Source organism: Blastomonas ursincola (assembly GCF_013607875.1).
GTDB classification, from domain to species: domain Bacteria; phylum Pseudomonadota; class Alphaproteobacteria; order Sphingomonadales; family Sphingomonadaceae; genus Blastomonas; species Blastomonas ursincola.
The window spans coordinates 225,100-280,889 of record NZ_VDES01000001.1 but is presented as its reverse complement, the minus strand read 5'-3'; the positions used below and the strand labels follow the sequence as shown (position 1 = coordinate 280,889).

Here is a 55,790-nt window from a genome sequence, read left to right as displayed (position 1 = left end):
CGGCACCGCGCGGCACGTTCGATGCAGCTCCGGTCGGCGCGCTCGGATGGGATTCCGGTGACGAAAGCGCCAGCCAGTGGCGCGGCGGCTGGCGCGACCGGCGCTGGCGCGGCCGCAACCGCGGCGTCGATGCCGGCGATATCCTTGCTGGCGTGCTGATCCTGGGCGGCATCGCGGCGGTGGCCAGCGCGGCGACCAACAGCGCGCGGCGCAATGGCGATGACCGCAGTTTCAATGACGATGTCCGCTCGGCGAGCGATCGCTGCGGTGCGGCGGCGGTGGCCCAGTCTGGCTTCGGTTCGCGGATCGAGCGGATCGACAATGTCGTGCGTGACGGTCAGGGCTGGCGCGTCGAAGGCCTGGTCGGGTCGCGCCGCGATGGCGTCGACAGCTTTACCTGCGGCATCAGCTTCGGCCGCATCGATTATGTCCGCTTCAACCGTGCCAACGGCAACTGGGGTGCGAATGACGGCGCGTTCGACAATGGCGTCGCGGTCACTGATCCGGCGTACAGCGTCGATCCGACCGACGACTATGCCTGGCGCAATGATGGCGGCGAACCGTTTCCGCCCGAATAAGGGCGCGATTTACCGGACGGGATCGGTCATTTCTGGCCGTTCCCACCCGGTCTGACCCCCTGCGGCGCGCTTCGCCCCTTCGCGCGCCGCAGGGGTAACAGACAAATCCCGATCAGGATCGAGATGACGGCCAGAGCGGCAAAGCCGATCAGGATCGGGTGATTGGTGTCTTCGCGCGTCTGCAGATCCATGATGTGCAGGCCCCACATGAAGTCGAATGCGCGCCACAGCGCGCTGCGCGTGGCCAATACGGCGCCGGTTTCCGCGTCGATATAGATATGCGTGTCGTCGGCAAAGCGCGCCTGCCAGCTCGGGCGCGGGCGGCGCAGTTCGAGCGGGGCGTTCTCGGCGGCAAAGCGGGTCACCGCCGCAAGTTCCGCCTTCCCGGCAAAGGCTGCGCGCGCGAGCAGAGCGGCCTCGCGGGCGTTTACGGAAGGCAGCAGCGCGCCAGTACGCGCATCGGCGCGGCGCTTGCCGCCATCGGCATAATCGACCAGCCAGACCGGCGTTCCCGCTTGCTGACTCAGCGTCAGCGTCTGCACCGGTCGACCCTCCAGGATCGGCACCACGGGGCGAAAGCCGGGCAGGGCAGGGGCTTCAGCCTTCAGATGCTCGCCGCGGACCGTGTCGATCGGGAAGCTCGCCATGAACAGGCCCGAAGCGGTCCACAGCAACAGCGGCACGCCGACCAGCCAGCCCAGCCAGACATGCCAGCGCATCACCATCCGCCGCCTGAGCCTGAATGCCACGACTAATCCTCCGAGCGACTGCCGCCGCGATAGGCGGGCAGCGCGATATTGTAGCGGATGGCCAGGCCGCGCAGCACGAAGCCCGCGACCGCGCCGATGATCGCGGCGATCTCGACCTCCAGCCCCGCGAGCCTCAGCCCGACATAGAGGCCCGAGCCCAGCGCAGCGGCGGTAACATAGAGTTCGGGCCGCAGGATGATCGACGGTTCGCCCGCCAGCACGTCGCGGATGATGCCGCCGACGCACGCGGTGATCACGCCCATCATCACGGCAGGCAGCGGATCGACGCCGAACTGCATCGCCTTGGCCGCGCCGAACACACTGTACGCGCCGAGGCCGACGGCATCGAACCAGTCGAGCATCCGCCCCTCCCACCAGCGCTGCGGGGTGACCCAGAGCAGTGCGGAGACTGCCAGCACCACGACGAGCACGCCCGAATTGACGATCCAGAATACCGGCGCGCCGATCAGCAGATCGCGCACCGTGCCGCCGCCCACGCCGGTGACGAGCGCGAAAAAGGTGAAGGTGACGAACGTCTGCCGCTTCGCCGCCGCCGCCAGCGCGCCCGATGCCGCGAACACCGCGATGCCGAACATGTCGAGCGTGCCGAGGATCGTGCCGAGATCGATCGCGGCGGGCAGCGGGCCAGGAGAGAGGGGGCTGGTCATGCAACAGCTCTAAGGGAGTGAGGCCTTGAATACACGCTCTTGCGTCATCCTGAACTTGTTTCAGGATCTATCGTGCCCCAACAACCGAAGCTGCGCGAGGATAAATGGACCCTGAAACAAGTTCAGGGTGACAGGGTGATTGACCGGTGTCGTGCGACACCCTGAGTGCAATATGGAGAAATCACCCCTACCGAACCCTCCCCCATCGAGGGGGAGGGCTTTTTGGGGAGAGAGCGGCCTTCGCCTCAGATATGGATCGGCTTGCCCTGCACCGCCATCGCGGCTTCCTTGAGCGCTTCGCTGTGCGTCGGGTGGGCGTGGCAGGTGTACGCGATGTCCTCGCTGGTGCCGCCGAACTCCATTGCCTGTGCGGCTTGCGCGATCATCGTGCCGCCCAGCGAGGCGATGATCCACACGCCGAGCACGCGGTCGGTCTTGGCGTCCGAGATCACCTTGACCAGCCCGTCGCCCTCGTGATTGGTCTTGGCGCGCGAATTGGCCATCATCGGGAACTTGCCGACCTTGATCTCGCCGCGCTCCCTGGCCTGTTCCTCGGTCAGGCCCACGCCCGCGATCTCGGGCATGGTGTAGACGACGCTGGGGATGATGTCGTGGTTCACGATGCCCGTGAGCCCTGCGATATTCTCGGCAACGGCAATGCCTTCGTCCTCGGCCTTGTGCGCCAGCATCGGGCCGGGCACGCAATCGCCGATCGCCCAGATGCCGGGGACCGTGGTCTGGAAATCATGATCGATCTCGACCTGGCCGCGACCATTGACGGTCAGCCCCGCCTTGTCGAGCGCCAGGCCATCGGTGTTGGGCTTGCGGCCGATCGAGACCAGCACCACATCGGCTTCGATGGTTTCCGCGTCGCCCCCAGCGGAGGGCTCGACGGTCAGCACGGCCTTGCCGTCCTTGACCTCGGCGCCGGTGACCTTGGTCGACAGCTTGAACTGGATGCCCTGCTTCTTGAAGACCTTGTTCGCTTCCTTGCGGATCTCGCCGTCCATGCCGGGCAGGATCTGGTCGAGATATTCGACAACGGTGACCTTGGCGCCGAGGCGCTTCCACACGCTGCCGAGTTCCAGGCCGATCACGCCGCCGCCGATGACGACCATGTGACCGGGCACCTTGGCCAGTTCGAGCGCGCCGGTCGAATCGACGATGATCTGCGCGTCATTGTCCACGGTGATGCCGGGCAACGGGGTGACCGACGAACCGGTGGCGATGACGATGTTCTTGGCGCGGTAGCTCTTACCCGCGACATCGACGGTATCGGCAGAGGTGAACGCGGCATGGCCCTTGAGCCATTCGACCTTGTTCTTCTTGAACAGATATTCGATGCCGCCGGTCAGCCCCTTGACCGCATCGCGGCGCTGCGCATGCATGGTCTCGAGATCCAGTTCGACGGTGCCCTTGATGCCCAGCTTGGCGAGCTTGCCGCTGGCGGCTTCCTCGAACAGTTCGGACGCGTGCAGCATCGCCTTGGACGGGATGCAGCCGACATTGAGGCAGGTACCGCCTAGCGTCGCGCGGCTTTCGACGCACGCGGTCTTCAGGCCCAGCTGCGCCGCACGGATCGCCGCGACATAGCCGCCAGGGCCAGCACCGATCACCAGGACGTCGAAATCATAATCAGCCATTTTCAAACTCCATCGTGCGTTCGGGCCATATCAAACCCGTCTGGCACTGTCTTTCCCGTCATTCCCGCGAAAGCGGGAATCCCGCTTGGTCGCGGTCGGGGGCAGAAGCGGGACCCCCGCCTGCGCGGGGGTGACGAAGAGATACGCTGTCGGTTCCGCCCGGCCCTTCGACTTCCGTTACAGATCGATCAGCAGCCGCGTCGGATCCTCGATCGCTTCCTTGATCGTCTTGAGGAACGTCACGGCCTCGCGACCATCGATCAAACGGTGGTCATAGCTGAGCGCCAGATACATCATCGGACGCGCGGCGATCGAGCCGTCGGGCATCACGACCGGGCGCTGGTCGATGCGGTGCAGGCCCAGCACTGCGCTCTGCGGCGGGTTGATGATCGGGGTCGACATCAGCGATCCGAACACGCCGCCGTTCGAGATGGTGAAGGTGCCGCCCTGCATCTCTTCCATCTTCAGCGTGCCGTCCTTGGCGCGCTTGCCGAAATCGGCGATGGTCTTCTCGATGCCCGCGAACGACAGGCTCTCGGCATTGCGGATCACGGGCACGACCAGGCCGTTGGGCGCGCTGACCGCGACCGAGATATCGGCATAATTGTGATAGACGATCTCGTCGCCCTCGATCTGCGCGTTGACCGACGGCACGTCCTTGAGCGCCAGGCACGCGGCCTTGGCGAAAAAGCCCATGAAGCCGAGACGCACGCCGTGCTTCTTCTCGAACAGGTCCTTGTAGGTGTTGCGCGCTTCCATCACCGCCGTCATGTCGACGTCGTTGAAGGTGGTCAGCATCGCCGCCGTGTCCTGCGCGCTCTTCAGGCGCTTGGCGATGGTCTGGCGGATGCGGGTCATGCGCACGCGCTCGGTCTCGCGACCGGCACTGCCGCTGGCGACCGGAGCGGCGGCAGCGGGCGCAGCGGCGACCGGCGCAGGCGCGGCCTTGGCAGCTTCAGCCGCAGCGGCGAGCACATCTTCCTTGGTCAGGCGGCCGTCCTTGCCGGTGCCCTTGATGCTGGTCGGGTCAAGCCCATGCTCGAGCACCAGGCGGCGCACGGCGGGCGACAGGCTCACCGGCTCACCGGTCGGGGCTGGCGCGGGCGCGGCGACCGCTGCCGGAGCAGGGGCGGCTTCGCTCTTGGCGATCGCGGGCTGCGGTGCGGCCGCAGCGGTGGCGACGGCAGCGCCCGAACTTTCGATCGTGGTCAGGATCGATCCTACCTGCACGGTATCGCCTTCGGAAAAGATCAGCTGGCCCAGCACGCCGGCGGCAGGGGCGGGGACTTCGACCGCGACCTTGTCGGTTTCCAGGCTGGCGATGGGCTCGTCGGCAGCGACGGTGTCACCCGGCTTCTTCAGCCATTCGCCGATGGTCGCTTCGCTGATCGATTCACCCAGGACGGGGACTTTGACTTCGATGCTCATGGTTCTCAAACCCTATTTCTATCCGCGTCCAACATGCGGAATTGATTGTGTTTCTGCTGGCTCAGCTGCCACGCTGGCGGCGGATTTCCTCGCGGACATTATGGCCGAGCGCGTCGGCGATCAGCGCGCCCTGTTCGGCCTGGTGCCGCTTGGCGAGGCCGGTGGCTGGCGATGCCGCCGCGACGCGACCGGCATAACGGGCGCGCTTGGGGGCGACGCCAGCATCGGCCAGGCATTCTTCGATGAACGGCTCGACGAAGAACCAGCTGCCATTGTTGCGCGCTTCTTCCTGCGCCCAGACGACTTCCTCCAGATTGACCATGCGCTTCAGGCGGATGGTCAGCGGCTCGCCCGGGAAGGGGTAGAGCTGCTCGAGGCGGATGATCGCGGTGTTCTTGTCACCGGCGGCATCGCGCGCTTCCATCAGGTCGAACGCCACCTTGCCCGAGCACAGCACCAGGCGCTTGATGTCCTTGTCTTCCGGCTGGTTGGGGTCGGAAAGGATGCGCATGAAATGGCTGTTGCCCTGGAACTCGCTCGCCTTGGACACCGCCATCTTGTGCCGGAGCAGCGACTTGGGCGTCATGATGATCAGCGGCTTGCGGAAGTTCCGGTGCATCTGGCGGCGCAGCACGTGGAAATAGTTTGCCGGCGTCGTGATGTTGCACACCTGGATATTGTCGCCCGCACACAGCTGCAGGAAGCGTTCGAGACGCGCCGAGCTGTGTTCCGGACCCTGGCCTTCCATGCCGTGCGGCAGCAGCATCACCAGACCATTGGCGCGCAGCCACTTGGCCTCGCCGCTGGCGATGAACTGGTCGATCATGATCTGCGCGCCGTTGGCGAAATCGCCGAACTGCGCTTCCCACAGGACCAGCGTCTTGGGATCGGCCATGGCATAGCCATATTCGAAGCCGAGCACGCCATATTCGGACAGCGGGCTGTCCAGCACCTCGAACCGGCCATGCGGCACCTGTTCGAGCGGCAGATAGCGACCGCCGGTATTCTGGTCGATCCAGACCGCGTGGCGTTGGCTGAACGTGCCGCGACCCGAATCCTGGCCCGACAGGCGGACGGCATAGCCTTCGGACACGAGCGATCCGAACGCGAGCGCTTCGCCGGTCGCCCAGTCGAAGCCTTCGCCCTTGTCGAACATCTCGCGCTTGGCCTCGAGCACGCGGCGCAGCGTCTTGTGCACCTCATGGCCTTCGGGGATCGTCGTCAGCGTGCGGCCGAGGCTTTCCATCAGCTTCTTGTCGATGCCGGTCTCGATGTTGCGACGCGCCGTTTCCGGGTCCGCAGGCATGTGCAGGCCCGACCAGCGACCGGCGAACCAGTCCGCCTTGTTGGCCTTGTACGTCTTGCCGGCCTCGAACTCGACCTCCAGCTGATCCGAGAAGGTCTTGGCGGTGCCGTCGATCCAGTCCTGCGTCACCACGCCCTGCGCGATCAGGCGGTCGCCATAGATCTTGCTGACCTTGGGATGCTGGCGGATCTTCGCGTACATCTGCGGCTGGGTGAAGCTGGGCTCGTCGCCCTCGTTATGACCGAAGCGGCGATAGCACCACATGTCGATTACGACATCGCGGTGGAAGCGCTGGCGGAAGTCGATCGCCATCTTGCAGGCAAAGGTCACCGCTTCCGGATCGTCGCCATTGACGTGCAGGATCGGCGCCTGGACGCCCTTGGCCACGTCCGACGGATAGGGCGACGAGCGCGCGAACTGCGGGCTGGTGGTGAAGCCGATCTGGTTGTTGACGATGAAGTGGATGCAGCCACCGGTATTGTACCCGCGAATGCCCGAGAAGCCGAGGCACTCCCAAACGATGCCCTGGCCGGCGAACGCCGCGTCGCCGTGCAGCAGCACCGGAAGCACCTGGTTGTGATCGGCGAGATCGTCGCGGATCACCTGCTGCGCGCGGACCTTGCCGAGCACGACCGGATCGACCGCTTCGAGATGCGACGGGTTGGGGACCAGCGACATGTGCACGCTGATGCCGTCGAACTCGCGGTCGGTGCTGGTGCCGAGGTGATATTTCACGTCGCCCGAACCGCCGACATCGTCAGGATTGGCCGAGCCGCCCGAGAATTCGTGGAAGATCACGCGATAGGGCTTGGCCATCACGTTGGCGAGCACGTTGAGGCGGCCGCGATGCGGCATGCCATAGACGATTTCCTTGAGGCCGAGCTGTCCGCCGTACTTGATCACGGCTTCGAGCGCCGGGATCATCGATTCGCCGCCATCCAGGCCGAAGCGCTTGGTGCCGACATATTTCTTGGCGAGGAAGTTCTCGAAGGTCTCGGCCTCGATCACCTTGGAAAGGATCGCCTTCTTGCCGTTTTCGGAGAACTCGATGACCTTGTCGACGCCTTCCATCCGGTCCTGGAAGAAGCGGCGCTCCTCCACGTCCGAAATGTGCATGTATTCGAGGCCGACCTTGCCGCAATAGTTCGCACGCAGCGTGTCGATGAGCTGGCGCACGGTGGCGCTTTCGAAGCCCATCGTGCCGCCCAGGAACACGGGTTCGTCGAGCTCGGCGCCGACAAAGCCGTGATATTCGGGCGTGAGGTCAGCGGGCAGTTCCTGCTGCGACAGGCCGAGCGGATCGAGATCGGCCGCAAGGTGTCCGCGCACCCGGTAGGTGCGGATCAGCATCATCGCCCGGATCGAGCGGTCCGCCGCACGCGCGATCGCCGCTTCGTCCACCGGTTTGCCCGCCTTGGCCGAGGCATCGCGCACTGCGGCCTTGACCGCTGCCTGCATCTGCATCGGGTCGAGCGCTGCGGTCAGATCGTCGCTGTCGGCCAGCGGCCAGTTGCCACGCTGCCAGCTCGGGCCCTGTTGCGGGCCTTCTGCGGGGTCGAAATCAAATCCGTCGTAGGTCATGTTCTAGCGTCCCTTTTCCCTCTCCCCACCGCGGGAGAGGGTTGCGCAGACTTGGGCAAATATGTGCCCCAGTCGAAGCTGGGTGAGGGGGGAAGCGACGCTACCGGCGCGCTCCCGGCCCTCACCCTCGCATCGCGTCGCGATGCATTCCCTCTCCCGCGAGGGGAGAGGGATGGTTCAAATCACACCGTTTCCAGCAGCTCGGCCAGCGTCTGTCCGAGGAGCGACGGCGAGGGCGAGACGCGGATGCCCGCTTCTTCCATCGCCGCAATCTTGTCTTCGGCGCCGCCCTGGCCGCCCGAGACGATCGCGCCGGCATGGCCCATGCGGCGTCCCGGAGGTGCGGTGCGACCGGCGATGAAGCCGACCATCGGCTTCTTGCGGCCGCGCTTGGCTTCGTCCTTCAGGAACTGCGCGGCTTCTTCTTCCGCGCTGCCGCCGATTTCGCCGATCATGATGATCGACTTGGTTTCGTCATCGGCCAGGAACAGTTCGAGCACGTCGATGAAGTTGGTGCCATTGACCGGGTCGCCGCCGATGCCGACAGCCGTGGTCTGGCCGAGACCCACAGCGGTGGTCTGGTGCACGGCTTCATAGGTCAGCGTGCCCGAGCGCGAAACGACGCCGACCGAGCCCTTCTTGAAGATGCTGCCGGGCATGATGCCGATCTTGCACTCGTCGGGGGTCAGAACGCCGGGGCAGTTGGGGCCGATCAGGCGCGACTTGCTGCCCTGCAGCGCGCGCTTGACGCGGACCATGTCGAGCACCGGAATGCCCTCGGTGATCGCGACGATCAGTTCCATCTCGGCATCGATCGCCTCGAGGATCGAGTCCGCAGCGAACGGCGGCGGAACGTAGATGCAGGTCGCGGTGGCACCGGTCGCAGCCTTGGCTTCGGCGACGGTGTTGTAGTTGGGCAGGCCGATATGCGTGGTGCCGCCCTTGCCGGGCGTCACGCCGCCGACCATCTGCGTGCCATAGGCCAGCGCCTGTTCGGTATGGAAAGTGCCGGTTGCACCGGTCATCCCCTGGGTGATGACCTTGGTGTGCTTGTTGACGAGAATGCTCATTTCTTGCGAAACTCCACTGCTGTGGCCGTGAGAACAAGGCCGGTAAGGGGGATGCCGGTGGCGGCGAGCGCGCCGGGTGCGGCGTACGAAACTTCCATTTCCATATGGCCGGGCTTCAGGCCGGGGTTCCAGACATTCTTGGTGAAGCCGGGCAAGGGATCAGTCGAACTGCCGGGCTTGCGTGCTGCCCAGCCTTCGAGGTCTTCAGCCGATATGGGGGCAGGGGCCGCGAAATCATAGACGCGGCAGCCATGGCTCTGCATCTCGCCCAGATCGACGCCCGACAGCGCCAGGCTGAGCTCGCGGCCCGCGACGGTCATGCGATATTCGCCGCCATCGAGCAGCTTTGCCTCGCCGTCGCTCTCGGCGAGCTTGGCCTTGCCGTAATCGACCAGCTGGCGCAGCGCGCCCTTGTCATCGGCGGGGATCGCCTGCCATCCGGCGGCAATGACCGACGCCTTGGCGACGGCCAGGCTCTCGATCCCCGAACAGGCGGTCGCGAACGCGGCGAGGACTTCGCGCACGGGGTAGGGGTTTTCGGCTGGCGGGGCCTCGTCCTGGGCCGCCGCCAGCGCGAAAAGTCCGATCAGGAGACCGGACGCGAGCATCAGGCGAGGCTCGGGTCCAGCGTCTTGCAGACGTCGAGCAGTTCCTTGACCGCGTCGACAGAGACCTGAAGATTGCTCTTTTCCTCGTCGGTCAGATTGATCTCGACCACCTCTTCGGCACCATTGGCGCCAATGACGACGGGCACGCCGACGTAAAGGCCATCAAGGCCGTACTTGCCTTCGACGTTCACCGCGCAGGGCAGGATGCGCTTGGTGTCGCCCAGATAGGCTTCGGCCATCGCGATCGCGCTGGTGGCGGGGGCGTAATAGGCAGAGCCCGTGCCGAGCAGCGCGACGATCTCGCCGCCGCCCGAGCGGGTGCGCTTGACGATCTCGTCGAGACGCGCTTCCGACACGCCCTTGATCTTGGCCATGTCCTTCACCGGAATGCCGTTGATCGTCGAATAGCTGAGCACGGGAACCATGGTATCGCCATGGCCGCCGAGCACGAAGGCGTTCACGTCCTTGACGCTGACGCCGAATTCCCAGGCGAGGAAAGTCGCGAAGCGCGCGCTGTCGAGCACGCCGGCCATGCCGACGACCTTGTTGGCGGGGAGCCCTGAGAATTCGCGCAGCGCCCAGACCATGGCGTCGAGCGGGTTGGTGATGCAGATGACGAACGCGTCGGGCGCATTGTCGCGGATGCCTTCACCCACGGCCTTCATGACCTTGAGGTTGATGCCGAGCAGGTCGTCGCGGCTCATGCCCGGCTTGCGCGCGACACCGGCGGTGACGATGATGACGTCCGCGCCCGCGATATCGGCATAGTTGTTGGTGCCGGTGATCTTTGCGTCAAAACCTTCGACCGGGCCGCACTGCGAAAGATCGAGCGCCTTGCCCTGCGGCACGCCTTCGACGACGTCGAACAGCACGATATCGCCCAGTCCCTTGGTGGCTGCGAGATGCGCCAGCGTACCGCCGATATTGCCTGCGCCGATCAGCGCGATCTTGTTGCGTGCCATGGTCAATCCTTTCCGAAAATTGGGTGTTCCGGCCGAAACTGCCTGTCGGGAATGCGGGGATGCTATGTGGTGCGTGTGCGTTCCCTGAACAGATATCCGGCCCTCAGCAAAAACCTTGTGATGTGCTTGTCCGTTTCACGACCTCAGATGGGCGCGCACCGGGCTTGCACAGCCTGAGTCATCGCGCTCGCCGGCCTGCCTAGGCCGCTTGGACGGGGTTTTCAACCATCAAAAGCCGCCAGACTTCAATTATTTGTGCAATTGAAAACTGTTAGCAATAAGCGCTGTCTGGCCATTCGCGAGGCCCGTCTCAATCAGCGCAAGCCCGTCCTCTCGCCGCAGAATGCTCCATAGCGGCACACTCCCCTATTAACATGGGATGGACGTGATATAATATTTCCTTTAGCCGCGCATGGGCTGCGACGAGGGTAAGCGGGTCTTAACCCGCCCGGCATAAGGGTCCAACGATGGTCACCAAGGTTCAGTACACCGTCGATACCGAATTGTCGCTCAAGCTCTTCCAGGAAGGCGCGAGTGCGCAGGAGAATTTTGACAGTTCGATCGCTGGCAAGTGCCGTGACGGCGAATTCGGCATCTTCTACCAGATGGACCGCCTCGAGGCCTATGGTCTGAAGGGTGTTTTCTTCGTCGATCCGTTTCCGGCTCTGGTCTATGGCCCTGGCGTCGTCGCAAGGATCGTCGAGCCGATCCTGAAACGCGGTCATGAAGTGCAGCTTCACATCCACACCGAATGGCTGGAATTTGCGCGCGATCATGAGCTCGCGCATCTGCGCGGCCGCAATATCGCCGATTTCCCCCTCGACGATCAGGTCCGGCTGCTCGATCAGGCGCGGGCGCTGCTGATGATCGCAGGCGCGCCCAAGCCTACCGCGTTCCGTGCGGGCAATTTCGGGGCGAACGACGATACGCTGCGCGCGCTGAGTGCCCTGAGCGTTCCGTATGACAGCAGTTTCAACCCGGCTTTCCTAGCAGGCGAGTGCGATATCGATCTTCCGCCGGAAACCCCGCCCTTTTCCGAGCATATGGGCGTGGGCATCATTCCGGTGAGCGTGATCGAGGATCGGCCTGGCAGTATCCGCGCCGCGCAACTGTGTGCGCTTTCTGCCTGGGAAATGCGGGACGGCCTGCGCCATGCCGCAGAGCACGACTGGCCGTGCTTCACCATCGTCAGCCACAGTTTCGAATTGCTGAGCCGGGATCGCACCCGCGTCAATCCGATCGTGCAGCGCCGGTTCGAATCCATGTGCCTCAACATTGCCGAACAGACCCGGCTGGAAGGCGCGGGTTTCGAAGCTCTGCAGCCGCAGCGCAGGGCATCGCTGGCCAAGCTTCCCGCCAATCTGGTGCGCACGGCGCTGCGCTATGGCGAGCAGGCGGTGAGCCGCATCCGTTACGAGGTCGGGATCCTCTCGACGCTATTCCTCAACGAATTTGCCGCCATCGAGAGCGTCGTGGCCATCTGAGGCCTCAACCGCGCAACAGCTTGCGGATTTTCGCCTTGGCCCCGATGCGTTCGAGCCAGGCCCCGGTCCCTTCCACGGCGCCGTTGAACGCCCGGTGGCCCGTGAGCACAGCGCGGTTTGCGATGCTCGGCGCGAGCAGGAACAGGGTGGCGCACTGCACCTGGTGCGTGCCGAAAAGCGCCTTGTGCGCGCCATCGCCTTCGGTGAAGTCGAAATAGCGGAAGCGCTGCTCGGCAAAGAGCTGCTCGAGCGCATGCATCTGCAGCACGGTTCCGGGCGAGAGCTGCGCCTGTCCCTGATCGTAACCGAGATAGGCGTAGATGAGCACGTCCTCGACAACAGGCAGGTAGAGATAGGCGATCGGCTTGCCCTGCAGGAACAGGATCCAGGCGCGCAGACGGTCGGCCCGGGCGAGGGCTTCAGCCTCGGCGCGGAAAGCCGCGTGGCCGGGGAGCCCCGCATCGAGCAGCCGTGCCTGATAGGTCTGGTTCGATAGCGGCAGAGCGGCAGCGAAAAAGGCGTCGAGCTGATCGGGGGCGTGATAGCTGCGAATGTCGAGCGTGCCGCCGTTCGCATCGGCGAGCTTGCGCATCTTGCGCTTGAGCGTCGTGCGCGTCTTCGATGAGAATTGCGCCATATACCCATCATGGCCCAGCGCCATGTCGATATAATGCCGTGCATAGAGTTGCGGCGGGGACTTGAGAAAGCCCTGGAACTGCTGGTCGAGCCGCGAGAGCTGGTCCGCAGGCGCGGACTGCACGCGATATCCGTCCGCACCGGGCGGCAGCGGGACAGGGACAAGGGGGCGCTCGGCCAGGATTGCGTCGAGCCCGTAGGACAGGGGCACCAGCATCCGCCGCGCGCGCAGGATGCAGCGATCGCCCAGCAAAAAGCGGATATCGGTGGCAACGGGCGTCATGCGGTGGCAGTCCGGTGAGGGGGGACGAGAGTGACGCACCTGCTAATGCCACAGGGTTAAGATCGCTTGAACCCGGCTTGATCGGCAAGGCTTTACCCTATGTTCACGCGCGTCCTATAGACGGCGACGGAACGAGCTGCGACCTCGTCCAGACCTGCCTCCTGCGATGGGACACCGACATGGCGCAGCCCAGGCACAGTGCCGCCTGCAATCATTGTGGATCGACCGAGACCCGCCCTGTTGCGCGCATCGATGGCTACAGCCTCGAACGGTGCTCGCGGTGCGGTCTCGCGTTCATCACCAATCCGCCATCGGATGCGGAGCTCGCAGCCATGTATCAGGCGAGCAACGACTATCACACCCAGCTGCACGATCCGGCAAGCGATGCCTATGCCCGGATGGCAGCGATCGCCAGAGAGCATCTGCGCTTCGTCGAACGCTTTGCCAATGGCGGTCAGCTTCTCGATATCGGCTGTTCGACCGGATTGTTCCTGGACGAGGCGCGGCGGCGTGGCTTCGACGTCGCCGGTGTGGAATTCTCGGCTGCATCGGCGCAGTTTGCGCGCGATCGCTTCCATCTTTCGGTCGCTGATGGCGATATTCACGCCGTCGACGATGCCGAGGGCATGCTCGACATCGTCACCATGTTCGACGTGATCGAGCATGTCCGCGATCCCGCGCGCGACATCGTGGCCGCCCATCGGCTGCTCAGGCCCAGCGGATTGTTCATCCTGTCGACGCCGAACATCGACGGACTGTTTCCGCGTGCGTCAGAGCCCCTTGCGCGTCCGCTGGGCTATTGGCCGCATATCGAGCCACCCTGGCATCTCTACCAGTTTTCGGTGCGCACCCTGTCGGCGATGCTCGAGGCCCGGGGTTTCGAATGCATCGGCGCGCGACACACCGCCATCGATCTGGCCTATAGTTTCGGAACGCCCGCCACGCTGATGCGCAGTCCTAAGCGGCTGGCCTATGCGATGGCCTTTGCCCCGCTCGCCTGGGCCGGACCGAAGATCGGAATGGGGGACTGGTTCTACCTCGCCGCGCGCAAGCGTTGATCCCTAATCGGTCACGGCGTACTGGATGGGCTTGAACGAGCCATTGTTCGATTGCAGCGCCGAACAGGCGGTGAGCCCGATGATCAGGTCCATATGGGCGCGGAAGGTGATCGATTCTCCCGCCTTGCTGAGGGGCGGATCGACACGCAATTCGCCCGTGGTGGCATCGACGGGGACGTTCATGAAGCAGTTGAATGCGACGGGAATCATGTCTTCTGTCACGCCATAAGGCGCCAGCGCGGCGGCGAGATTGCCGAAACAGCCGCGATGCGGATCGGTATCGCCATAGATGATGCGGAACGTGTCCTTGGAGCACGGCGTCAGCAGGAAATCGTGGCGGCCGACATCATCGGCAATGATTTCCAGCATCACCTGGCTGCGGTTCGAATAGAGCAGGTCTCCGGTCGAAAGGTAAATCTTGCTGGCATAATCGAGCGTACGCCCCGACGAGATGACCTCGCCGATATCGTGCTGGTTGAAGGCCAGCAGGTCCGCCACCTGTTCGCCCAGCACGTCGGTGACGGTAAGCGTGTGCCCCTTGCCGAGTAAAAATGCGGTGCCTGACCGCGGCGGTATTTCATGCGGCATGTTCGGCGGCCTTTCTCGGGCGCAGCGGACAGCGCCATTCGCTGCCGACAGCCCGGCCGCTATACTGCCGGGCTTCGGACACGGTGCCATGGCGGGCCAGCATCGGGTTGGGCGCACCGGCCAGAGCCACATCCCGTTCGATGATCGTGCCGCGCATCTTCTCGTACACGCCCGAGGCGCGCAATTGCTCGAATTGGTCGTGCAGGTTGAACACGAGCGCCGGGCGGTCGAAGCGCCGCGCCGGACGGCTGGCACCCGGATGCAGACCGACCACGAAAAATGCTTCTCCGCCAAAGCTCAGCGAGAAATGCGGGTCATCGGGATCGCCGCTGACGCGCGGGTCGACCGGCTGGCCGAGCCAGTCGTCCTTGTCGCTCAGCGACTGCAGCCTTTGCCACAGATGCTGTTCGAAACCTTTCTCGTCTAGCCCGGCATCCTCCTCGAACAGCACGGCGAGCGACTGGAACGGCGCGGGGTCGAGCGCATAATCGCGCGCGATCTCCATCAGCGCGGGATGAATGCGCAGGTCGTCCCAGGCCGAACGCAGGTCGCGTCCGATGATGATGCGCATATTGCCCTTGGCCAGCGCGGACTTGGCGCCGACACAGGGAAAATTGCGATCCTGGATGAACGCGCGAAAGCGCTCCGCCAGCGGGTGGTCGTTGGAATTACACGTTTGAGCCATGCCGACCATACGCGGCTTGGCCTTGGGGGTTGCGCCATCAGGCAAGACTGTCGGCCATATGTTTCGCGGATGCCAGATCGGCGACGAACTGATCGCGTTCGACCTTGGCGCGGTCGCGGTCGGGCAGGCGCAGCAGGAACGAGGGGTGCACCGTCGCGATCAGCCGGGCACCGTCATCCAGCGCATGGACCTTGCCGCGCATCGAGGAGATGCTGGCGGATTTGCCGGTGAGTCCCCGCAGCGCGCTGCCGCCCAAGGAGACGATGATGTCGGGCCTGACCAGCGCCCGCTCCTGATCGAGCCACCAGCGGCAGATGTCGATCTCGCCGGTGCTGGGGTTCTGATGCAGCCGCCGCTTGCCGCGCGCGACGAACTTGAAATGCTTGACCACGTTGGTGACATACAGCGTCGCGCGGTCGAGCCCCGCTTCGCCGAGCGCCTCGTCGAGCAGTTGCCCTGCTGGCCCGACAAAGGGACGGCCTTGCAGATCCTCGCGATCGCCCGGCTGTTCGCCGACCAGCATGATGCGCGCCTGGCGCGGGCCTTCGCCGGTCACCGCCTGGGTAGCGTTACAGTGGAGCGGACAGCGGGTGCAGGTGCGCACTGCCTGGTTCAGCTCGTCGAGCGATGCAATGGTTTCGGGCAAGGCTGTATCCGCTTCCCCGCGCACGCGCCATTTGTCGCTGCGGGGGTTTGCGAGCGAGACGGCCGTCTCGCGCATCCGTTCCACCCGCGCTTCGGCCCCTGCGATCAGCGGCGCGATGTCCTGCGCCTCGGGCAGGTTGTGCCAGTATTTCTTGGGCATCTCGGCGCGCATCGCGGCGATCTTGACCCGGGCGGGGTTGAAGATCGCGCCATAATAGGTGCGCCACTGGTCCTCGACCACGTCGTGATCGGGCACCTCGTCGCGGGTTCCGCCGGGCCCGAGATGCAATTCCTCGCCATGCCAGATCGCGCGCGCATCGGGGGTGAGGATCGCCCAGTCCATGCCGTAGAAGCGCTTGCGGAAAAAGGGCGCGCCCAGCCGCAGGATGCGATGCTCGGGCTCGAACCAGGCGATGAAGCGCTCCCGGCCCGTCTCGTCCTCGCCCAGCCTGCGAAAGCGGACGAAGGCATGCATCTTGTGCAGATCCCGCCGGATCGCCTTGTCCGCCCGCATCAACCAGTCGGTATCGGGATCGGTGCGCCGCTCGAGCAGCTTGCGATCGTCGAGCGCGCGCCACAGCACCCGGTACAACCGCGAGGGCACCGCATCGTCGCGATGGCAGATCACCCTATCGGCAATGGTGACCAGTTCGCGGGGCAGGCTGACCGTACGCTGGAGCTGCAGTGGAGCGGGATCGGCGAAGAGCGAGGCGCTGTCGCCGACAGACCGCCAGACGATATCCTCGGGCGGCACGCGCGCGGCGAGCAGCGCGCGCGCATGGCTGCGCCACTCCTCGAAATCGCCGGGCAGATGGAGGATGATCTCGCGCATGGCCCTACAGCGCCAGGCTCATCTGTTCGGGCGGAGGCGCAAAGCGCGCGCGCAAGTTGGCGCTGTCGGTCAGGCCGCCGGGCCGCCAATCGGGCGTGGTGATGAAGGGCAGCACCTTCTTTACCGACGCGGTGAGGCGCGCGAGATCACCGATGCGGATCGCGCCGAGCCGCCGTGCCGCGATGATCCGGTCGACCGCCTTGGTGCCGAGGCCCGGCACGCGCAGCAGCATCTCGCGCGGGGCGCGGTTTATGTCGACCGGAAAGCTTTCGCGCCGTTGCAGCGCCCAGGCGAGCTTGGGATCGATCGACAGGTCGAGCATGCCATCGTTCGCCCCCGCCATGATCTCGGCGCGATCAAAGCCGTAAAACCGCAGCAGCCAGTCGGCCTGGTACAGCCGATGCTCGCGCATCAGCGGCGGGCGCACCGGGGGCAGGTCGCTGCTCGCATCGGGGATCGGGCTATAGGCCGAATAATAGACCCGGCGCAGGCGATAGCCCGAATAAAGGCTGGTGGCGGAGGCAAGGATATCGTCGTCGCGCGCGCCGTCTGCGCCGACGATCATCTGGGTCGACTGGCCCGCAGGCGCAAAGCGGGGTGGCTTGGCTTTCTTGAGCAGCCGGTCCTTGCGCGCCTCGACAGCGTCCTCGACGCCGAGCCGGACATTGGCCATGGTCTTGCGGATGGTCTGTGGCTTCTTCTCCGGCGCGAAGCTCTTCAAGCCATCCTCGGTCGGCAATTCGACATTGGTCGAGAGCCGATCGGCATAAAGGCCCGCCCTGGCGATCAGCTCGGGCGAGGCTCCGGCAATCGTCTTAAGATGGATATAGCCGCCGAAGCGATGCTCCTCGCGCAGCAGCCGGGCGACCTCGACCAGCTGCTCCATCGTGTAATCCTCGGATCGGATGATGCCCGAGGAGAGGAACAGCCCCTCGATATAGTTGCGCTTGTAGAAATCCAGCGTCAGCCGAACGACCTCGGCCGGGTTGAACCTGGCGCGCGGCACGTTGCTCGACGCGCGGTTGATGCAGAAGCGGCAGTCGTAGATGCAGAAATTGGTGAGCAGGATCTTGAGCAGCGAGATGCAGCGGCCATCGGGGGCATAGCTGTGACAGATGCCCATGCCCCCGGTCGAACCGATGCCCTTGGTGCCGGTGGAATCGCGCCGGACCGTGCCCGAAGATGCGCAAGAGGCATCATATTTCGCCGCATCGGCGAGCACGGCCAGCTTCTGCAGAATCGGTTTTTCGCTCATGCCCCGGATATAGGGGTTAGAACAAAAAAAGAACAGTTTAATTTCAAGCGAGAGGCTTTGCGGGCGGCCGGTTCCGGCTAAGGTGGCGCATCGCAAAAAGGACCAACGAATGACCCTCAAGGATACTCTCGTACCCAGTTTCGCGCAGATGCTCGGCGCGCTTTCGACCTGGCTGGCCAAGGCCGAGCAGCATTTCGAGCCCGCGCAGGCGGCTGAGATTCTGCAGGCGCGGCTGGCGCCCGACATGTTCCCGTTGTTCACGCAGGTTTGCTTTGCCTGCGTTCAGGCGCAGGAGGCGATGGCGCGGCTGAACGGGCAGGATTTTCCTGAAGCGATCGCTGCGCTGCGCGGCGAGGGCGTGGATGCCGGTGCAAAGCCATGGACGATCGCCGATGCCCAGGCACGGATTGCCGATACCATTGCCATTGTGGAGGCAGCTGCCGATGGCCTGGCCGATGTCGCGGACGATATGCCCATCGCGCATGCACTGCCGATGGGCATGATCTTCGACTTTACCGCGGCCCAATATGCCCGCGACTGGGCGATCCCGCAGTTCTATTTCCACGTGATGACCGCCTATGCCATCCTCCGCGCGCAGGGCGCACCGCTGGGCAAGATCGATTATGTCGGGCACCTGCTGCCGTATCTTCGTCCCGGGACGATGCCCGGGGGAAGGTGATCGGCAGGCTGCGCCGGGCGGAGCGAGCGGCCTGCGTCTGCTCCGCCCGGCGATCGGTGCGACCCGATGGCATGCGGCCGGACATCATTGCGGCGTCAGCTGGGGATAGGTGATGCCCAGCTGCTCCAGATACGAGCTGTATTTGCTGGGATCGTAATAATATTTCTTCAGCTCGGGCCGGATGCGCTCCATCAGCTCCTTGTTGAGGTGGATCGCCGGCTGGTCTTCGGGGGTGAGCACCGGATCGTATTTCTGGTCCTTGGTCTGGACCGTGGTGAAATAGGTCTTGGCATCGCTGACCAGCTTGGGCGTGGTCATCACGTCGAGTACGGTCAGCGCCACCGCCTTGGCCCCCGCGACGGCGCCCTTGTGCGCGATCGGCGTCGCCATCGCGATCGCCGAGGTGACGTTATGCCCGATCATGCTGGGAATGTTCGACGGGAAGCGGATGGTGATCGTCGGCACGGTCCACATGATGTCGCCAATATCGTCCGACCCGCCGCCCATCGAGGTGCCGCGCGTCTCGGGCGAGGAAAGCGGCTCGACCGTCGTCTTGAGCGGCGCGACCTTGAACTTCAGCGCCTCCTGCACCGCCTTGGTGAAGGCCTGGTCCTCGGGCGACCATTTTGGCATGCCGACCATCTCGATATTGGCCTGCGCCGCCTCGGCGAGCGGCTTGTTGCCGAAATTGGGCGCGGCATAGCCCAGTACCCGGCGACTGACGAACGTCCCGGTCGCCTTGGCCGCGGCTTCGGCAATGTCGCTGCCGGTATTGTAGAGATGGCGGATGGACTCGAAATTCTGCTCGCGGAAATAATACCAGACCGATGCTTCGCCTGGCACGATATTGGGCTGCCCGCCGCCATTGGTGATGACATAATGCGATCTCTGAGTCAGCGGCAGGTGCTCGCGCCGCATGTTCCAGGCGATGTTCATCAGTTCCACCGCATCGAGCGCGCTGCGCCCCGACCAGGGCGAGCCTGCGGCATGGCTGGTGATGCCCTTGAACGTGTATTCGACCGAGACCATGCCGTTATTGCCGGAATCGCCATAGCTGGTGCCGAAGCTGGACGCGACATGGGTGAAGATCGACACGTCCACGTCCTTGAACAAACCTGCGCGGACATAATAGGCCTTGGTGGCGAGCAGCTCTTCGGCCACGCCCGGCCAGAGCATCAGCTTGCCCTTGATCCCGTGCTTGATCATCACCTCCTTGGCGGCGATCGCTGCGGCGACGATCAGCGGCATGCCCGAATTATGACCCTCGCCATGGCCCGGCGCACCCGGCACGATCGGTTTCAGTTCCGGTACGCCCGGCATCTGCGACAGGCCCAGCAGCCCGTCGACATCCGATCCCAGCGCCACCACCGGCCCATCGCCATTGCTCCAGGTCGCGGTCCAGGCGGTGGGGATCCCTGCAACGCCCTTGGTGATGGTGAAGCCGTTCTTCTCCAGGATTCCGGTCAGATATTCGGCGGTCTGAAATTCCTGAAAGCCCGGTTCCTGAAAACTGAACACGGAATCCACCATTTCCTGGACCAGCTTGGCCTGTTCGTCGACTTCCGCCATCGCCTCCTTCTTCATCGCTGCGGGTGCCTTGGCCTGGGCAGCGAACGGAGTGGAGGCCATCAACAGGGCGGTCAGCAATTTCATCGATCGGGTCATCGTCATCGGTTTCCTGGTACAAGGCGTTGATTGGTCGGGCACTGGTCACGACAGGGCGCGGAGCAGGGATGCAGGCGCGCCCTGCCGTGTCCGGGCATCACAGCTTGAAGCGCACCCCCATGCGGAAGACGCGGCCGAGCACGTCATAGAGGTTGCGGTTGGTCTGCGGATAGGCGGGGGTGTTGTCGCCGGTGGGGCCGTTCCCGACCAGCACCGGGTCGGTATCGAACACGTTGCGGACATAGAGGAACACCTCCGCCTCGGATGAGGCGATCTTGAACCGCTTGGTCACCGAAAGGTCCAGATACCATTGGCCGTCGATCCGGTTGGTGTTGATCGTGCGGAAATCGGGGGTCGAAAGCGGACAGCCGGTCTGACACTCGATGAAATTGTTGTTGTACACGCCGTCCGAAAAGCCCCGGCCCACGGCATTGAACGACCAGCTTTCAGTGTCGTAATTGGCCGACAGGCGATAGTTCCACGATGGTGTCGCGTCGCCCCCGCCCGCATTCTGCCCGGCCAGATCGACCGGCGCGTTGATGCCATTGTCGGTGATGTTGTCGATATAGTGCGACACCACCGCGCGCAGCGTCAGGTTGCCGGGCCCGATCGACGCGCGATAGCTCGCCTCGAAATCGATGCCGCGCACCTTGACCGACGAGAAGTTGAACGGAACCAGCGTGATCGTGCTGATGTCGTTCGGTGCGGCAAAGGCGATCTGCGCGCATTGCGACGCGACATTCTGTTCGAAGCACAGATTGGCGGTGGTCTGCGCGGTGAGCGTGGCAATCGCGCCGCTCAGCGCAATGTCGAAATAGTCGACCGAAGCAGCAAAGCCGGGCAGGAAGCTCGGCATGAACACCCCGCCGACGCCCCAGGTGCGCGCGACCTCGGGGGCGAGATTGAGGTTGCCGGTGATCTGCTCGAGAAAGGTGTCGGCGCGGGTGCCGCCGCCCGCCACCGGAACGTTGACGGTGTTGGTGCGCGCGGTGCCCGGAGCGAACAGATCGTTGAGATTGGGCGCCCGGATATCGCGCGAGCGGGTCACGCGCAGCTTGAAGTCGTCGATCACCTGCCAGGTGCCGCCAAGCTTCCAGGTAACCACTGTGCCCGACGTGGAATAGTCGGTGACGCGCAGAGCGCCGTTCAGATCCGCCCCTTCGAAGACAGGAAACACGGTCTCGACGAAAGCTTCCTTCACGTCATAGTCGCCGGTGGTGACGCGATAGTTGCCGTAGAGAAAGCCCAGATTGTTGGGCGCGTCCGGATTGAGCGAGCCGTCGACCTCCTCGCGGCGATATTCCGCGCCGAAGGCAAGGCTGACCGGGCCTGCCCAGTTCTCGAACAGGCTGGCGGTCTGGAAGGTGACTGCGGCGACATCCTGCTGCAGCCGCTGCCGCCGCGAAGGCTGCAGCCCGTCGTTGAAGATGTAATTGAGCGCGGCGTCGCTCACCGGGGCAAGGCCGATGCGGTTGATCGGGACGCAGCCATTGGTCGGGTTGGTCAGCGTCGAGCGGCAGACGATGGTACCCGCCGAATTGCGCACCGCGTCGGTAGCGAGCGCCAGGCGCGACGTGACCCAGGTATTGGTCAGCTGTTCCTGGGTCTTGGCGATGCCGAGCTGATAATAGGCATCATAGCTCCAAGCGATGCTGCCGGTGTCGAACGCGCCCTTGAGGCCCGCGACATAGCGATAGACGTCACGCGTATTGTCGCTGCCCTGTGCCGGTATGCCGAAATTGCCGGTGCCGATCGTGACGCTGGTGAGGTTGTTGGCGACCATCAGCGCGCGAAACGCATCGGGCAGATACGCATTGTCGCGCTGGATCACGACCGAGGGCGAGGGGGTCTTCTGGTAGAAGCTCTGCCCCTCGTAACGCGAATAGGAGACCTGGCCATACAGCTCGAATGCGGGCGAGAATTCATAGCTCGCGCGGCCGAAGACGTTGATGCGCTTCTCGTCGGGCGCGAGCGAGTTCGAATTCAGATGCCCTTCTCGGCTGATGCGGAAGTCGCCGCCCTGCATCCACTGGCCGCGATTGGGGCCATAGGTGAACTGGTTGAGGCTCGCCTGACCGGTGGCGGGGTTGATCGACCCGAAATATGTACCTCGCAAGGGACCCGAATTGACGATGCCGCCCGGCGTGAACTGATAGGTGCCAATTCCCGCCGCCACGAGGCGCTCGGGCTGGCCGTTGCCCACGGCATAGGCGGGGTTGTCGATCTGGAAGAAGCCGCTCTGCTGCCATTTCCGGTCGATCGTATCGACGCCTTCCTGCGTGAAATAATCGCCCGCAAGCAGCAGCTTACCCCGGCCATCGGCGAAATTGGTGCCGCCGGTCAGACGGACGAGATGGTTCGGCACGTCGCCATAGGTGGTGATGCCATATTCGTACTCGGCCTTGAGCCCGGTGAAATCCTTGTCGAGGATGAAATTGACCACCCCTGCGACCGCATCCGATCCATAAGCCGACGAGGCGCCGCCGGTGACCACTTCCACTCCCTTGATCAGGCCCTGCGGGATGGTCTGGACATCGACAAAGCCGACTGTGGCCGATGCGACGGAGCGTTGCCCGTCGATCAGGATGAGCGTGCGGTTGGCGCCCAGATTGCGCAGGTTGACCGTGGCGATCCCGGCCTGGCCGTTGGAGAGCGAGCCCGAATTGGTCGAGGACGACTGACTGCCCCTGACCGCGGGCAAGGTGCTGACATAGTCGCCGATATTCGCCTGGGGTTCGGCGTCGAGTTCTGCCTCGGTGACGACGTTGACCGGGGTGGGGGCATCATAGCCATCGCGGGCGATGCGCGATCCGGTAACGGTGATGATCTTCTCGGCTTCGCCATCGGCTTCGCTGGTTTGCTCGGCGGCCTGGTCGCCGGCGGACTGCGCCAGCGCGGCCGGTGCGAACCCCAGTGCCGGCATGGCAGCGGCACAGGCCAGAAGCGCCTTTGTCCGAAGTAAACGTCGCGAATAAGGCGTAGAAAAGGACCCCATGGATTACCCCCCAATTATCTGGTTTGTAGGGCCTTTCGCCATCTTCTCCCGATTTGTTATTTTATAATCTTCAGTCCTTGCATTTAGGCAATCCTGATCGTCTTGGTCTGCACGAAATGTAAGATTGTTGTGCGTCTCTGAACGATTATGTGCCTTGATCCCTGATTGCCGGAGCCATTCTGCCCCTTCGCCCTTGCAGGCTAACAGAAAACGGGGCAGAATAAACATCGAAATTTGCCAAATTCGCCCGGAATTTGTGCGGATAACCAATCAAAAATGGGGAATTTGAATGAAATCCGCTGCGCTGGAGCTCGACAGAACCGATTTTCGAATCCTTGAGGCTTTGTCGTCAGAAGGCCGAATGTCCGACGTGGCATTGGGCGAGTTGATCAATCTTTCCAGTACCGCCGTGGCCCGTCGTCGCCGAATCATGGAGGAAGCGGGAATAATCATAGGATACAGCGCCAGTCTTTCCTTGCAGGAACTGGGATTTTCTGGCGTAGTTATTGTGATGGTCGAATTGCGGTCGCAGGCAGAACATGTGCTTGACGAATTCGAACGCGAAGTCATCAAATGCCCTTCGATATCCTATTGTGGATTCATTTCGGGCGATACCGATTTCATAATCATGATCCACGTAAGCTCGCTGGACGAGTATGATGAAATCTATCGTCGCGAACTATCCAACCTGCCAAATGTCGCAAAAATTCGCAGCAGCTTCGTATTGCGCGAGGTTGCCCGCCGCTCTGCGGTACCGATCATATTTGAGCGCGGCAAGAAGCAGGCGCGCCACGCTGGCTGAGACATGCGAGCACCGCGAATCGTTCGATTCGCCGCGCATGGACTGTTGCACCCAAGGAAAGAGGAGTGGTGCCCGGGGACGGGATCGAACCGCCGACACTGCGATTTTCAGTCGCATGCTCTACCAACTGAGCTACCCGGGCATCGGGCCGTGCCGCACCGCTTGCAGGGTGGGCTTTCAAGGCTCATCGCCAGACCGGCGATTTGGAGCGCCGCCTATAGGCAGGCTTGGGCAGGCTTGTCCATAGCAAAATCACCTGCCTGCCATTGCCGCTCAATCATATTCGGCATCGGGCCGGTCAGCGGGCGGGCCGGGCACGCGATAGCCTTCGCCCAGCCAGTTCAGCAGGTCGCGATCCTTGCAGGCCTTGCTGCAAAAAGGCGCGAAATCAGGGCGTGCTGGTTGCTTGCACAAGGGGCAGGGGCGGGGGGTGCTCATCGCTCGAGCATCTAGGTCCGGTGGGGCGCAACTGCAACCGGTCTGCCGATGCGCCGCTGCAGTTCTTCCAGCCAGTCGGGCTGGCGATCCAGCAACGCCGATTCGGCAGGAGCAAGCGCCAGCATGATCGGCCCGGTGCCGTCCGAGCGCTCGGCGCTGCGCAACTGGCCCAGCAGGCTCCAGCGCACAGGATCGGCGGCGTGCAGCTCGATGAGCGATGCACGCGGGCGCCGCGCGACGATCTGCATCAGGCCGAAGCCGTTGATCGCGGTTCGCTCGCACGGCACCTGCATCGCCGCATCGAACGCTTCGACCACGGCATTGCGATCCGCCTTGTCCGACAGGGCCGGGAAATCGACCACGATGCCCCCGCCGACGCCGTGCCGCCGGATCGCTTCCCCAAGCGCCGCGGCAGCGGCCAGCGCCAGCGCGCGTGGCACGACATCCCCGTCCACATCGACGACCATCATCGCGGGCGTTGGCGAGAAGGTCAGCAGCCCGCCGGCAAAGGCGACCTGGCCGGTCTCGGCTTCCTCGATCACTTCGTGCCAGCCCGCATCGGCAAGCCGGTCAAGGCCGCCCGCAAGGCAGCGGATGATCTCGATGCCTTCGGCGTTCAGCCGGTCGATCAGGCGCGGGGCCGCGCGCAGCGGCGTTTCGCTGGGCACGGGCTTGAGTCGCGGGGGCTTGGCGCGGCGGGTGCCGGGCTCGATCATTGCCTCGCGCATGACCTGCGCGCGGACGATCGCGCCTTCGCTGGCGCCCTTGGGCACCGGCTGGATCATTGCCTCGCTGCCATCCGACAACAGTGCCCGCGCACGATGACCTCCCGCGCTTCTGGCGAGCAGCTTGACGTCGAGCACGGCACCGACAGCATATGCGTCATCGTGTCGCTGGATGCAGGCTTCGACGATCCGGCCCCGCTCGATCAGCGCTGCGCGCTCTTCGCCGATGCCGTCTTCGTAGAGCCAGTGGGCCATGTCAGGGCTTGAGCAGGCCGGCGCTGAGCAGCATGCTGCGGGTCTCGTAGAGCGGCAAGCCCATGATGCCGCTATAGCTGCCCGATATCGACCGGATCAGCGCTTCGGCGCTGCCCTGGATGGCATAGCCACCGGCCTTGCCCTGCCATTCGCCGCCCGCAATATAAGTTTCCACCTCGTCGGCATGCAACCGCTTGAAGGTCACGATGCTCTCGGAAAGCCGGTGCAGGGCGCGTCCACCAGGCAGCATCAGCGTGACCGCAGACAGCACCAGATGCCTGCGCCCGGAGATCAGGTCCAGGCACATGCGCGCATCGGCCTCGCTCTCGGCCTTGGGCAGGATGCGGCGGCCTGCGGCGACGACGGTATCGCCGGACAGCACGGCACTATCGGGATGCTGCGCGGCGATGACCGCCGCCTTCTGGGCCGCCATGCGCCGCGCATAGACTCGCGGAAGCTCGCCCTTGTGCGCGGATTCGTCGATATCGGCGGGGATGATGGCGTCCGCAGTGATGCCGATCCGCGCCAGCAATTGCTGGCGGCGGGGGCTGGCCGATGCGAGGATCAGCTGCGCCATTATTTGAAGCGGTAGGTAATCCGGCCCTTGGTCAGATCATAAGGCGTCAGTTCGACCAGAACCTCATCGCCCACCAGCACGCGGATGCGGTTCTTGCGCATCTTGCCGGCGGTATGGCCCAGGATTTCGTGATCGTTTTCCAGCTTTACGCGGAACATGGCGTTGGGAAGCAGTTCGACCACCTGGCCGCGCATTTCGAGAAGTTCTTCTTTTGCCATTCGGCCCCTGCAATGTGGTTTGCGTTGCGGCGGCGCGACCTTTCGCGCCACCCGGCTGCATGGTCAGGGAGTCCCCTGGGCCCATGCAAAGTTCAGCGCGCCTTACAGACAAAGCGTGCAAAAGAAAAGACGGGAGTTTGCAAGGGGCTGGCCGAAGCGTCGAACCGAGGCGATGGCTAAAATTTGTTACAATTCAGCACTGGGCAATCCGGGCATGCGCATCATATTGCGCTGCAACAGATCAACGCCCCAGGCGCTCCCCCATTGGCGCCAATGATAAAGAGACGCTGTCCCCCATGACCCTTTCCCCGTCCTCGCGGTCAGACGCCCCGATTGCTGCTCGCCGTTCGTTCGGCCTTTCCCTTGCAACGGTCCTGTTGGTCGCAGCGAGCCCTGCCGCACTGGCTGCATCGCTCGAAGACGCAGCGGTCGATGCCAAGGCCGTCAGCGCCGAGGCTGCGCAGCCGCAGGATGCGGCGCAAACCCCCGCCGATCCGCCGCCGCCCGATACCGAGCCGGATGCCGATGGCGAGACCATCGTGGTGCGGGCCGAGCGGCTGCGCGGGTCGATCCAGACCGATATTCCGCCGGTGACCGAACTCAATGCGCAGGATGTCGCGAGCTATGGCGCCTCGTCGCTCGCCGAGCTGCTGCAGCAGATCGCGCCGCAGACCGGCAGCGCGCGCGGGCGCGGCGGCGACGGCCCGGTGGTGCTGCTCAACGGCCAGCGCGTCTCCGGTTTCCGCGCGATCCGCGACATTCCGCCCGAGGCCATCGCCAAGGTCGAAGTGTTCCCCGAAGAGCTCGCGCTCAAATACGGCTTTCGTCCCGATCAGCGCGTCATCAACTTCATCCTTGTCGACAATTACCAGAGCCTGGCGGCGGAGGTCGACAACGGCCTTTCGACCCAGGGCGGTTATGGCACGACCGAGTTCGAAGGCACCTTCACCAAGCTGGGCAAGAACACCCGGCTGATCGTCGACGTGGAATATGAGATGGCGACCGCCCTGCGCGAAAGCGAGCGCGGCATCATCCAGCCGGACAGCAGCGCGCCCTTTGCGCTCGGCGGAAATGTCGGCGCGTCGCCGTTCGGAACGGGCGCCGAGATCAGCCCGGCGTTGAGCGCGCTCGCCGGGCGGACGGTGACGCTGGCAGGCGTGCCGCAGGGACTGACCGGCGCCCCGGCGCTCTCCGCCTTCAATGGCGCGCCGAACACGACCGATCTGGGCGAGTTCCGCACGCTCATCCCCAATTCGGACCGCATCCAGGCGAATGCGACCTATGCCCGCAATCTGGGGCCGGACACCAATGTCCAGGTCAATGCGACCTATACCAACAATTTCGCGACATCGCTGCTCGGACTCAACACTGCCACGCTGACGGTTCCGGCGGCCAACCCGTTCAACCCCTTCGGCCGCGATGTCAGCCTGCTCACGGCGTTCGGCGATCCGCGCGCCATCACCCGGACGGTCGATACCGATACCTATTCGCTCGGCTTCAACGCCAATGGCGTGCTGCCTGCGAACTGGAAATGGGCGCTGACGGGTGACTATACCCGGGTCGATACGCTGACGATCATCGATCAGCCGGTGGACACCAGCGGCGTCCAGGCGGCGATCTCGCGCGCGACAGGAGCGATCAATCCGTTCACCGGGACGCTGGGTTCGCTGCTGCCCGGCCTGGTGAGCGATACGGCAGAGAGCCGCAACCAGCTGTTCAACACGCAGCTCACCGCCAATGGCAAGCTGGCCGATCTGCCCGCAGGCCCGGTCAACCTCACCCTGGTCGGCGGCTTTGCCCGCCGCCTGCAGGATTCGACCGACAGCCGCAGGGCAGGGCAGGGGAGTGTCTCGCTCACCCGCAGCGAGGCGAACGTCTCGGCGAATATCGATGTGCCGCTGGTCGACACCTATATGTCGGACTGGTTCGGCAAGCTCTCGGTCAACGGCAATCTCGGCTATCGCGAACTCAGCGATATCGGTGGGCTGCTGAGCTTCGGCTATGGCCTGAACTGGGCACCGACCGACACGCTGACCATCCAGGCCTCGCTGATCGGCGAGGAGGCCGCGCCCGGCATCGGCCAGTTGGGCGATCCGCAGATCGTGACGCCCAATGTCAGCACCTTCGACCTCGCGCGCAACGAGACGGTGCTGGCGACGATCATTTCGGGCGGCAATCCGCTGCTGACGGCCGAGGAGCGTCGCGACGTCAAGGTGTCGGTGAGCTATCGGCCGCCGTTCGTCGAGGGGCTGGATTTCCTCGCCGAGTTCATCCGCAACCGCAGCTATGGCACCACTGCTTCCTTCCCGATCCTGACGCCCGAGATCGAGGCGGCATTCCCCGACCGCATCATCCGCGATAGCGACGGTACGCTACTCGCGATCGACCAGCGCGCGATCAACTATGATCGCGTGACCAGCGATCGGCTGCGCTACGGCATCAACTTCTCGAAGCGGATTGGTGGCGATGAACGCGGCGGTGGCGCTGGCGGCCCTCCGGGTGCGGGGCGACCGGGTGCGGGTGGCGGCCCACGCAGTCCGGGTGCGGGCGGTCCTCCGCCGGGTGGTTCGGGTGGCGAGCGTGCAGCGGCGGGCGGACCTCCGCGTGGCCCCGGCGCCGGTGGTCCGCCGCGTGGTCCTTCGGGCGGCTTCGGTCCCGGTGCGGGCGGGCGTGGCGGTCGCTGGAACATCTCGATCTATCATACCGTCCGCTTTGCCGAGACGATCCGCATCCGTCCGGGCCTGGCCGATCTCGACCTGCTGGGCGGCTCGGCCATCGGATCGAGCGGCGGCGTGCCGCGGCATGGCGTAGAGCTGGAGGGCGGACTGTTCCTCAACGGCATCGGCCTGCGCTTTACCGGCAATTACCAGAGCGGATCGCGCGTCGACGGCGGCGGCCTGCCGGGTTCCACCGACCTGCGCTTCAACGATATCGCGACCTTCGGCATGCGCGCGTTCGTCAATTTCGACAACAAGCCCAAGCTGACCGAGGCACTGCCGTTCCTCAAGGGGTCGCGGCTTCGTCTGGGGGTGGACAATATCTTCAACGCGCAGCAGCGGGTGACCAACGAGGCGGGTGAAGTCCCGCTGCGCTACCAGCCCGGGTTCATCGATCCGCAGGGGCGCGTCGTTTCGCTGAGCTTCCGCAAGCGCTTCTAAACCCGGGAGGGCGTGGCAAATTTGCCATGGCTTTTGGCGAAGCCCGCGTTTAAAGACGCTGACCTTGAGCCGGGGCGAACGCCTTTCGGCCGCGAAAGCTATGCAAGGAGCCCGTTTTGGCGCTGACACCGAAAAAGGACGCAGACGCCGCGCGCGACGCCATGTTCCTGCGCGAAGTCGATGATGCGCTGCGTCAGGACCAGATGGCTGGGATCGTCCAGAATTACGGCAGGCACCTTCTGATCGGCATCGTCGTCATCCTGCTCGCGCTGGGCGGCTGGTTCTGGTACCGCCACAGCCAGGCCGAGGCTGCCGGTGTGCGCGGCGAGGAAATGACCAATGCGCTCGATGCGCTGCGCAACAACAATCTGGCAGGCGCAGCCAACGCCCTGAAGCCGCTCGAGACTGCGGACCAACCGGGCTATCGCGCCGCCGCGCAACTGCTCCAGGCGGGCATCAAGCAGGAACAGAACGATCCCAAGGCGGCAGCGGCGATCTTTGCCAAGGTGGCCGGCGATGACAGCCTGCCGCAGCCGCTGCGCGACCTTGCGCTGATCCGCCAGACGGCGGCAGAATATGACAGCCTGAAGCCGCAGGACGTGATCGCGCGGCTCAAGCCGCTGGCCGTGCCGGGCAATCCCTGGTTCGGCAGCGCAGGCGAAATGGTTGCCATTGCGCACATGCGTATGAACAAGCCGGATCTGGCGGGTCCGCTGTTCCAGAAGCTGGCCGAAGACAAGCAGATGCCGGAAACCATCCGTTCACGTGCGCGTCAGTTGGCGGGTGTCATGGGCATCGACGCGGTCGATGATCCGGGCAAGGCGCAGGGCGTTGCGACCCCCGCTGCTGCGCCGGGTCTGGCCGCACCGTTGGGTGCGCAGTAAGAAGAATTTTGCGGGTCGCTACCGTTGACGTTGATTTAGTGATGATTCGGGGAGCTTGACTGGCAATGCACAAGGCAAAATGGGCGACGATTCTCGCGCTGTCGGCCACGCTGGCAGGATGCGGCGTTCTGGGCGGCAAGGATAAGCCCGTCACGCCCACTGTGGGCAATCGCACCTCCATTCTGACCCGCGCCGAAAACGGTGCGGAGGTGGACAAGGACCTGGCGGGCGTATCGGTCATCCTGCCGCCGGCAGTGACCAACGCAAACTGGAACCAGCCGGGCGGCAGCGCCACCAAGGCCATTGGCCATCTGACCATTGGCGACAATATCACCCGCGCCTGGAGCGCCCGGATTGCAGGGTCGAGCCTGCGCGTCCGCCTCGCCGCCGCGCCGGTCGTGTTCAACGGTCGCCTCTATGCCATCGACACCAGCGGCACGGTCCATGCCTATGACGCCGCGTCGGGTGCCCCGGTCTGGTCGGTGACGATCGAGCCGGATAATGGCGGATCGGCCTCGGTTTTCGGCGGCGGCGTCAGCGTGGATGCGAACCGGGTCTATGCCACCAACGGCGTCGGCGAAGTCGCCGCGCTCAACCCCAGCGACGGTTCGCAGATCTGGCGCGTCAAGCCGGCTGGCCCGCTGCGCGGCGCACCGACCCTGGCCTTCGGCTCGGTCTATGTGATGACGCAGGACAACCAGCTCATCGCGCTCAACCAGACCGATGGCACCACCACCTGGAACCAGAGCGGATCGCTCGGCCAGGCGGGCGTGTTCGGCGTGGCGGCGCCGGCAGCGGGGCAGGGCACCGTGGTCGCCGGTTTCTCGAGCGGCGAGCTGATTGCCTATCGCTATGAAAATGGCCGCAACCTGTGGTCCGATGCTCTGGCGCGCACCAGCATCTCGACCTCGGTGTCTACGCTGACCGATATCGATGCCGATCCGATCATCGATCGCGGCCGCGTCTATGCAGTGGGCGAGGGCGGCCGCATGGCCGCCTATGAGCTGGTCACCGGTCAGCGCATCTGGGAGCTCAACATCGCAGGGATTTCGACCCCGGTGATCGCGGGCGAATGGCTGTTCGTGCTGACCGACGACGCGCGCATCCTGTGCATCGCACGCGCCACCGGCAAGGTGCGCTGGTCGACCCAGTTGCAGCGTTATCGCAAGGAAAAGAAGAAGGAAGGCGCGATCTACTGGAACGGGCCCGTGCTGGCGGGCGGACGCCTCTTCACGGTCAACACCGAGGGCGAAGTGGGCAGCGTCAATCCGGCGGACGGCACGTTTTCGCTGCTGTTCGAGCTGAAGGAGAAGGTGTCGTTGCCCCCGATCGTAGCAGACAACACGCTCTACATTCTCGACGACGGCGGCACGATTACTGCCTATCGGTGATGACAGCCTGATTGCGGGGGGAGACAAATGCTCCCTTCCGCTATACAGGCGCAGACATGTTACCCGAAATCGTCATTATCGGCCGGCCCAATGTCGGCAAATCCACCTTGTTCAACCGTCTGGTGGGCAAGAAACTGGCGCTGGTCGACGACCAGCCCGGCGTCACGCGCGACCGGCGCGTCGGCAAGGCGGAGCTGCTCGGCCTGCACTTCCAGATCGTCGATACCGCAGGCTATGAGGACGAGGACCCCGAGACGCTGCCGGGCCGGATGCGCCAGCAGACCGAAGCCGCCGTCGCCAGCGCGCGCGCGGCGATCTTCGTGTTCGATGCCCGTGCCGGGCTGACCCCGCTCGACGAGGAAATCGCCCGCTGGCTGCGCACCACCAAGACGCCGATCATCCTGATGGGCAACAAGGCGGAGGGCCGTTCTGCCGATGCGGGCCTCATGGAAGCCTATGCGCTGGGCATGGGCGAGCCGATCGCGTTCAGCGCCGAACATGGCGTCGGCATGGCCGAACTGTTCGACGCGCTGCGCCCGCTGATCGAGGACTGGGAAGAAGAGGGCGAGCCAGAGACCGAGTTCGCCAATGTGCATCTCGATGCCGAATCGGTCGACGAAAGCGCGCTGGAAGCTGCGCCGCTGCAGCTTGCGATCGTCGGGCGTCCCAATGCCGGCAAGTCGACGCTGATCAACAAGATCCTGGGCGAGGATCGGCTGATCACCGGCCCCGAGGCCGGAATCACCCGCGATTCGATTGCGATCGACTGGACCTGGAACCCCGCCGATGGCGCGCCACCGCGCAAGGTGCGGCTTATCGATACCGCCGGCATGCGCAAGAAGGCCAAGGTTACCGACAAGCTGGAGAAGCTCTCGGTCGCCGATGCGCGCCGCGCGATCGATTATGCCGAGGTCGTGGTGCTGCTGCTCGATGCGACGCGCGGGCTGGAGCTGCAGGAGCTCAAGATCGCCGACCATGTCATCAAGGAAGGCCGTGCACTGGTCATCGCCATCAACAAGTGGGACGTGGCTCAGGATGCCTCCAGCCTGTTCAACGGCATCAAGGCGGCGCTCGACGAAGGTCTCGCGCAGCTCAAGGGCGTGCCGGTGCTCACCATTTCGGGCGTTACCGGCAAGGGCATCGACACGCTGATCAAGGTGGCGTTCGAAACGCGCACCGCCTGGTCGCGCCGCGTTTCGACCGGCCAGCTCAACCGCTGGTTCGAAATGGCCGTGGAAACCAATCCGCCGCCAGCTCCCGGCGGCAAGCGGATCAAGCTGCGCTATATCACCCAGGCCAAGGTGCGCCCACCGGGCTTCGTCATCTTCGGCACGCGCGTCGACGAACTGCCGGAAAGCTATTCGCGCTATCTCGTCAACGGCCTGCGCCGCGAGCTCGGATTCGGCGCGGTACCTGTGCGGCTTACCTATCGCGCGCCCAAAAATCCCTTTTCAAACAACTGATTTGGGGGCAATTATTGAACGCTGCCCAGTCATCGACATTTTTGTCTTAAAACGATCAATGACTAGCTTTGCGCAAGACTTCATTTACCATTAGCGATGTAGTTTCCGGTGTCAGTGCTTGGACATGCCGGGAGAAAGCATCATGTCTTACGAGGAAGCGCCGTTGGTGAACTGGTCGACCTATGCCGATGCACGGGCGACTATGGGCAACGATTTCGTGCGCATTCTGGGCTATTTTCGCGAGGACGGCGTCAAGTCGGTCGACGCGATCGAAGCTGCGATGCGTGAACGCAACGCGGCCCGGCTGGTGCTGCCCGCGCACACGCTGAAGAGCGAAGCGCATCAGTTCGGCGCGGAGCGCCTGGGCCTGCTGTCCGAGAAGATCGAGATGGTCGCGCGGCACTGCGTCGAGACGCATGTCGAGCCTGACGAGCTGCTCGAAGACGTGGTCTCGTTGCGCGAGATGTTCCTGGGCTCGCTCACGCTGCTTGAAAAGGAAGCCAATCCGCTGGTCGAGCGGCGTGGCTTTGGCCGGCGCCCGCTGGCAGCGGCGGGAGGCCTTTCGGCGCCGCGCAGCTTCGGTCGCGCCTGACACGACCAGTGGCCACCGCTTGACCGGGCGGCCTTGCGGTCATATCTGGACGGCATGGCTATCCGTCCCATCCTAGAAGTACCCGATCCGCGGTTGAAAACCGTCTCCACGCCTGTCGAGACGTTCGACGACGAGCTGCGCACGCTGGTCGCCGACATGTTCGAGACCATGTACGATGCGCCCGGCATCGGCCTGGCCGCGATCCAGGTCGGCGTGCCCAAGCGGGTGCTGGTGATCGACCTGCAGGAGCAGGAAGACGAGGAAGGCAAGCCGATTAAGGCGCCGCGCGTCTTCATCAATCCCGAAATTCTCGACCCTTCGGCCGAACAGTCGCTGTACAACGAGGGCTGCCTGTCGGTCCCCGACCAATATGCCGAGGTCGAGCGCCCCGCGAGCATCCGCGCGCGCTGGCAGGACCTAGACGGCAAGGTGCACGAAGAGGCGATGGACGGGCTGATGGCGACATGCCTGCAGCACGAGATGGACCATCTCGAGGGCATCCTGTTCATCGACCACCTGTCGCGGCTCAAGCGCCAGATGGTGCTGAAAAAGCTCGAGAAGATGCGCAAGGCGGCGTGATCGCTGCACTGACCCTTTATTGCTGAAAGCCGTCAACCCCGCGAAGGCGGGGGTCCCGCTTCTCCTTCGCCTTTGCCAGATAAGCGGGATTCCCGCGTGCGCGGGAATGACGATGGCGGCAAGCACCTTACCCCAATCCGGCGGCAATGCCCCATTGCCAAGCGTGCCACCGCGCTCTAGGTTCGCCTTTCGTTCCACTCTTGAGTTCGGAAGCTTGTCATGGACCCGATGGTCGCCATTCTCATCGCTGTTTCGCTGATCGTCGGGCTCGGAATCGGCTGGTTCTTGGGCGGCAAGCCGGTCGCCGATGCCCGTGCCGAGCGCGACGAGGCGCAGGCGCAGCTCAAGGCGCTGCAGGAGCAGTTCAATGCGGCTATCCGCGATCTCGCTGGGACCAGCGAGCGTGCGAAGCTCGCGGACGAGCTCGCGCTGAAACTCGACGAGGCGCGCCAGCAGGGCGCGGCGCTGCAGGGCCAGCTTGCCGCTGCCAGCGAGCGTGCGCGCCAGGCTGATGATCTGGCTCAGCGGCTCGATTCGCTGCGCACGCAGTACGAGACCGTTTCGACCGAGCTTTCCGCGATGAAGGCCGATGCCGCCAATCACGATAAGCAGGTGAGGCTGCTTGTCGAGGCGCGCGAGCAGCTGGCGCAGCAGTTCGGCGAGGTCGGCAACAAGCTGCTCGGGGAGGCGCAGGAGGCATTCCTGCGCCGCGCCAGCGAGCGTTTTGCCCAGTCCGAGGAGAAGAACGAGGAAAAGATCCGCGCGCTGCTCGCGCCGGTGGGCGAGCGGCTGAAAAGCTATGAGGAGCAGGTCCAGAAGATCGAGGCGACGCGCAGCGAGGCCTATGGCAATCTCACCGGGCTGATCGAGCAGATGCGCGCCGGGCAGGAGCGGGTGCAGACCGAGGCGGCGCGGCTGGTCAACAGCTTGCGCAATGCGCCCAAGGCGCGTGGGCGCTGGGGCGAGCAGCAACTGCGTAACGTGCTCGAAAGCTGCGGCCTCGCCGAGCGCACCGATTTCGACATGGAACGCAGCGTCGAGACCGAGGACGGACGGCTGCGGCCCGATGCCGTGGTCAAGGTGCCCGGCGGGCGCTCGCTGGTGATCGACGCCAAGGTGTCCCTGAACGCCTATCAGGATGCGTTTGGGGCAGAGGATGACGACGCTCGCCGGATCGCGCTGACCGCGCATTGCGCCTCGATGAAGGCGCATATCGATGGCCTGTCGCGCAAGGCCTATTGGGACCAGTTCGCCGACGCGCCCGATTATGTCATCATGTTCGTGCCTGGCGAACATTTCCTCTCCGCCGCGCTCGAGCATGACGCCAAGCTTTGGGATTACGCGTTCGAGAAGAAGGTGCTGCTCGCGACGCCGACCAATCTGGTCGCGATCGCGCGCACCGTGGCCAGCGTCTGGCGGCAGGAGGGTCTCGCGCAGGAGGCCCGGCAGATCGGCCAGCTCGGCAAGGAGCTCTACGACCGACTCGCGGTCTCCGCCGAGCATTTGAAGCGCGTCGGCTCGGGCCTGTCGAGCGCAGTCGGCCATTACAACAAGTTCGTCGGCAGCTTCGAGCGCAATGTGCTGTCTACGGGCCGCAAGTTCGCCGCGCTCAACATCGAGACCGGCAAGCGCGAACTGGAGACGATCGACGAGATCGAGGCACTGCCTCGCTATGGCGACGCCGCGCTGATCGCGGCGGGCGAGCCGGAGGAAGCGGCAGAGTGACCGCCTGAAATTCCTGCCACAGCTTGCTGGGGGAGGGGGACCGCCCGCGCAGCGGGTGGTGGAGCGGTAGCTTCGTGGTGCCTCGACTGGACGCCGTGCTATCCTTTTTCCCCTCCACCCCCGACCTTCGGTCGGCGGTCCCCCTCCCCGAGACAAGCTCGGGGAGGATTTGGAACGAGGCATCCGCAATCTCCGCTCCCGCGCGCGGGAGGGGAGAGGGGGCAGGGCATGCCGTCGCCTCGCGTGGATCGAGGGGTAGCTTACTGCCCGGTGAACTTCTTCGCGAAGCCCATGATGTCGTTGACCGGGTTGCCGTCACCGTCGCGGTCGAGAAAGCCGCCGATCTTCTTGAGCGCATCCTCGCCGCCGACCTGGGCGAGCAGGTCCTGCAGCTTGTCGAGCGGCAGGCCGGTCGATTGCGCGGCGGATGCGGCGGTGTCGCCGGGCTGGGGCGCGGCCTTGCCGAGTGCGGCCATCGCGGCCTGGACCTGCGCTTCGCTGAGGCCCACCTGCTCGGCGAGGCTGGCGATCTTGTCGGTGCCGCCGAGCTGGCCGACGATATTGTTCAGGAAATCCATGGATGCCTTCTCCCCATTCGCGAAGCTGTTCTCTGGCGAAAGCCGGAGTCCAGGGCCGCCAAGGTGCAGCATCGCCCTGGATTCCGGCTTTCGCCGGAAAACGGTGCAAACTACCACAAGGGGCAGGTACCGGCCATGCCGATCAGCCGGGCAGGGGCGCCAGATCAGGTAAAATCACCGCACGCCGCGCCTCGACCGAGAACAGCCGTTCGCGTGAATAGAAATGCAGCGGCCAGTCGCGCGCGCCCTCGGGCTCTGTCAGCAGCGCGTTGACCCGCTCTACCAGCGCGAGCGCAGGATCGCAGCGCCGGTGGAACGCCGCGACCCCCATCGCATAGCAATGAGTGATCGTCGCATGAAAGCCACTGTTATCGGTATTGGGCGTGCCCACGCTGTCATTATGCCGCCGGATGATATCGGGCAGGTCGTGGCTCAGGCAGATATCGGGCCGCTCGGCCGCCAGCCAATAGCAGGCGGCGACATGCGCTTCGTGTGTCCATTCGCCGCGCGGCAGGCAGGAAGCGATCAGCCGCTCGCCAAGGTGGCGAACGGCTGCGCTGGACTCGAAAAATCTAATGCTTTGGTCGGTCATGATCGGGCTTTCGGCAAGGAAGGCCCGATCGTGAACCGGGCCGGGTCAGGCGGCGACGGCCTGACGTTGCGGGGCGGCGGCGCGGACCGCCTCATCGACATGCTCTTCGAACTGCGCGAAATTGTCGATGAACTGGCCGACCAGCTTTTGCGCGGTGGCGTCGTAATCCGTCTTGTCCGCCCAGGTGCCGCGCGGATCGAGGATCGCGGTGTCGACGCCCGGCACGCTGACCGGAACCTCGAAGCCGAAATTGGGGTCCTTGCGGAACTCGGTGCTGTTCAGGCTGCCGTCGAGCGCGGCGTTGAGCAGCGCGCGCGTTGCCTTGATCGGCATGCGGCTGCCAACGCCGTGCTTGCCGCCGGTCCAGCCGGTATTGACCAGCCAGCAGGTGACATTGCCCTTGGCGATGCGCTCTTTCAGCAGATTGCCATAGACCGAGGGGTGACGCGGCATGAACGGCGCACCGAAACAGGTCGAGAAGGTGGCCGAAGGCTCGGTCACGCCGATTTCGGTGCCCGCAACGCGCGCGGTGTAGCCCGACAGGAAGTGGTACATCGCCTGTTCCGGGGTCAGCCGCGCGATCGGGGGCAGCACGCCGTAGGCATCGGCGGTGAGGAAGATGATGTTCTTCGGCACTGGACCCAGATTGTCCTTCGACGTGTTGGGGATGAAGTCGATCGGGTACGAACCGCGGCTGTTTTCCGCCAGCGAGTTGTCGGCAAAGTCGAGCGTGCGGGTGGCCGGGTCCATCACCACATTTTCCAGCACCGTGCCGAAGCGACCGGTGGTGGCGTAGATCTCGGGCTCGGCCTCGGGCGAGAGGTTGATCATCTTGGCATAGCAGCCGCCCTCGAAGTTGAACACGGCGGTGTCCGACCACCCATGCTCGTCATCGCCGATCAGCGTGCGGCTTGCATCGGCCGACAGCGTGGTCTTTCCGGTGCCCGACAGGCCGAAGAACACGGCGGTATCGCCTTCGGGGCCGATATTGGCCGAACAGTGCATCGGCATCACGCCCTTGGTCGGCAGCAGATAGTTGAGGATGCCGAAGACCGACTTCTTCATCTCGCCGGCATAGGCGGTGCCGCCGATCAGGATCAGCTTTTCGGTGAGGTTCACCGCGATCACGGTCTCGCTGCGCGTGCCGTGCCTGGCCGGATCGGCGCGGAAGCTGGGCAGGTCGATGATCGTGTATTCGGGCGCGAAATCCACCAGCTCTTCGGCCTTGGGGCGGACCAGCAGCGTGCGGATGAACTGGCTGTGCCAGGCAAACTCGTTGATGACGCGGACGTTCACGCGATATTCGGGCTGCGATCCGCCGAACAGGTCCTGCACGTAGAGCTTGGGCTTTTCGGCGAGAAAGGCCAGGAAATCGGCCTTCAGCGTGGCGAAATTCTCGGGCGTCATCGCGACATTGGTCTTGCCCCACCAGACGGTGTTTTCGGTCTCGGCGTCGCGGACGATGAACTTGTCATTGGCGCTGCGGCCCGTGTGCTTGCCGGTTGCGACGACCAGTGCGCCGCCCTTGGCCAGCGATCCCTCGCCATTGCGCAGGGCTTCTTCGACCAGGGCTTCGGTGCCCAGATTCCAGTGCTGGTTGTCGGTTGCGGTAATGCCCTGATCGGCAAGCGAAACTTTGGATTTGATGGCCACTGCTGATATTCTCCCAAGTTGGTGCCGCCCCTGGCTGATCTCGCGCCCAACCGCCAGCCTTCGTCAATCCGGGACGACTCACGCAGTCCTTTTCTCGTGATAGGATTGTCCAAGACGTCTGCTGCCATGTCTGTCAATAGCTGCTACCGGTGTCATAACATGGGTGGTGCATTGTTGCCGGTATGCACCCAAAATGCTGCGTTGCGGCATATGCCAGATAGCGGTTTACCCTGCGGTCGTGATATGCGACCGGCAGGGCTTGGTGGTGCAGGAGGATAGGTCCACGCATGGCGGCAGTGATTGCGCTGGTCGATGACGACCGCAACATTCTGACATCGGTTTCGATCGCGTTGCAGGCGGAAGGGTTCGTCACGCGCCTCTATTCGGATGGCGAGGCAGCGTTGAAGGCGATCGTCGACACGCCGCCGGACCTGTGCCTGTTCGACATCAAGATGCCGCGCATGGACGGGCTGGAGCTGCTGCGCCGGGTGCGCGAGCACAGCGCTGTGCCGGTGATCTTCCTGACCTCAAAGGACGAGGAGCTGGACGAGGCGCTGGGCCTGGCCATGGGGGCGGACGACTATATCACCAAGCCGTTCTCGCAGCGGCTGCTGATCGCGCGGATCAAAGCGATCCTCCGCCGCGCCGAGCTGATGCGGGCGCCCGAGGTGCCCAGCGACGAGCCCGCCGCCGAACCGATCGTGCGCGGTCGGCTCGAAATGGACCCGGCGCGGCACATGGTGGCGTGGGATGGCAAGAAGGTGACGCTGACGGTCACCGAGTTCCTGATCCTGGAGGCGCTGGCTGCGCGGCCCGGTGTCGTCAAGAGCCGCAACCAGCTGATGGACGCGGCCTATCAGGACGATGTCTATGTCGACGACCGCACCATCGACAGCCATATCAAGCGGCTGCGGCGCAAGTTCCGCGAGGTCGATCCCGAATTTTCCGCTATCGATACCCTGTATGGCGCCGGCTACCGTTTCGCAGGAGATTAACCCGTCCGCGCTGCGGCTGGGCTGGACGCGCCGGGTCTCGCTGACCTGGCGCATCCTTGCGGTGAATATATTCGCGGTCGCGATGCTCGGCGGCGGGCTGCTGTATCTGGACAGCTATCGCGAGCAGATCATCCAGGAACGGCTCGAGCAGGAGCAGCAGAGCATCTGGCTGCTCGCGCATGCGATGGAGCGTCTCGACCAGCCGGGCCGCATCGCGATGATCAAGGCGGTTAGCCGACGGTACGACTCGCGCATCCGGCTCTATGAGGCGCGCGGACCTGTCACGCTGGACAGTTTCGCGCTGGCGTCGCCCACCTATCGCCTGCGCGATCCTTCCGAAGAACCCTGGCAGCGCCATGCTGCCCGCTTGCTCGATCAGGGCTTTGACTGGCTGGTCGACGCCAAGCGGGTCGAGCGTTTCGTCGAGCGCCGACCCGATCGGCTGCAGAACTGGCCAGAGGCGATCGAAGCCCAGCGCAGCCAGGCCGCGATCGCCCGGATGCGCTATGCGCCAGATCGCACCCCGATGATCAGCGCGGCGATTGCGCTGCCCCGGGGCGGCGGCGTGCTGCTGACCAGCTACAATGCCCGGGACGTTACCCGGATCGTGCGCGCGGAGCGGTTCAACCTGGCGATGATCGTGCTCGCGACGGCGCTGGTCTCGATCCTGTTTTCCTTGTTCCTGGCGCGGACGATCGTGCAGCCGCTGCGTCGCCTGGCGAGCGCTGCCGTCAGGGTGCGGCTGGGCCGCGCGCGCGAGGTGGTGGTGCCGCGCCTGCCGTCGCGCGGGGACGAGATCGGCCTGCTGGCGCGTTCGCTTTCGGACATGAGCATGGCGCTGCGGATGAAGATCGACGCGACCGAGGCCTTTGCCGCCGATGTCAGCCATGAACTCAAGAACCCGCTGGCTTCGCTGCGCTCTGCGCTCGAGGGGTTGGCGAGCGTGAAGGACGAACGGCTCCGCGAGCAGCTGTTCGAGATTGCGTGCAGCGATGTTCGGCGGCTCGACCGGTTGATCACCGATATCTCCGAGGCGTCGCGCGTCGATGCCCAGCTCACCCGAACCCGGTTCGAGCCGATCGATCTGGGCGAGATGATCGAGAATCTGCTCGAGCTGCGCCGCTCGCGCGGGCTCAACCAGGGGCGCGAGACCGCCTTTGCCCGCCCGCGGCGCGGTGTCGCGGTGGTGATGGGCGAGGGAACGCGGCTGGAGCGCGTCATTTCCAACCTGCTCGACAATGCCGTGTCCTTCTCGCCGCCGGGCGGGCTGGTGCGGATCGAGGCAACGCAGATGCGCGGGCGGGTGCTGGTGCGGGTGATCGACGAAGGGCCGGGCGTGCCGCCGAGCGAGCGCGAGGCGATCTTTCGCCGCTTCCACAGCGCGCGCCCCGAGGGCGAGGAATTCGGCCAGCATAGCGGCCTGGGCCTCGCGATCGCGCGCACCATCGTCGAGGGGCATCACGGGACGATCACCGTCGCCGATCGCGACGACGGGGCGCAGGGTGCGGTGTTCGAGATATGCCTGCCTGCGAAGGATCAGCAGGAACTGCCCATTTCCCCTGCCTGAAACCGGCGCTAACATGCTGCCAATCCGAAAGCGGATCAGGGGGAGGGGACCATGGCGCAGGGTGACAGGATCACCTATCCGGCGAGCTGCGTCAGCATTGGCGGCGCGGCGCTGCTGATCAGCGGCGAATCGGGCATCGGCAAGTCGGAACTCGCGCTGGCGCTGATCGACCGCGGCGCGCGGCTGATCAGCGACGACCACACGGCGCTGCACCGCGAGGGCAGCCGCATCATCGCTTCGCCCGCGCAGAATATCGGCGGTCTTATCGAGGTGCGCAATCTGGGACTGCTGCCGGTCGAGCCGGGTCCGAACTGCCCGGTAGCCCTGCTGATCGAGCTCAACCGCGCCGCACCGCGATGGATCGAACGCAGCCAGCACCGCATGTTGCTGGGCGTCGAAATACCGGAGATCCTGCTCTCGCCCGACAGCCGGGTCCTGCCGATCAAGGCCGAAATGGCATTGCAAGCCTATGGGATCAAAGGCTAGGTCAGGGTTGGCGCAGCCCGACAGGTGCGCGGCACGCCAGGGGTGGCCAATGACCGATTCCAGTATCGTGCAGGCAGGTTTTCCTGCTGTCGAACCGCACCGCGTCCTGCTGGTCACCGGGCTGTCGGGCGCCGGCAAGACCACTGCGCTCAAGACGCTCGAGGATCTGGGCTGGGAGGCGATCGACAATTTCCCGATCCGGCTTTTGCCGCTGCTGATGGATACGCCGCAGGCGGTTCGCCGCGATGGGCAGGAGCGGCCGCTCGCCATCGGCTTCGACACGCGCACGCGCGGGTTCGATCCGGGATCGATCGTGCGGCAGGTGCGTGATCTGGAAGAGCGGCCCGAATATGCGATCAGCACACTGTTCCTTGATTGCGCGGGGCGCGAGCTGCAGCGGCGCTATGCCGAGACGCGGCGCCGTCACCCGCTGGCGCAGGACCGTTCGGCCGAAGCCGGAATTGCCGAGGAACGCGAATGGCTGCAGCCGCTAAGGCGCTGGGCGGAAAATGTCATCGATACGACCAATCTGGCATTGTCGGACCTGCAGCAGAAAATCCGCAGCCGCTTTGCGCTCGAACAGTCGCCTACCAGCATCATCGTCACCAGCTTCGGCTTTGCGCGCGGCATGCCGCCCAGCGCCGATCTGGTGTTCGACATGCGCTTCCTGCGCAATCCCTATTGGGACCGCTCGCTGCGCGAGATGACAGGACTGGAAGCGCCTGTGGGAGCGTTCATCACCGAAGACCCGGCCTATCAGGGCGCCGTCGACCGGATCGTCGATCTGCTGACCTTCCTGCTGCCGCGCTATCAGGCGGCGGCCAAGGCCTATGTGCACATCGCGATCGGGTGTACCGGTGGGAGACACCGGTCGGTGTTCGTCGCGCAGGAGATCACCAAACGCTTGCAAGCAGCAGGCTTTTGTCCCACTGTCCAGCATCGCAATCTGACGTCACGACCCACGGATGCCATAGAAGAAAGCCCCGCGCCGCCGCCCGCATGAAGGCAGCGCGCCGGGCAGGGGAGAGATCGCTGAAACTGGCGCGGGTCAGGGACAGACGTCGGCAATAGAGACTTCAAGCTACAGAAACTGGTATAAACATCCCCCATGATCGGTCTTATTCTCGTCACCCATGGACGGCTCGCGCAGGAATTTCTGGTCGCGATGGAACATGTGGTGGGCAAGCAGCAGCATATCGAAACCATCGATATCGGCCCCAATGATGACATGGAACAGCGGCGTGCAGATATCGCCGCCGCGATCGCCAGGGTCGATACCGGCAAGGGCGTGATCGTGCTGACCGATCTGTTCGGCGGCACGCCGTCGAACCTTGCCATCTCGCTGCTCGAAGCGGGGCGGGTCGAGGTGATCGCAGGGGTCAACCTGCCGATGCTGATCCGTCTCGAGGGCGCACGCCGCTCGATGAACGTGCGCGATGCGGTCGCCGCTGCGCGCGATGCCGGGCAGAAATATATCAGCGTCGCCTCCGACCTGCTCGGCCAGGAAAGCGCGCAATGAGCGAGCAGACCGTGCAGATCACCAACCAGCGTGGCCTGCACGCCCGGGCGAGCGCCAAGTTCGTCGCGGCCGTCGCGCGCCTGCCCGAAACGGTGAAGGTGCATGTCAGCAAGGACGACAACGAGGTCACCGGCAGCTCGATCATGGGGCTGATGATGCTGGGTGCCGCGCGCGGCGACAGCATCACCATCCGCGTCGAGGGCGAGGGCGAAGAGGCTGCGCTTAAGAAGCTCGTCGGCCTGGTCATGGACGGTTTCGGCGAGGATTGATCCTCGGCCCCTGTGTGCGCCATGACACCCAACCGTCTGCTCATCACCGGTTTTTCCAATCCCGCGGTCAAGGCCGCGCGGTCTTTGCGCGAAAAGAAGCATCGCAAGCGCGAGGGACGTTTCCTCGCCGAGGGCCTGCGCTTGCTCACCGAAGCGCGCGAGGCGGGGATCGTTCCAGAAGCGCTGTGGCTGGGCCAGCAGCGCGATCCGCATCCGCTCATCGATGCGCTCGAAGTGGCCGTGGCTGCGCGCGGCGGCACGATCTACGAGACGACGACCGACATCCTCTCCAAGATCAGCGGTAAGGACAACCCGCAGACGGTTTTGGGTGTATTTGAAGACCTGCCGACCTCGCTCGATGCGCTGGACCGCGATCGCTCGGGCATCTGGCTGGTGGCGCAGTCGATGCGCGATCCGGGAAATCTGGGCACCATGCTGCGCACCTGCGATGCGGTGGGCGCGGGCGGGCTGATCCTGGTCGATCAGTGCGTCGATCCGTTCTCGGTCGAGGCGGTGCGCGCGAGCATGGGCGCGGTGTTCACCGTTCCGGTGGCGCAGGCCGAATGGGGCGATTTCCTGCGCTGGCTGCGCACCGGGCCGGGTCAGCTCGTCGGCACAAGCCTCAACACCAGTTCCGACTATCGCGGCGCGGATTACGCTGCCCCGTGCTTCCTGCTGATCGGCAACGAGGCGCAGGGGCTTCCGCCCGCCTATGAGGCGGAGTGCGACCTGTTGGTGAAGATCCCGATGCTAGGCAAGGCGGACAGCCTGAACGCCGCCGTCGCCGCCGCGGTCATGGCCTATGAGGTGCTCGCCCGGCAGAGCTGAGCTCCACCGGGCGCGCCTGATCAGTGGCGGAAGTGGCGCATGCCGGTGAACACCATAGCCAGGCCGGCCTCGTCGGCAGCGGCGATCACCTCATCGTCGCGCACAGATCCGCCCGGCTGGATCACCGCCGTCGCGCCCGCCTCGACTGCCGCCAGCAGGCCGTCGGCAAACGGGAAGAACGCGTCCGAGGCGACCGACGAGCCGACGGTGCGCGGCTCTGCCCAGCCATAGGTTTCCGCCGCCTCGCGCGCCTTGGCAGCGGCGATGCGCGCGGAATCGCGGCGGTTCATCTGGCCCGCGCCGATCCCGGCGGTCGCGCCGTCCTTGGCATAGACGATCGCGTTCGACTTGACGTGCTTGGCGACGGTCCAGGCGAACAGGCAGTCGGTCAGTTCCTGCTCGGTCGGCGCGCGCTTGGTTACAACCTTCAGGTCTTCGCGCGCGATGCGGCCATTGTCGCGCGACTGCAGCAGCGCGCCGCCCGCGATCGTGCGCAGCGCGATGCCGCCGCGCGCGGGGTCCCACAGATCGCCGGTCAGGATCAGGCGCAGGTTCTTCTTCTTGGCGAACACCGCCTTGGCCGCATCATCGGCATCGGGCGCGCAGACGACTTCGGTGAAGATGTCGCTGATCGCCTCGGCGGTCGGGCCGTCGAGCGGACGATTGACGGCGATGATGCCGCCAAAGGCCGACACGCTGTCGCATTGCAGCGCTGCCTTGTAGGCGCTGACCAGATCGTCGCCGCTCGCCACGCCGCACGGATTGGCGTGCTTGACGATGACCACGGTCGGCAGGCCGTCGCGGAATTCGGCGACGAGTTCGAGCGCCGCATCGGCATCGTTGAGATTGTTGAAGCTCAGCTCCTTGCCCTGGACCTGGCGATGATCGGCGAGCGACCCGCCCGGCGCGAAGGCGGGCAGATAGAGAGCCGCGCTCTGGTGCGGGTTCTCGCCATAGCGCAGCGCCTGGCCCTTGCGGAACGGGACCGAGAGCTTTTCCGGATACATCTCGCCCTGGTCGGCAAAGGCAAACCAGCTGGCGATCATCGCGTCATATTCGGCCGTCGCGGCATAGGCCTTGGCCGCCAGCTTGCGGCGGAAGGCAAGCGTCGTCGCGCCGCCGCTCGCCTGCATCTCCTGCGCCAGCGTCGCATAATCGGCGGGGTCGGTGACGATCGTGACGAAGGCGTGGTTCTTGGCGGCAGAGCGCACCATGCTGGGCCCGCCGATATCGATATTCTCGATGATCTCGTCTCGATCCGCCCCCTTGGCCACCGTGGCGGCGAAGGGATAGAGGTTCACGACGACCAGATCGATCGCGCCGATGCCGTGCGCTTCCATCGCCGCGACATGCTCTGCATTGTCGCGCACCGCGAGCAGCCCGCCATGCACCATCGGGTGCAGCGTCTTGACGCGACCGTCCATCATCTCGGGAAAGTCGGTGATCTCGGAAATGTCGCGCACCGCAAGGCCTGCATCGCGCAGCGCCTTGACGGTGCCGCCGGTGGAAATCAGCTCCACCCCATGCGCCGCCAGAGTGGCGCCGAGTTCGGCCAGGCCACTTTTGTCGGAGACGGAAAGCAGCGCGCGCTTGATCGCAATGTCGGTCACGTGATTATCCCATATGCTTGATGAGCCAGCCGTAATTGCCGCCGCCCGCTGACGCGGTGCCGGTGAGAACAATCTGCTGGCTGGGCCTGATCTGCCCGTTTTCGTCCACCCAGAGGCTTTCCTCGAGCGTTACCTTGCTGGCGGCAGAGCGGAACTGCCAGAGCGATCCATCGGCGACGCGCAAGAACACGCCCCAGCCATCGGTCGCCAGATGCGCCTCGACGTCCACGCCCAGGTGGAAGCGGATCGCAAAGGGCACATCGCCCTGTTTCTGACGGCCGAAGCCACGCCCGAAACCGCTCTTGGCGGCGGGCAGCAGCACGTCCTCGCCGCGCAATTCGCGGCCGTCGCTGCGCAGCACGAGCAGGCGGCGGTGGATCAGGCCATAGCGCTTGGCATAGCCGTCATGCGTCATGTCGAGCCGCGCGGCATCATCGCTGTCGCGCCGGTCGAGCTCGACCAGACCCACGCCCTTGCCGAGCTGACCTTTGGCCAGCACCGAGGTGCTGTTGGTATCGTCGAGGCACAGGGTCGAATGCGCGGCCGTGGCGCGCAGCCCCTTGGCAAGCTCGGGCGGCATGTCGGGGGCAATCGCGCTCGCGCCGCCGCAATTGACGATCAGCCGATACGGGCCGTGGCTCATCTCGAAGGCGAGCGTGGAAGCGCAGCCCATTACCGCGTGCCGCGCCATGGCGGGGGTCCCGGCGTCGACCAGCACCACCGTGCGCCCAGCGGGGACGCGCTGATAGCCCCAGTGCCGCGCATCGCGCAGAGGCCGCGCGCGGATGCCGCTTGCGCGGATCAGCGTGGACATGGTCTCGGCAGAAATGCCCGGCGCGCCCTGCCAGCTGCCCAGGCTTCCGTCGTGGTGGGTCAATCCCTGCAACGCCGGCACCGCGCGGCTCAGCGCCAGTTCGACAATCGGCGAAAGCAGCTCGCCGCGTGCAGCATAGACCGCGCGCAGCATGGACAGCACCGTGATCGCTTCGATCTGCGCCAGCGGCGAGCGTGACAGCGCACCGCCATCCTCGCCCATGAACCCTTCGATCGCGCGCTTGAGCCCGGCCTCACCGAAAATGCGGCGCGGCTCGCCATCGGGCAGCAGCAGTGCGGCACCGACCACGCCGGCCCAGGCCGTGACCCGTGCGAGGCCTTCCGGCGCCTTGTCGGCAACATGGTCGAGATGCCGCGCCGTGCTGGCGAAATTGCGCAGCACCCGCGAGCGATAGACAAGATCACTGCTCGACAGGATCAGCGGCGCATGTGCGGCGCAATTGAGCATGCGGCGAGCGGCCAGATCGGCACGCCAGGCGGGATCGGCGACCGTCTCGAGATTGGCATCAAGCCACTGGTCGACCAGCTTCTCGGCGATCGGCACGCAGGTTTCGCGCGGTGCCGCTGCGGCCAGATCGCGCAGCCAGGCAAAGCTGTGAATGTAATCGAGCGCCTCGGGCGGCGCCTGGAGCGTCGCGAAGTTGAGCTTGGCAAATTCGATCCGCTGGCCCGCAACCTGAAAGAAGCCGGCGCGAATGGCCTTGCCGCGCCGCGCATCGCCCGGGAACGGATCGTCGGGCGCGGCCAGCAGCCGCAGCGGCGAGCGACCCTTGAGCCGCAGCTTGTGCAGCGGCGTGCGCCAGGTCATCCGATAGAAATAGTGCACCAGGCTTTCAGTGAGCGAAAGGCCACGATCGTTTTCCACCCGCACGAGCTGCTTGCGCGCCGATTGCGGGCTTTCCTCGATCAGGTCCGGGCGGGATTCGAGGTCCGCGCCAATCAACGGCAGGCGGCGTTCGTCCTCGCTGGCCTGGGCTGCACGGGCGCCTGTCCGGCGGCTCTCGGACAGGACATCGCTCATTGGCCCTTCAGCTCCCGGATATTGGCGGCGTACCGGTCCGCTCCGCCCTTGAAGCTCGCCGTGCCCGCGACCAGCACATTGGCTCCGGCATTCACGGCCTGGGGCGCGGTGATGGTGTCGATGCCGCCATCGACCTCCAGATCGATCGCGCGGCCCGATTTTGCGATCATCTTCGCGATCGCCTCGATCTTGCGCAGCTGGCTGGAGATGAAGCTCTGCCCGCCAAAGCCGGGATTGACGCTCATCACCAGCACGAGGTCGACTTCGTCGATCAGATAGTCGAGCATCTTGGCCGGGGTCGCGGGGTTGAGCACCACGCCCGCCTTCTTGCCCAGCGACTTGATGAGCTGGACCGTGCGGTGGACATGCGGCCCCGCCTCGGGGTGCACGGTGATGATGTCCGCGCCGGCATCGGCGAACGCCTGCACATATTGGTCGACCGGCGAGATCATCAGATGCACGTCGAAGGGCTTGGCCGTGTGCGGACGCAGCGCCTTCACCACCGCCGGGCCGATGGTGATATTGGGCACGAAATGCCCGTCCATCACGTCGATATGAATCCAGTCCGCGCCCGCCGAGTCGATCGCGCGCACTTCCTCGCCCAGACGCGCGAAATCGGCGGACAGGATCGACGGAGCTATCAATGGGGGCTGCGGCATAGGCCTAGCCGCTTAAACCTCAACATCTTGTGGAGCAAGGCGCTTTGCGGCGCTTTTCCACATGATTTGGCCCAGAGCCGGACAGTCAGGCCTGGTGGCGCAATCGGGCCATGAAAAAGCCGTCGAGCCCGCCCGCGTCCGCCAGCATGCCGGGCAGGGTGCGCACCTGGCCCAGCGCATCGGGGGCGATGCCAGAGGGAAGCTCATCGGCGACAATGGGGTCGATCGTGTAACGGCTGTCATCTGCAAGGAACCGGGAAATTACATCCTCGCCCTCGGCCCTTTCGAGCGAGCAGACCGCATAGACGAGAACGCCGCCGGGCTTCACCCAGTTCGATGCCCGTTCCAGCAGCAGCGCCTGCTGCTCCGCGCGGTCCTCGATATGGCGCGCGCCGATGCGATAGAGCACGTCAGGATGGCGGCGGAAAATGCCGGTGGCGCTGCACGGCGCGTCGAGCAGCACGGCGTCAGCCTGCTCGTCGGGCCGCCATTCGAGCAGATTGTCGGTAATCGTCGCCGCATCCAGCCCCGTGCGCTTGAGATTCTGGCGCAGGCGCTTCAACCGCTTTTCCGAATTGTCGAGTGCGGTCACCTGCCAACCGGCGGCGGCGAGCTGCATCGTCTTGCCGCCCGGTGCCGCGCACAGATCGAGCACGCTGCGGCCCTGGCCTGCGCCAAGCAATCGCGCCGGCAGGCTGGCGGCGAGGTCCTGCACCCACCAGTCGCCCGATTCGAACCCGTCGATCTGCTCGATCGCGCCCGCGCGGGGCAGGCGGACATGGCCAGGCGCGAGCGAGACGCCGCCAAGCTGCGCGGCGGTGGTGGCAGTCGCGGAGGCGTCGGCGAGGCTGAGGTCGAGTGGCGGAGGGCTGCCCAGCGCAGCGCTTGCGGCTTCGGCCATCGTCTCGCCCCATAAGGCGGTCCAGCGGTTGGCGGTGGCGGGCGGCAGCTCGGGCGCGGGCAGGGCAACGCCTGCGCGCATCAGGCTGCCGAACACGCCATGTGCCAGCTTGCGCGGGCCGCCCTGCAGCAGCGGCAGCGCGGTCGCGATCGTCGCATGCGGCGGAGTTTCGAGCGCCAGCGTCTGCGCGAGCATGATCCGCAGCACCATCCGCGCCTTGGCATCGTCGGCGAGCGGCAGCCGCGTCATGCTGTCGATCAGCAGGTCCAGTCCCGGCAAATGGCGGAGCACCTCGCCCGCGATCGCCATGGCAAGTGCGCGGTCGGACCGATCCTCGATCCCCTGACAGGCCGCATGCTGCGCGACATCAAGCGACTCCCCGCGGCGCATCACCGCATCAAGCATCTTGAGCGCGGCACGGCGGGCAGGAAGGCCGGGAGTCTCGTCGGCGGCGGAGGGACGGTTGTTCATGCGCGGGCGTTAGGCTGACACGCTGAACAAATCAAATCCTCCCACAGCTTGCTGGGAGAGGGGGACCGCCCGCGCAGCGGGTGGTGGAGGGGCAGCGGGTTCTTACACTGCCTGAGCGATAGAGCTATCCCGCTTCCCCTCCGCCCCCGACCTGCGGTCGGCGGTCCCCCTCCCCGAGACAAGCTCGAGGAGGATTTTGAACGGACTATTGATCTCTCCTCCCGCGCGCGGGAGGGGAGAACAAAGCTCACCCCCGTCCGAGCGGATCGAGCGCGCTGCCGCGGCGCGGAGGGGGCGGGGCGCTGCCTTGTTCGCGGGCGATCGCCTCCAACGCGGCGATGCGGTCGCCGGTATCGGGATGCGTCGAGAACAGCGCGCGCACGCCCGAGGGCACGATGTACAGCTGCGCAGCGGCCGGGTTGCGCTCGACCACCGGATTGGGAATCCGCTGCGCCTGGTTCGAGATGCGGGCCAGCGCCGATGCCAGCGCGAGCGGCTTGCCGCTGATCTCCGCACCACCGCGGTCCGCGCCGAATTCGCGCGTTCGGCTGATCGCCATCTGCACGATCATCGCGGCAAAGGGCGCGACGAACACCGCCAGCATCGCCGCCCAGGGGTTGCGATTGTCGTCGCGGAAGAACAACCCGAAATTGGCGAGCATCGACACGGCACCCGCGATCGTCGCGACCATGGTCATGATCAGCGTGTCGCGGTTCTTCACATGCGCCAGTTCGTGCGCCATCACGCCTTCGATCTCGTCGCGGCTCAGCATCTGCAGCAGGCCCGTGGTCGCAGCCACGGCAGCATTCTCGGGATTGCGGCCCGTCGCGAAGGCGTTGGGCGCGGCCTGATCGATGACATAGACCCGCGGCATCGGCAGACCGCCGCGCTGCGCCAACCGCGCGACCAGATTGTAGAAATCCGGGTGGCTCTCAGCGCTCACCTCGACCGCATTGTGCATCTTGAGCACGATCTTGTCGGCGTTCCAGAAGGTGAACAGGTTCATGCCGGCAGCAAACAGCAGTGCGATGACCGCGCCGCCCGATCCACCCAGCGTATAGCCCAGAGCCATGAACAGCGCGGTGAGCGCTGCCAGCAGCATGGTGGTCTTCAATCCGTTCATCTCGGTTCAAAATCCTTGTCTGACATTGCATGCCCGGCGCTTCACATCGCGCTCGGCACGCCCCATATGCCCGAATGAAATGTAGGAATGCCGCGCCGGTTTTCAATTGATCGGCCGGCCCAGCCCAAGGGACGCAGCATGCCAGATACCCCCCGCGCGACGCGCCGCCCCGACCATGTCAAGCCGCCCGCGCATTGGGGCAAATCGCCGCCGGTGCCGGTGCCGCAGCCGATTGCCGAGAGTGATGCCGAGGAGGCGGCCAAGGGCCCGACCCGTTTCGGCGACTGGGAGCACAAGGGCATCGCGATCGACTTCTGATGATGTGTCACCGGCGATGACATGACTTTTCAACCTTTGCGCCGCATGCTATTGACACGATTGTCAGTGAGAGGGCGAGAAAGGTTGACCATGTCCGAGCCGATATTCCGTCATCCCGAGCGGCCCGTGCCCAAGTTCCGCCCGTTCCGGGCCATGCACCATTTTCGCAAACTGATTGCGGACAAGGAAGATACCGAGCAGGTCTTCCACATCTTCCAGTGCCTGCCGCGGCTGAAGCTGGTCGATGAGATCCGCGCCTTCGTGTACAGCGATTTCGGGCGGCAGCTACGGATGACAGAACCTTATCTGCCCGACATTCTTGACGATCACGCCCGGTTGCGTGCGATGCCCAAGGGCAGCGTCGCGCATGCCTATGTCGATTTCATGGAGCGCGAAGGGCTGTCCGCTGCCGGGCTGGTCGCGGAATATGACCGGTTCCAGGGCAACCGCCGCTATGGCGACATGGTCGAATGGTATGTCAACCGGCTGCGCGACACGCATGATCTATTGCACGTTCTCACCGGCTATGGCCGCGACGCGCTGGGCGAGGCCTCGGTGCTGGCGTTCACCTATGGCCAGAACCCGTCGCCGGGCAATATCTTCATCGCCTATATGGCTGCGCTCAACATCACGCGGACCGTCCGCAGCGATGCGCCGGTGCTGAAGGCTGTCGGGGAAGCCAAGAGGCTGGGCAAGGCGTGTCCGCGCATCGCGGAGCAGTCGATGCTCTCGCTGCTTGCCGAGCCGCTGGTTGCAGCGCGCAAGCGGCTGAACATAGATGAACCGCGATATTACGCCCTGGCGCACGAGCGGCTGCGCGCGCGTGGCATCGATCCCTATAATCTGCTCGGCAATCCTCAGCCCGCTTGACGGCCAGCCAGCCTGAAGGTCAGTCAGCAAGCGAACGCATCGCCGTCAGCACCCGCTCGGCCCATTCGGGACGGCAGATCAGCAGGTCGGGCATGTAGGTATCCGGCTGATTATAGACCAACGGCGCGCCATCAGCGCGGCTGACGTGCAGACCGTGCGCCGCAGCGACAGCAACCGGCGCGCAACTGTCCCATTCATATTGCCCGCCGGTGTGCAGATAAATCTCCGCATCGCCACGCACCACGGCCATCGCCTTGGCGCCGGCGCTGCCCATAGGCACCAGCTCTGCTCCAAGGATTTCCGCCACCGCCAGTGCTTCCCTGGCCGGGCGCGATCGGCTCACCAACATGCGCGGGATCGGCGCGCCGGGTGGCAGGGGCTGCGGCTGGTCGGACCGAAGCACCAGATCGAGCCCGGGCAAGGCCACTGCGCCGATCGTGGCGACGCCGTCGATCGCCAGTGCGACATGCACCGCCCAGTCGCAGCGCGCCTCGCCAAATTCGCGCGTGCCGTCGACCGGATCGACGATCCAAACGCGGCTCTTGCTCAGCCGTGCGGGATTGTCCTTTTCTTCCTCGCTCAGCAGCCCGTCGTCCGGACGTTCGCGGCGTAGCGCCTCGCACAGAAAGGCATTGGCGGCAGCATCACCCGCCTTGCCGAGCGATTGGCCTTCCAGCCCGCTCGACATCCGTACCGCCAGCAGCGTCTGCCCGGCAGCTTGCGCCAGTTGCGCGGCAAGCTCTGCGTCGTTCATGCTCATTTCAGCGGCATCAGCTGGCGGACGATATGCTCGGCCGCCTCTTCCGGCGTCATCTCGACCGTGTTGACTCGGATGTCCGGATCCTCGGGCGGCTCGTAGGGGCTGTCGATCCCGGTGAAGTTCTTCAGCACACCCGAACGGGCCTTCTTGTACAGCCCCTTCACATCGCGCGCCTCGGCCACCTCGAGCGGAGTGTCGACGAAGATTTCGACGAATTCGCCCTCGGGCAGCATCTTGCGGACCATCTCGCGCTCGGCGCGGAACGGGCTGATGAACGCGGTCAGCACGATCAGGCCCGCATCGGCCATCAGCTTGGCCACCTCGCCGACGCGGCGGATATTCTCGATCCGGTCAGCTTCGGTAAAGCCGAGATCGCGGTTCAAGCCATGGCGGACATTGTCGCCATCAAGCAGGAAGGTGTGGCGGTTCATCAGGTTGAGCCGCTTTTCCACCTCGTTGGCGATGGTCGACTTGCCCGAACCCGACAGCCCGGTGAACCACAGCACCTTGGGCTTCTGGTTCTTGAGGCTCGCATGCACTTCGCGCGTGATATCGGTCGCCTGCCAGTGCACGTTCTGCGCGCGACGCAGCGCGAAATGTAGCATGCCGGCACCGACGGTGCGGTTGGTGATCTTGTCGATCAGGATGAAGCCGCCCAGCGTCCGGCTGTCGGCATAGGGTTCGAACACCAGCGGCTTGTCGGTCGCGATCTCGGCCACGCCGATCGCATTCAGCTCTAGCGTCTTGCAGGCGAGATGCTCGAGCGTGTTGACGTTCACGGTATATTTGGGCTGCTGCACCGTGACCGACACGGTCTGCGTGCCGAGCTTGAGCCAATAGGAGCGGCCGACGAGCATGGCATCGTCGTCCATCCACACGATCGTCGCCTCGAACTGGTCGGCGGCCTGGGGCGGCTGGTCGGCGGTGGCGATCACGTCCCCGCGCGAGCAGTCGACCTCGTCGGCGAGGCAGATCGTCACCGATTGGCCCGCGACCGCGCTGTCCAGATCGCCGTCGAGCGTGACGATGCGGCTGACCGTGCTGGTCTTGCCCGAGGGCAGCACGCGCACGGCATCGCCCGGCTCCACCGTGCCGCCTGCGATCAGTCCGGAAAAGCCGCGGAAATCGAGGTTCGGACGGTTGACCCATTGCACCGGCATGCGGAAGGGCCTGGCCTGATCGGTCGCCGTGTCGACCTCGACCGTCTCCAGATGCTCGACCAGACTGGGCCCTGAATACCAGGGCGTGTTGGGCGAGGGCGCGGTGATGTTGTCGCCCTTGAAGCCGCTGATCGGCATCGCGACGAATTCGGCAATTCCGATGCTCGCAGCGAACTCGCGATATTCCGCTACGATCTCGTCGAAACGCGCCTGACTGTAGTCGACCAGATCCATCTTGTTCACCGCCAGCACGATATGGCGGATGCCGATCAGGTGCGCGAGATAGCTGTGTCGCCGCGTCTGGGTGAGCACGCCCTTGCGCGCGTCGATCAGGATGACGGCAAGGTCGGCGGTGGAGGCACCGGTGACCATGTTGCGCGTGTACTGCTCGTGCCCTGGCGTGTCCGCGACGATGAACTTGCGCTTTTCGGTCGAGAAGAAGCGATAGGCGACATCGATGGTGATGCCCTGTTCGCGTTCGGCCGCGAGGCCATCGACAAGCAGCGCGAAGTCAATCTCTGCCCCTTGCGTGCCGACGCGCTTGCTGTCTGCTTCCAGCGCGGCCAGCTGATCCTCGAAGATCATCTTGCTGTCATATAGCAGCCGCCCGATCAGCGTGGACTTGCCGTCGTCCACCGACCCGCAGGTGATGAAGCGCAGCATCGTCTTGTGCTGGTGCTTGTCGAGATAGGCGAGGATGTCCTCGGCGATCAGGGCTTCGGTCTGATAGACGGGGGTCTGGTCTACGGGTTCCATCAGAAATAGCCCTCCTGCTTCTTCTTCTCCATGCCCGCGCCGCCCGCGTCCTTGTCGATCACGCGGCCTTGGCGTTCGGACGTGGTGGTGAGCAGCGTTTCCTGGATCACTTCGGGCAGGGTGCTCGCAGTGCTTTCGACCGCGCCGGTCAGCGGGAAGCAGCCGAGGGTACGGAAGCGGATCGAGCGATTGGTGATTTCGGGGCGATAGCCCAGCACCTTTTCGAGCCGAGCTATGTCATCGGCCATGAACAGCTGCCCCTCCCATTCGAAGGTGGGTCGGACCTTGGCGAAATAGAGCGGCACGATCGGCACATTGTTGAGCTGGATATACTGCCAGATGTCGAGCTCGGTCCAGTTGCTGATCGGGAAGACGCGGATGCTCTCACCCTTGTTCTTGCGCGCGTTATAGAGGTTCCAGAGCTCCGGGCGCTGGTTCTTCGGGTCCCAACCGTGCGACGCGGTGCGGAACGAGAAGATGCGCTCCTTGGCACGGCTCTTCTCCTCGTCGCGCCGCGCGCCGCCGAACGCCGCATCGAAGCCGTAGAGGTCGAGCGCCTGCTTCAGCCCCTCGGTCTTCCACATGTCGGTGTGCAGTGGGCCGTGGTCGAACGGA

51 protein-coding genes and 1 tRNA gene (2 of these 52 only partly in view) are annotated in these 55,790 nt (G+C 64.8%); 21 read left to right on the top strand and 31 right to left on the bottom strand.

Going from position 1 to position 55,790, the window contains the following annotated elements:
* A protein-coding gene (locus tag FG486_RS01375) for a hypothetical protein (protein ID WP_181266897.1) crosses the window boundary here: on the top strand, nt 1–578 show its 3' portion. 76 nt of this gene lie to the left of the window's left edge; only the last 578 of its 654 coding nucleotides appear in the window; its start codon lies off the left edge, out of view; the stop codon is at nt 576–578.
* Between the two features lie 26 nt (nt 579–604).
* On the opposite strand, the gene FG486_RS01370 is transcribed toward FG486_RS01375, so the two are convergent.
* The 8 genes from FG486_RS01370 to mdh form a co-directional block, all read right to left on the bottom strand.
* Nucleotides 605–1,327, bottom strand: a complete 723-nt coding sequence (locus FG486_RS01370) for a PepSY domain-containing protein (protein WP_338401566.1) — start codon at nt 1,325–1,327, stop codon at nt 605–607.
* Between the two features lie 2 nt (nt 1,328–1,329).
* Nucleotides 1,330–1,995, bottom strand: a complete 666-nt coding sequence (locus FG486_RS01365; RefSeq protein ID WP_181266152.1) for a trimeric intracellular cation channel family protein — start codon at nt 1,993–1,995, stop codon at nt 1,330–1,332.
* A 245-nt stretch (nt 1,996–2,240) separates the two neighbouring features.
* On the bottom strand, nt 2,241–3,638 hold the full coding sequence (gene lpdA, locus FG486_RS01360) for a dihydrolipoyl dehydrogenase (protein ID WP_181266151.1): 1,398 nt from the start codon (nt 3,636–3,638) through the stop codon (nt 2,241–2,243).
* 177 nt (nt 3,639–3,815) lie between these two features.
* A complete protein-coding gene (gene odhB / locus FG486_RS01355) occupies nt 3,816–5,066 on the bottom strand; it encodes a 2-oxoglutarate dehydrogenase complex dihydrolipoyllysine-residue succinyltransferase (RefSeq protein WP_181266150.1) in 1,251 nt (416 codons plus the stop codon).
* Nucleotides 5,067–5,127: 61 nt separating this feature from the next.
* Nucleotides 5,128–7,953 carry a 2-oxoglutarate dehydrogenase E1 component gene (locus tag FG486_RS01350; protein WP_181266149.1) on the bottom strand — a complete coding sequence of 942 codons (2,826 nt, stop codon included), beginning with the start codon at nt 7,951–7,953 and terminating at the stop codon, nt 5,128–5,130.
* A 182-nt stretch (nt 7,954–8,135) separates the two neighbouring features.
* Nucleotides 8,136–9,023 carry a succinate--CoA ligase subunit alpha gene (gene sucD, locus FG486_RS01345; protein ID WP_023839527.1) on the bottom strand — a complete coding sequence of 296 codons (888 nt, stop codon included), beginning with the start codon at nt 9,021–9,023 and terminating at the stop codon, nt 8,136–8,138.
* Nucleotides 9,020–9,631 (bottom strand): hypothetical protein, encoded by a 612-nt coding sequence (locus FG486_RS01340; protein WP_181266148.1) that lies wholly within the window; start codon nt 9,629–9,631, stop codon nt 9,020–9,022. Before FG486_RS01340 ends, sucD begins: the two co-directional genes overlap by 4 nt.
* A complete protein-coding gene (mdh, locus tag FG486_RS01335; protein WP_137775540.1) occupies nt 9,631–10,593 on the bottom strand; it encodes a malate dehydrogenase in 963 nt (320 codons plus the stop codon). Before mdh ends, FG486_RS01340 begins: the two co-directional genes overlap by 1 nt.
* A 467-nt stretch (nt 10,594–11,060) precedes the next feature.
* On the opposite strand from mdh, the gene FG486_RS01330 reads away from it, so the two are divergent.
* Entirely contained in the window at nt 11,061–12,077 is a 1,017-nt protein-coding gene (locus FG486_RS01330) for a polysaccharide deacetylase family protein (protein ID WP_181266147.1), read from the top strand.
* 4 nt (nt 12,078–12,081) lie between these two features.
* On the opposite strand, the gene FG486_RS01325 is transcribed toward FG486_RS01330, so the two are convergent.
* Nucleotides 12,082–12,996: a GNAT family N-acetyltransferase gene (locus FG486_RS01325; protein ID WP_181266146.1), complete on the bottom strand. Its 915-nt coding sequence runs from the start codon at nt 12,994–12,996 to the stop codon at nt 12,082–12,084.
* A 179-nt stretch (nt 12,997–13,175) separates the two neighbouring features.
* Between FG486_RS01325 and FG486_RS01320 the strand changes: the two genes are divergently transcribed.
* Nucleotides 13,176–14,054 (top strand): class I SAM-dependent methyltransferase, encoded by an 879-nt coding sequence (locus tag FG486_RS01320; RefSeq protein ID WP_181266145.1) that lies wholly within the window; start codon nt 13,176–13,178, stop codon nt 14,052–14,054.
* A gap of 3 nt (nt 14,055–14,057) precedes the next feature.
* Here the strand turns inward: FG486_RS01320 and FG486_RS01315 are convergent, their stop codons facing one another.
* From FG486_RS01315 to FG486_RS01300, 4 genes are read right to left on the bottom strand one after another with little or no spacing between them, the layout of a single operon-like run.
* Nucleotides 14,058–14,642 (bottom strand): DUF1989 domain-containing protein, encoded by a 585-nt coding sequence (locus FG486_RS01315; RefSeq protein WP_066284856.1) that lies wholly within the window; start codon nt 14,640–14,642, stop codon nt 14,058–14,060.
* On the bottom strand, nt 14,632–15,327 hold the full coding sequence (gene gntA, locus FG486_RS01310) for a guanitoxin biosynthesis heme-dependent pre-guanitoxin N-hydroxylase GntA (protein ID WP_181266814.1): 696 nt from the start codon (nt 15,325–15,327) through the stop codon (nt 14,632–14,634). Before gntA ends, FG486_RS01315 begins: the two co-directional genes overlap by 11 nt.
* Nucleotides 15,328–15,364: 37 nt before the next feature.
* A complete protein-coding gene (locus FG486_RS01305; protein ID WP_181266144.1) occupies nt 15,365–16,804 on the bottom strand; it encodes a UdgX family uracil-DNA binding protein in 1,440 nt (479 codons plus the stop codon).
* Nucleotides 16,805–16,808: 4 nt separating this feature from the next.
* The gene (locus tag FG486_RS01300; protein WP_181266143.1) at nt 16,809–18,059 is read right to left on the bottom strand and encodes a putative DNA modification/repair radical SAM protein; all 1,251 of its coding nucleotides are present in this window, start codon (nt 18,057–18,059) and stop codon (nt 16,809–16,811) included.
* 109 nt (nt 18,060–18,168) lie between these two features.
* Between FG486_RS01300 and FG486_RS01295 the strand changes: the two genes are divergently transcribed.
* A complete protein-coding gene (locus FG486_RS01295; RefSeq protein ID WP_181266142.1) occupies nt 18,169–18,738 on the top strand; it encodes a DUF1993 domain-containing protein in 570 nt (189 codons plus the stop codon).
* A gap of 84 nt (nt 18,739–18,822) precedes the next feature.
* Here FG486_RS01295 and FG486_RS01290 read toward each other — a convergent pair whose 3' ends face one another.
* Both FG486_RS01290 and FG486_RS01285 read right to left on the bottom strand, forming a co-directional pair.
* A complete protein-coding gene (locus FG486_RS01290) occupies nt 18,823–20,409 on the bottom strand; it encodes an amidohydrolase (RefSeq protein ID WP_422125038.1) in 1,587 nt (528 codons plus the stop codon).
* Between the two features lie 91 nt (nt 20,410–20,500).
* The gene (locus tag FG486_RS01285; protein ID WP_181266141.1) at nt 20,501–23,326 is read right to left on the bottom strand and encodes a TonB-dependent receptor plug domain-containing protein; all 2,826 of its coding nucleotides are present in this window, start codon (nt 23,324–23,326) and stop codon (nt 20,501–20,503) included.
* A 361-nt stretch (nt 23,327–23,687) separates the two neighbouring features.
* Between FG486_RS01285 and FG486_RS01280 the strand changes: the two genes are divergently transcribed.
* Nucleotides 23,688–24,200, top strand: coding sequence for an Lrp/AsnC family transcriptional regulator (locus tag FG486_RS01280; protein ID WP_181266140.1), 513 nt, complete (start codon nt 23,688–23,690; stop codon nt 24,198–24,200).
* Nucleotides 24,201–24,266: 66 nt separating this feature from the next.
* On the opposite strand, the gene FG486_RS01275 is transcribed toward FG486_RS01280, so the two are convergent.
* The 5 genes from FG486_RS01275 to infA form a co-directional block, all read right to left on the bottom strand.
* Nucleotides 24,267–24,342: transfer RNA gene (locus FG486_RS01275), tRNA-Phe, on the bottom strand.
* A 131-nt stretch (nt 24,343–24,473) separates the two neighbouring features.
* The gene (locus FG486_RS01270; RefSeq protein ID WP_066284860.1) at nt 24,474–24,638 is read right to left on the bottom strand and encodes a DNA gyrase inhibitor YacG; all 165 of its coding nucleotides are present in this window, start codon (nt 24,636–24,638) and stop codon (nt 24,474–24,476) included.
* A gap of 11 nt (nt 24,639–24,649) precedes the next feature.
* A complete protein-coding gene (locus FG486_RS01265) occupies nt 24,650–25,618 on the bottom strand; it encodes a ribonuclease E/G (protein ID WP_181266139.1) in 969 nt (322 codons plus the stop codon).
* 1 nt (nt 25,619) lies between these two features.
* A complete protein-coding gene (locus tag FG486_RS01260; RefSeq protein ID WP_181266138.1) occupies nt 25,620–26,195 on the bottom strand; it encodes a Maf family protein in 576 nt (191 codons plus the stop codon).
* Nucleotides 26,195–26,413: a translation initiation factor IF-1 gene (infA, locus tag FG486_RS01255; RefSeq protein WP_010162480.1), complete on the bottom strand. Its 219-nt coding sequence runs from the start codon at nt 26,411–26,413 to the stop codon at nt 26,195–26,197. Before infA ends, FG486_RS01260 begins: the two co-directional genes overlap by 1 nt.
* 296 nt (nt 26,414–26,709) lie before the next feature.
* On the opposite strand from infA, the gene FG486_RS01250 reads away from it, so the two are divergent.
* From FG486_RS01250 to FG486_RS01220, 7 genes are all read left to right on the top strand, one after another.
* Complete coding sequence (locus FG486_RS01250; RefSeq protein ID WP_181266137.1) at nt 26,710–29,571, top strand: porin family protein; 2,862 nt, start codon at nt 26,710–26,712, stop codon at nt 29,569–29,571.
* A 116-nt stretch (nt 29,572–29,687) separates the two neighbouring features.
* Nucleotides 29,688–30,455, top strand: coding sequence for a tetratricopeptide repeat protein (locus tag FG486_RS01245; RefSeq protein ID WP_181266136.1), 768 nt, complete (start codon nt 29,688–29,690; stop codon nt 30,453–30,455).
* A gap of 65 nt (nt 30,456–30,520) precedes the next feature.
* Entirely contained in the window at nt 30,521–31,846 is a 1,326-nt protein-coding gene (locus tag FG486_RS01240) for a PQQ-like beta-propeller repeat protein (RefSeq protein ID WP_181266135.1), read from the top strand.
* A 56-nt stretch (nt 31,847–31,902) separates the two neighbouring features.
* On the top strand, nt 31,903–33,309 hold the full coding sequence (gene der / locus FG486_RS01235; protein ID WP_181266134.1) for a ribosome biogenesis GTPase Der: 1,407 nt from the start codon (nt 31,903–31,905) through the stop codon (nt 33,307–33,309).
* Nucleotides 33,310–33,451: 142 nt separating this feature from the next.
* On the top strand, nt 33,452–33,901 hold the full coding sequence (locus FG486_RS01230) for an Hpt domain-containing protein (RefSeq protein WP_066284871.1): 450 nt from the start codon (nt 33,452–33,454) through the stop codon (nt 33,899–33,901).
* 54 nt (nt 33,902–33,955) lie between these two features.
* Nucleotides 33,956–34,480 (top strand): peptide deformylase, encoded by a 525-nt coding sequence (gene def / locus FG486_RS01225; protein ID WP_023837385.1) that lies wholly within the window; start codon nt 33,956–33,958, stop codon nt 34,478–34,480.
* Between the two features lie 219 nt (nt 34,481–34,699).
* The gene (locus FG486_RS01220; RefSeq protein WP_181266133.1) at nt 34,700–36,205 is read left to right on the top strand and encodes a DNA recombination protein RmuC; all 1,506 of its coding nucleotides are present in this window, start codon (nt 34,700–34,702) and stop codon (nt 36,203–36,205) included.
* A gap of 260 nt (nt 36,206–36,465) precedes the next feature.
* Here the strand turns inward: FG486_RS01220 and FG486_RS01215 are convergent, their stop codons facing one another.
* The 3 genes from FG486_RS01215 to FG486_RS01205 all read right to left on the bottom strand — a co-directional run bounded on the left by FG486_RS01215 (nt 36,466) and on the right by FG486_RS01205 (nt 39,028).
* Entirely contained in the window at nt 36,466–36,783 is a 318-nt protein-coding gene (locus FG486_RS01215) for a hypothetical protein (RefSeq protein ID WP_181266132.1), read from the bottom strand.
* Between the two features lie 142 nt (nt 36,784–36,925).
* Complete coding sequence (locus tag FG486_RS01210; RefSeq protein WP_181266131.1) at nt 36,926–37,375, bottom strand: hypothetical protein; 450 nt, start codon at nt 37,373–37,375, stop codon at nt 36,926–36,928.
* Between the two features lie 45 nt (nt 37,376–37,420).
* Nucleotides 37,421–39,028, bottom strand: a complete 1,608-nt coding sequence (locus tag FG486_RS01205) for a phosphoenolpyruvate carboxykinase (RefSeq protein ID WP_181266130.1) — start codon at nt 39,026–39,028, stop codon at nt 37,421–37,423.
* A gap of 287 nt (nt 39,029–39,315) precedes the next feature.
* Between FG486_RS01205 and FG486_RS01200 the strand changes: the two genes are divergently transcribed.
* The 7 genes from FG486_RS01200 to FG486_RS01170 all read left to right on the top strand — a co-directional run bounded on the left by FG486_RS01200 (nt 39,316) and on the right by FG486_RS01170 (nt 44,692).
* The gene (locus tag FG486_RS01200) at nt 39,316–40,023 is read left to right on the top strand and encodes a response regulator transcription factor (RefSeq protein WP_181266129.1); all 708 of its coding nucleotides are present in this window, start codon (nt 39,316–39,318) and stop codon (nt 40,021–40,023) included.
* Nucleotides 39,992–41,590 carry a sensor histidine kinase gene (locus FG486_RS01195; RefSeq protein ID WP_066282873.1) on the top strand — a complete coding sequence of 533 codons (1,599 nt, stop codon included), beginning with the start codon at nt 39,992–39,994 and terminating at the stop codon, nt 41,588–41,590. The genes FG486_RS01200 and FG486_RS01195 overlap by 32 nt, the downstream gene beginning before the upstream one ends.
* Nucleotides 41,591–41,641: 51 nt before the next feature.
* A complete protein-coding gene (locus FG486_RS01190) occupies nt 41,642–42,076 on the top strand; it encodes an HPr kinase/phosphorylase (RefSeq protein WP_181266128.1) in 435 nt (144 codons plus the stop codon).
* Nucleotides 42,077–42,125: 49 nt separating this feature from the next.
* A complete protein-coding gene (rapZ, locus tag FG486_RS01185; RefSeq protein ID WP_181266127.1) occupies nt 42,126–43,079 on the top strand; it encodes an RNase adapter RapZ in 954 nt (317 codons plus the stop codon).
* 105 nt (nt 43,080–43,184) lie between these two features.
* Nucleotides 43,185–43,595, top strand: a complete 411-nt coding sequence (locus FG486_RS01180) for a PTS sugar transporter subunit IIA (protein WP_060980342.1) — start codon at nt 43,185–43,187, stop codon at nt 43,593–43,595.
* Complete coding sequence (locus FG486_RS01175) at nt 43,592–43,864, top strand: HPr family phosphocarrier protein (RefSeq protein ID WP_023837395.1); 273 nt, start codon at nt 43,592–43,594, stop codon at nt 43,862–43,864. The genes FG486_RS01180 and FG486_RS01175 overlap by 4 nt, the downstream gene beginning before the upstream one ends.
* A 21-nt stretch (nt 43,865–43,885) precedes the next feature.
* Nucleotides 43,886–44,692: a TrmH family RNA methyltransferase gene (locus FG486_RS01170; protein ID WP_181266126.1), complete on the top strand. Its 807-nt coding sequence runs from the start codon at nt 43,886–43,888 to the stop codon at nt 44,690–44,692.
* Nucleotides 44,693–44,712: 20 nt separating this feature from the next.
* On the opposite strand, the gene purH is transcribed toward FG486_RS01170, so the two are convergent.
* The 5 genes from purH to FG486_RS01145 form a co-directional block, all read right to left on the bottom strand.
* Nucleotides 44,713–46,302 carry a bifunctional phosphoribosylaminoimidazolecarboxamide formyltransferase/IMP cyclohydrolase gene (purH, locus tag FG486_RS01165; protein WP_181266125.1) on the bottom strand — a complete coding sequence of 530 codons (1,590 nt, stop codon included), beginning with the start codon at nt 46,300–46,302 and terminating at the stop codon, nt 44,713–44,715.
* Between the two features lie 4 nt (nt 46,303–46,306).
* A complete protein-coding gene (locus FG486_RS01160) occupies nt 46,307–48,157 on the bottom strand; it encodes a heparinase II/III family protein (protein WP_181266124.1) in 1,851 nt (616 codons plus the stop codon).
* Nucleotides 48,154–48,816, bottom strand: coding sequence for a ribulose-phosphate 3-epimerase (gene rpe, locus FG486_RS01155; RefSeq protein ID WP_181266123.1), 663 nt, complete (start codon nt 48,814–48,816; stop codon nt 48,154–48,156). Before rpe ends, FG486_RS01160 begins: the two co-directional genes overlap by 4 nt.
* 85 nt (nt 48,817–48,901) lie before the next feature.
* Nucleotides 48,902–50,188: an RsmB/NOP family class I SAM-dependent RNA methyltransferase gene (locus tag FG486_RS01150; RefSeq protein ID WP_181266122.1), complete on the bottom strand. Its 1,287-nt coding sequence runs from the start codon at nt 50,186–50,188 to the stop codon at nt 48,902–48,904.
* Nucleotides 50,189–50,435: 247 nt separating this feature from the next.
* Nucleotides 50,436–51,311 (bottom strand): M48 family metalloprotease, encoded by an 876-nt coding sequence (locus FG486_RS01145; protein ID WP_171007747.1) that lies wholly within the window; start codon nt 51,309–51,311, stop codon nt 50,436–50,438.
* Nucleotides 51,312–51,449: 138 nt separating this feature from the next.
* Here FG486_RS01145 and FG486_RS01140 point away from each other — a divergent pair, with 138 nt between their 5' ends.
* Complete coding sequence (locus FG486_RS01140) at nt 51,450–51,629, top strand: DUF1674 domain-containing protein (protein ID WP_181266121.1); 180 nt, start codon at nt 51,450–51,452, stop codon at nt 51,627–51,629.
* 90 nt (nt 51,630–51,719) lie between these two features.
* Nucleotides 51,720–52,499, top strand: coding sequence for a Coq4 family protein (locus FG486_RS01135; RefSeq protein ID WP_066284730.1), 780 nt, complete (start codon nt 51,720–51,722; stop codon nt 52,497–52,499).
* A gap of 19 nt (nt 52,500–52,518) precedes the next feature.
* Here FG486_RS01135 and FG486_RS01130 read toward each other — a convergent pair whose 3' ends face one another.
* The 3 genes in view from FG486_RS01130 to cysD are tightly spaced (each overlapping or abutting the next) and all read right to left on the bottom strand, a layout consistent with a single transcriptional unit that may run on beyond the window.
* Entirely contained in the window at nt 52,519–53,259 is a 741-nt protein-coding gene (locus tag FG486_RS01130) for a 3'(2'),5'-bisphosphate nucleotidase CysQ (protein ID WP_241695548.1), read from the bottom strand.
* A complete protein-coding gene (gene cysN / locus FG486_RS01125; RefSeq protein WP_181266120.1) occupies nt 53,256–55,175 on the bottom strand; it encodes a sulfate adenylyltransferase subunit CysN in 1,920 nt (639 codons plus the stop codon). The genes FG486_RS01130 and cysN overlap by 4 nt, the downstream gene beginning before the upstream one ends.
* On the bottom strand, nt 55,175–55,790 hold the 3' portion of the coding sequence (gene cysD, locus FG486_RS01120; protein ID WP_181266119.1) for a sulfate adenylyltransferase subunit CysD. The gene runs 332 nt beyond the window's last position; the window shows 616 of its 948 coding nt (coding positions 333–948); its start codon lies beyond the right edge, outside the window; its stop codon occupies nt 55,175–55,177. The genes cysN and cysD overlap by 1 nt, the downstream gene beginning before the upstream one ends.

What these genes read in the sequence shown, in the direction of transcription:
- FG486_RS01295 (WP_181266142.1), top strand. Translation starts at nt 18,169, where the DNA reads ATGACCCTCAAGGATACTCTCGTACCCAGTTTCGCGCAGATGCTCGGC.
- FG486_RS01200 (WP_181266129.1), top strand. Translation starts at nt 39,316, where the DNA reads ATGGCGGCAGTGATTGCGCTGGTCGATGACGACCGCAACATTCTGACA.
- def (WP_023837385.1), top strand. Translation starts at nt 33,956, where the DNA reads ATGGCTATCCGTCCCATCCTAGAAGTACCCGATCCGCGGTTGAAAACC.
- mdh (WP_137775540.1), bottom strand. Translation starts at nt 10,593, where the DNA reads ATGGCACGCAACAAGATCGCGCTGATCGGCGCAGGCAATATCGGCGGT.
- der (WP_181266134.1), top strand. Translation starts at nt 31,903, where the DNA reads ATGTTACCCGAAATCGTCATTATCGGCCGGCCCAATGTCGGCAAATCC.
- FG486_RS01230 (WP_066284871.1), top strand. Translation starts at nt 33,452, where the DNA reads ATGTCTTACGAGGAAGCGCCGTTGGTGAACTGGTCGACCTATGCCGAT.
- FG486_RS01270 (WP_066284860.1), bottom strand. Translation starts at nt 24,638, where the DNA reads ATGAGCACCCCCCGCCCCTGCCCCTTGTGCAAGCAACCAGCACGCCCT.
- FG486_RS01315 (WP_066284856.1), bottom strand. Translation starts at nt 14,642, where the DNA reads ATGCCGCATGAAATACCGCCGCGGTCAGGCACCGCATTTTTACTCGGC.
- cysN (WP_181266120.1), bottom strand. Translation starts at nt 55,175, where the DNA reads ATGGAACCCGTAGACCAGACCCCCGTCTATCAGACCGAAGCCCTGATC.
- FG486_RS01330 (WP_181266147.1), top strand. Translation starts at nt 11,061, where the DNA reads ATGGTCACCAAGGTTCAGTACACCGTCGATACCGAATTGTCGCTCAAG.
- rapZ (WP_181266127.1), top strand. Translation starts at nt 42,126, where the DNA reads ATGACCGATTCCAGTATCGTGCAGGCAGGTTTTCCTGCTGTCGAACCG.
- FG486_RS01265 (WP_181266139.1), bottom strand. Translation starts at nt 25,618, where the DNA reads ATGGCCCACTGGCTCTACGAAGACGGCATCGGCGAAGAGCGCGCAGCG.
- FG486_RS01305 (WP_181266144.1), bottom strand. Translation starts at nt 16,804, where the DNA reads ATGCGCGAGATCATCCTCCATCTGCCCGGCGATTTCGAGGAGTGGCGC.
- FG486_RS01290 (WP_422125038.1), bottom strand. Translation starts at nt 20,409, where the DNA reads ATGACGATGACCCGATCGATGAAATTGCTGACCGCCCTGTTGATGGCC.
- FG486_RS01285 (WP_181266141.1), bottom strand. Translation starts at nt 23,326, where the DNA reads ATGCCGGCACTGGGGTTCGCACCGGCCGCGCTGGCGCAGTCCGCCGGC.
- gntA (WP_181266814.1), bottom strand. Translation starts at nt 15,327, where the DNA reads ATGGCTCAAACGTGTAATTCCAACGACCACCCGCTGGCGGAGCGCTTT.
- FG486_RS01300 (WP_181266143.1), bottom strand. Translation starts at nt 18,059, where the DNA reads ATGAGCGAAAAACCGATTCTGCAGAAGCTGGCCGTGCTCGCCGATGCG.
- odhB (WP_181266150.1), bottom strand. Translation starts at nt 5,066, where the DNA reads ATGAGCATCGAAGTCAAAGTCCCCGTCCTGGGTGAATCGATCAGCGAA.
- FG486_RS01260 (WP_181266138.1), bottom strand. Translation starts at nt 26,195, where the DNA reads ATGGCGCAGCTGATCCTCGCATCGGCCAGCCCCCGCCGCCAGCAATTG.
- FG486_RS01150 (WP_181266122.1), bottom strand. Translation starts at nt 50,188, where the DNA reads ATGAACAACCGTCCCTCCGCCGCCGACGAGACTCCCGGCCTTCCTGCC.
- FG486_RS01280 (WP_181266140.1), top strand. Translation starts at nt 23,688, where the DNA reads ATGAAATCCGCTGCGCTGGAGCTCGACAGAACCGATTTTCGAATCCTT.
- FG486_RS01350 (WP_181266149.1), bottom strand. Translation starts at nt 7,953, where the DNA reads ATGACCTACGACGGATTTGATTTCGACCCCGCAGAAGGCCCGCAACAG.
- FG486_RS01195 (WP_066282873.1), top strand. Translation starts at nt 39,992, where the DNA reads ATGGCGCCGGCTACCGTTTCGCAGGAGATTAACCCGTCCGCGCTGCGG.
- FG486_RS01340 (WP_181266148.1), bottom strand. Translation starts at nt 9,631, where the DNA reads ATGCTCGCGTCCGGTCTCCTGATCGGACTTTTCGCGCTGGCGGCGGCC.
- infA (WP_010162480.1), bottom strand. Translation starts at nt 26,413, where the DNA reads ATGGCAAAAGAAGAACTTCTCGAAATGCGCGGCCAGGTGGTCGAACTG.
- FG486_RS01220 (WP_181266133.1), top strand. Translation starts at nt 34,700, where the DNA reads ATGGACCCGATGGTCGCCATTCTCATCGCTGTTTCGCTGATCGTCGGG.
- FG486_RS01175 (WP_023837395.1), top strand. Translation starts at nt 43,592, where the DNA reads ATGAGCGAGCAGACCGTGCAGATCACCAACCAGCGTGGCCTGCACGCC.
- sucD (WP_023839527.1), bottom strand. Translation starts at nt 9,023, where the DNA reads ATGAGCATTCTCGTCAACAAGCACACCAAGGTCATCACCCAGGGGATG.
- FG486_RS01170 (WP_181266126.1), top strand. Translation starts at nt 43,886, where the DNA reads ATGACACCCAACCGTCTGCTCATCACCGGTTTTTCCAATCCCGCGGTC.
- FG486_RS01365 (WP_181266152.1), bottom strand. Translation starts at nt 1,995, where the DNA reads ATGACCAGCCCCCTCTCTCCTGGCCCGCTGCCCGCCGCGATCGATCTC.
- FG486_RS01135 (WP_066284730.1), top strand. Translation starts at nt 51,720, where the DNA reads ATGTCCGAGCCGATATTCCGTCATCCCGAGCGGCCCGTGCCCAAGTTC.
- FG486_RS01215 (WP_181266132.1), bottom strand. Translation starts at nt 36,783, where the DNA reads ATGGATTTCCTGAACAATATCGTCGGCCAGCTCGGCGGCACCGACAAG.
- FG486_RS01250 (WP_181266137.1), top strand. Translation starts at nt 26,710, where the DNA reads ATGACCCTTTCCCCGTCCTCGCGGTCAGACGCCCCGATTGCTGCTCGC.
- rpe (WP_181266123.1), bottom strand. Translation starts at nt 48,816, where the DNA reads ATGCCGCAGCCCCCATTGATAGCTCCGTCGATCCTGTCCGCCGATTTC.
- FG486_RS01130 (WP_241695548.1), bottom strand. Translation starts at nt 53,259, where the DNA reads ATGAGCATGAACGACGCAGAGCTTGCCGCGCAACTGGCGCAAGCTGCC.
- FG486_RS01180 (WP_060980342.1), top strand. Translation starts at nt 43,185, where the DNA reads ATGATCGGTCTTATTCTCGTCACCCATGGACGGCTCGCGCAGGAATTT.
- FG486_RS01325 (WP_181266146.1), bottom strand. Translation starts at nt 12,996, where the DNA reads ATGACGCCCGTTGCCACCGATATCCGCTTTTTGCTGGGCGATCGCTGC.
- FG486_RS01160 (WP_181266124.1), bottom strand. Translation starts at nt 48,157, where the DNA reads ATGAGCGATGTCCTGTCCGAGAGCCGCCGGACAGGCGCCCGTGCAGCC.
- FG486_RS01140 (WP_181266121.1), top strand. Translation starts at nt 51,450, where the DNA reads ATGCCAGATACCCCCCGCGCGACGCGCCGCCCCGACCATGTCAAGCCG.
- FG486_RS01240 (WP_181266135.1), top strand. Translation starts at nt 30,521, where the DNA reads ATGCACAAGGCAAAATGGGCGACGATTCTCGCGCTGTCGGCCACGCTG.
- FG486_RS01210 (WP_181266131.1), bottom strand. Translation starts at nt 37,375, where the DNA reads ATGACCGACCAAAGCATTAGATTTTTCGAGTCCAGCGCAGCCGTTCGC.
- FG486_RS01320 (WP_181266145.1), top strand. Translation starts at nt 13,176, where the DNA reads ATGGCGCAGCCCAGGCACAGTGCCGCCTGCAATCATTGTGGATCGACC.
- FG486_RS01145 (WP_171007747.1), bottom strand. Translation starts at nt 51,311, where the DNA reads ATGAACGGATTGAAGACCACCATGCTGCTGGCAGCGCTCACCGCGCTG.
- FG486_RS01190 (WP_181266128.1), top strand. Translation starts at nt 41,642, where the DNA reads ATGGCGCAGGGTGACAGGATCACCTATCCGGCGAGCTGCGTCAGCATT.
- lpdA (WP_181266151.1), bottom strand. Translation starts at nt 3,638, where the DNA reads ATGGCTGATTATGATTTCGACGTCCTGGTGATCGGTGCTGGCCCTGGC.